This window comes from Inquilinus limosus, assembly GCF_051487185.1.
Classification (GTDB): Bacteria; Pseudomonadota; Alphaproteobacteria; order DSM-16000; family Inquilinaceae; genus Inquilinus; species Inquilinus limosus_F.
The window spans coordinates 279,717-336,216 of sequence record NZ_JAHVDK010000002.1 but is presented as its reverse complement, the minus strand read 5'-3'; the positions used below and the strand labels follow the sequence as shown (position 1 = coordinate 336,216).

The following is a 56,500-nucleotide window of genomic DNA, read 5'->3' as shown; positions in this document are numbered from 1 at the left end:
GCGGCACCACCCCCTGGGGCACCACGGTGCACGCCGAGGAGAACTTCAACGGCTATTTCGGCGGCGAGCTGAAGGATGACCATCCGGAGGCGCGCAACTACAAGCGCTATGGGCTGGGCGAGGCGGAGTACGCCTGGAGCCTGCACCATGACCGCTTCGACCTGGTCAAGGAGCCGAACGAGCCCAACCGCTTCGGCTGGGTGGTCGAGATCGACCCGACCGATCCGAACTCGGTGCCGAAGAAGCGCACCGCGATGGGCCGATTCAAGCACGAAGGCGCCGAGAGCATCGTCAACAAGGACGGCCGCGTCGTCTTCTACCAAGGCGACGACCAGCGCTTCGACTACCTGTACAAGTTCGTCACCGCCGGCAAGTTCGACCCGAACAACCGGGCGGCGAACATGGACCTGCTGGACGAAGGCACGCTGTACGTCGCCAAGTTCGATGCCGACGGCAAGGTGACCTGGATGCCGGTCGTGTTCGGCCAGGGCCCGCTGACCGAGGCCAACGGCTTCAAGAGCCAGGCCGACGTGCTGATCGAGACCCGCCGCGCCGCCGACCTGCTGGGCGCCACCAAGATGGACCGGCCGGAAGACGTGCAGCCGAACCCGGTGAACGGCAAGGTCTACGTCATGCTGACCAACAACGACCGGCGCAAGGCCGACCAGGTCGACGCCGCCAACCCGCGGCCGGAGAACAAGTTCGGCCACATCGTCGAGATCACCCCGGCGGACGGCGACCATGCCGCCACCGCGGGCACCTGGGACCTGCTGGTGAAGTGCGGCGACCCGAGCGTCGCCGCGGTCGGGGCCACCTTCAACCCCGCCACCAGCAAGAACGGCTGGTTCGGGTCGCCCGACAATTGCGAGATCGATGCCGACGGCCGGCTGTGGATCTCGACCGACGGCAACAACTACAAATACAGCGGCCGCGCCGACGGCATCTGGGGGCTGGAGACCGAGGGCGAGGCCCGCGGCACCGGCAAGCTGTTCTTCCGCGTTCCGGTCGGGGCCGAGATGTGCGGCCCGCTGATGACGCCGGACGTGACCACCTTCTTCGTCGCGGTGCAGCACCCGGGCGAAGGCGGCAAGGAATGGCCGGAATTCGGCCGCCCCAGCACCTTCGCCGACCCGTCGACCCGCTGGCCCGACTTCCAGGACGGCATGCCGCCGCGGCCCTCGGTCGTGGTGATCACCAAGCAGGGCGGCGGCAAGATCGGCGCCTGAGGTTTAAGAAGTGCGCGTAACTGACTGATAAATTTGTATATTGTCATCGCGAGCGCAGCGAAGCAATCCAGGGCGGTTTGGCGTGGCTCCTGGATTGCTTCGTCGGCTTCGCCTCCTCGCAATGACGGTAAGGGGCCTTAGGGCGCGCATGCCATCGAACCTCCCCGCCCGGCGGGGAGGTTTTTTTGTCGCCGTCCTGCGCTTCGTCTTGCGGCCGGGCGGGGCCATATCGATAGTGAGCCGCAGTTCGCGAGACGATCGGACCACGGATCATGAGACGCCTGAACGCGGCCGCCGCGGCCGCCATCATCGCCCTGCTCGGGCTGGTCAGCGCTTCCCGGGCGCAGAGCGACGACCTGTATGTGCTTGGCATCGCTCTGTTTGTCGCCTGCATCGGCGTCGTGATGCTGCTGATCAAGCAGCATTTCGACGCCCGGGACGAACGGCCGAGCCGCGCCTTCCTGCCGACCGAGCCGGACTCCTGCTTCGCCGTGACCTTCCTGCTCGGCCTCCTGGCCGTGGTCGGGCTGGTCGCGGCGACGGCGCCCGAGTTGTACCGGGTCGGGCTTGGCCTGTTCGTGGTCAGCGTCATCGGCGCCGGCGCCGCCCTGAAACGGGGCTACGACCTGATCGACCGCAGCCGCACCCGGGACCATGCCGACGCGCATTAGCCGGGTATGCGACGGACGGTCGCGGCACCACTTCTGGCATATGCTTGCTTGACAATTTCGAGTCCGCCACCAAATCCATAGTGCGGCCGGCGATGGTTCGTCCCCCCAGCCATCGCCAAGATCCTTCCGATGGGATCGAATTAAGCCGTCAGCCGGGCCGAACGCTCCCTCCCCTCCGAGCGGATCGGACCCAGGCGAAGAAAGGCCCCGGCGCTTCCCCCCGCGTCGGGGCCACTTCTTTTTCTGGTTCAGGGTCAAGCCACAAACTATTGAATCTTAATCGCTTTTGGCGAAAGCCCATAGGCGATGCGGAGACTCACCCGCTTTCGTTTCTGTCGTTCGCGGACCGGATTTCTTCGCCAAAGCGATTGACAAGCCCTTTGCAGCGCAACATGGATGCCCAACGCAGTTGCAGCATCGCGGCTGCCGCACGGGGAGGCACCATGCCGGATACGCGCCAAGCCACGCCTCGGCCGGAGGATCGGACGATGCCCCTCGCCCGTGAGCTGACGCAACTTCTCAAGCGCTACGAGAAGTCCCAGCGCGAGGATCCCTTCGCCAACCCGATCCAGCACCTGGCGCTGGAGCTGTCGCGGCGGCTGGCCGACGGCAAGCTGGACTATGGCGACGTCGAGGAGCTGATCGGCCATCTGACGGTCGAAGGCTTCGGCCACCGCGCCGCCCGGCTGGGCCGCTATCTCGGCGAGACCGCGCCCGAGGCCAATGACGCACGGCTGCGCGCCCTGTTCCAGGGCCTGACCCGGGATGCCGAGGGCCGCACCCTGCCCTTCGCCGACTTCCGCCGCCGGGTCGAGAGCGAGGCCTTCGGCGCCGTCTTCACCGCCCACCCGACCTTCAACCTGTCCGGCGCCCTGATGGCCGATCTGGCGGCGCTGGCGGTTGGCCGCAGCGCCGACGGCGCGCTGCTGGACGACCCGGCCAGGGCCGCCTTGCTAGCCCGTGCCGCCGCGGTCGAGCATCGGCCGGACGAGGATCTGAGCCTGGCGCGCGAGCACGCCCTGTCGCTCGAGGCCATCGCCAATGCCCGCACCGCCCTGGCCCGCGCCTGGGGCATCCTGCTGGACGTCGCCCGCGACGCCTATCCCGAGGACTGGCGCAGCCTGACCCCGCGGCTGGTCACGCTGGCCTCCTGGGTCGGCTACGACCTCGACGGCCGCTCCGACATCCGCTGGACCGACACGCTTCATAAGCGCCTCTTGGTCCAGGCGGCGCAGCTGGACCATTACCTGTCGGAGGTGCGGGCGATCCGGTCCGAGGTGCCGCGCGGCGCGCTCGACCTCTTGGAGACGCTGGACCTGCTGGAGAGCCGGATCGCGCTCGCCATCGCCCAGATCCGGGACGAGGTCGCAGCCTTCGCCGTGGCCGATCCGGCCTCCGCCGCGGGGCGCGAGCAGATCCGCGTCATCAGCCAGCGCATTCATGCCGGCCAGGCGCTGCGCCTGGTCGAATCCGCGAGCCTGATCGCGATCGTCGACCGGGCGCTGGAGCGCACCGACGACCCGGGGCTGTCACGCCGCTTCTGCCTCTTGCGGGCCGAGTTGGCGACGCACGGCCTGGGCGCCGCCCACACCCATGTGCGGATCAACGCCACCCAGGTGCACAACGCGATCCGCAAGGCGGTCGGCATGGTGTCCGACCCGAACGATCCGCGCTACCGGCAATCCTATCTCGACCGGGTGAACGCTCTGCTCGACACGGTCGAGCCGGTGACGGTCAATTTCGGCTCGCTGCTGGCGGAGCGCACCTCGGTCAAGCGCCTGTTCATGCTGCTGGCGCAGATGCTGAAGTACAACGACCGCTCGGCGCCGATTCGCTTCCTGATCGCCGAAAGCGAGAGCGCCTTCACCTGCCTGACCGCCCTCTACTACGCCCGGCTGTTCGGGGTCGACGGGATGGTCGACATCTCGCCCCTGTTCGAGACCGAGAAGGCGCTGGAAAACGGCAGCCGGATCATCGAGCAGCTGCTGGAGAACCCGCACTATCGTGACTATGTGCGGCGCCGCGGCCGGGTCTGCGTCCAGACCGGCTATTCCGATGCCGGGCGCTATCTCGGCCAGACCCCGGCCAGCGCCTCGATCGAGCGGCTGCGGCTCAGGCTGATCCGGGTGATGGCCAAGGCCGGGCTGCCGGATGTGCAGCTGCTGATCTTCGACACCCATGGCGAGTCGATCGGCCGTGGCTGTCATCCCGGCGGCATCGCCGACAGGCTGTCCTATGTCGACCCGCCGGCGACCAGGGCCTTTATGGCCAGCCAGGGCGTCGCCTTCAAGCAGGAGGTCAGCTTCCAGGGCGGTGACGGATACCTGTACTTCGCCCATCCCGACATGGCGTATGCCGTCGTCACCCGCATCCTCGAGCACATCCTGCCCGAGATCGACGACACCAGGGACGACCCGTTCTACGACGAGGCCGCCTATATCCGCGAGTTCTTCACCACGGTGAAGGAGTTCCAGGTCCGGCTGATGCAAAGCCGCGACTACGGCGTGCTGCTGCAGGCGCTGGGCCCGAACCTGCTGTTCCCCTCCGGCAGCCGCGCGGTCAAGCGGCAGCACGAGGACCCGAGCGAGCTGGACCACGCCATGCCGTCGCAGCTGCGCGCCATCCCGCACAACGCGGTGCTGATGCAGCTCGGCCTGCTGGCCAACAGCGTCGGCGGCGCCGGCGCCGCCATCGCCAAGGACCCGGAGCGGTTCCGCCAGCTCTACGCCGCCTCGCCGCGATTCCGGCAGCTGCTCGGCATCGTCACCTACGGCGCCTCGGCCAGCAGCCCGGCGGCGATGAAGGCCTATATCGACGCGCTCGACCCCGGCGCCTGGATCACCCGCGCCGCCGCCACCGCCGACCGCGAGCTGGCGGACCGGATGGTGGCCCTGTCCGGCCATCTCGAGCCGATGCCGGTGTGGGAGCGGCAGAGCCGCGTCTTCCGCGCCCTGCACAAGGATTTCATCCTGCTGCGCGACGGCCTCGAGGGCATCGACAACCAGGCGCCGCTCGTCGACCCCGCCAGCCGCGACGCGTTGGCGGTGCTGCACGCCGTGCGGCTGGCGCTGATCCAGGAGATCTTCCTGCTGGCGATGCGGATCCCGGAATTCTCCAGCCGGCACAACCTGACGCTGAAGCAGGTGATCGCCCGCATCCTGCATCTCGATGTGCTGTCGGCGGTGCAGTCGCTGGAGGAGATCTTTCCGCTGACCGAGGACACCATCGCCGTGGCCGATTTCGGCGAGGCCGCGACCTACCGCTCGGACGAGAGCCAGAACTACCAGTTCGAGAACGAGCGGATCTTCCGGCCGATGCGGCAGCTCTACGGCTTGCTGCGCCGGGTCTCGGCCGCGGTGGTGCACCGGACCGGGTTCTTCGGGTGAGACCGGGGCGAGGGGTGGCCCCTCGCCCGGCCTTTTCTTTCTCAGAGCACGAAATCTTCGGCCACCAGTGTCGTGGCGCTGACGACGCCGATGGCCATGTCGGCCACCATGTCGCCGTTCAGGTCAGCGAGCACCACCTGCACCCCGCCGCTGACCGCCAGCCGCAGCTCATGCCCGGCACCGGTGAAGGCGCCGGTGCCGAGGAAGGTGAAGGCGGTGTCGCCGTTGCCGGCATTGCCGTCGGCGTCGATGGCGCCGAGGTCGATGCGGTCGCCCTCGGCGTGCGAGAAGTCGTTGAGGCTGTCCCGGGCCGAGACGGTGCTGTCGGAGGCGGCCTTGTAGACGAACATGTCGGCACCCGCTCCGCCCTTCAGCGCATCGGCCCCGCCGCCGCCCGTGAGCACATCGTTGCCCGCCATGCCCCAGACGCCATTGGCGACGGCATCTCCGGTGATCGTGTCGGCAAAGGCCGATCCGAGCACGCTCTCGATGCTGAGCAGCGTGTCGCCCGCTGCGGTGCCGCCGGTGCCGGCACCGGGTCCGGAGCTGCCGCCCGCGGCCAGGTTCACCACGACCGCGGCGAAGGACTCGGCGTAGTTCGCCGCATCGATGCCCACGCCGCCGTCCAGCGTGTCGGCGTCCCAGCCTCCGATCAGGGTATCGTTGCCATCCCCGCCCTGGAGGGAATCCACGCCGTTCTCGCCGTAGAGCGCATCATTGCCAGCCCCTCCGCTCAGCGCATCGGCACCGTCCCGACCCCAGAGCGTGTTCGACCCGGCATCGCCGGTCAGCGTATCCGCATAAGCGGAGCCGCCGAGATTCTCGATCCCGCTCAGGACGTCGCCCTGCGCACTGCCGCCCGAAGCCGTACCTGCCCCGAGATCGATCGTGACGCCGGTCGTCCCGGTGTTCAGCTCGAGATAGTCGACCATGTCCGTCCCGGCACCGCCGATCAGATCGTCGGCGCCCCGGCCACCGAACAGGGTATCGTTGCCGTCCCCGCCGGAAAGATCATCGTCGCCGTCACGGCCGGTCAGGACGTTGGCACCGGCATCGCCCGTCAAGGTATCGTTGAAGGCGCCTCCGATCAGATTTTCGATATCGATCAGAATGTCGCCATCGCTGCAGGACTGATTGGCGAGGTCGGCGAAGACGGATCCGGTCTGGCCGATCCATCCCAGATCGGCCGTATCGGTCCCTTCGCCGCCATCCATCACATCCGACCCCTGTCCACCCTGTAGGACATCGTTGCCGGCGCCCCCGACCAGGGTGTCGGAGGCACTCCGGCCGTTGAGAATGTCGTTTCCGGCACCGCCGTCCAAATAGTCCGTCCCCGCGCTCGACCCGGAGATCCGATCATCGCCGGCCATCCCGTAGACGACATGCGGGCCTTGCGGCGGTCCACCAATGTCGATGTCGTCGAATTCGACCGCGTTGTCGCCCCCAACGATACGGCTTACGCCCGCGATACCTCCGAAATACAATCCATTTATAACGAAATAATAGGTCTGAAATTGTTGATCATAGTCGATGAACAGATAACTGTAGATATCGTCGTCGAGGTACAAGATTCCATTGGAAACGGTCGGCATCTTCTCCTCCCCAGATAGTATTCTCCTATATGGCACTTCAACCATCAAATCGACTGCGGCCGATCATCGACGATCCACGACGATTCGCACCCGCCGACGTTTTGCCGGGACTGCGAGACCGGCTAAAGCATGAAGTCGCCGGCGACCAGGGTGGTGGCGCTGATGACGGTGATGGCCATGTCGGCCACCGTGTCGCCATTCACATCCGCCAGCACCACCTGCACCCCGCCGCTGACCACCACCCGCACCTCATGCCCTGCACCGGTGAAAGCGCCGCCGCCGAGGAAGGTGAAGGCGGTGTCGCCGTTGCCGGCATTGCCGTCGGCGTCGATCGTCGAGAGGTCGAACCGATCGCCTTCGGCATGAGAGAAGTCGTTGATGCTGTCGCGGGCCGCAGCGGTGCTGTCAGAGACCGCGTCATAACGGAAGATATCGGCCCCGGTGCCACCCTTCAGCGCATCGGCGCCGCCGCGTCCGACCAGGAAATCGATCCCGTCCATGCCCCAGAGCCCGTTCGCCCCGCCATCGCCATGGATGGTGTCGGCGAAGCCCGAGCCGAACACGTTCTCGATGCTGACCAGGGTATCGCCGTCAGCCGCAACTCCAGTGGCGAGATTCAATACTACAGACGTCGAGTATCCGGCATAATTCACCGTGTCGATGCCGGTGCCGCCATCCACGGCGTCGCCGCCGGCGCCGCCGACGAGGATATCATTGCCGTCGCCGCCGCGCAGGGTGTCCGTCCCGGCCTCGCCATAGAGCGTGTCATTGCCGAAATCGCCGTCGAGCAGGTCGCTGCCGGCCCGGCCCCAGAAGGTGTTGGCCCCGGTGTCGCCGGTCAGGGTGTCGTTATAGGCCGTGCCCCCGACGGTCTCGATCCCGGTCAGCACGTCACCCTGGGCGTTGCCGCCGGACCCCGCTCCGGCCCCGAGATCGACCGTCACCCCGACGGTGTTGTGGGCGGGATCGGCGTCGTAATCGACCATGTCGGTCCCGGTCCCGCCGTCCAGGCGGTCGGCTCCCGCGCCGCCGAAGAGGACGTCGTTGCCGTCGCCGCCGAGGAGGATGTCCTCGCCCGCCGCCCCGTCCAGCACATTGGTCCCGGCATCGCCGACCAGGGTGTCGGCCGAGACCGTCCCGCGGAGATTCTCAATGCCGGCCAGGGTATCGCCCGCAGCGTCGCCGGCCGATCCCTGGCCGGTCGCGAGATTGACCGTCACCCCTGCGGCCGAAGCGCTGAAATCGGCCCAGTCGATGCCGGCGCCGCCATTGATCGCGTCGCCCCCCGCGCCCCCGATCAAGGTATCGGTGCCGTCGCCGCCGGACAGCCTGTCGGCGCCGGCCCCGCCGGTGAGGGTGTTGGCGCCCGCATCGCCGGTCAGCGTGTCGGCGAAGGCGCTGCCCAGCACCGACTCGATCCCGCTCATCCCGTCGCCCTGGGCATCGCCGCCGGTTCCGGTGCCAGTCGCCAGATTGACGGCGACGCCTGCCGCGGACGACCGGTAATCCGCGGTGTCGATGCCATCGCCGCCGGTCAGGTAGTCCGCGCCGGCGCCGCCGGCCAGAAGATCGTCGCCGGCGGCGCCGTTCAGCGCATTGGCCGCCGCGTTGCCGGTCAGCGCGTCCGCAAAGGCGGTGCCGCGGATGTTCTCGATTCCCGAATAGGTGTCACCGGCCGCATCGCCGCCGGTCCCGACACCTGTCGCCAGATTGATCGCCACGGCCGCTGCGGATGCGGTGTAGATCACGAGGTCCACGCCGCTGCTGCCGGACAAGGAATCCGCCCCCTTGCCCCCGATCAGCTGATCATTGCCGTCGCCGCCCGACAGGCTGTCGTCGCCGTCTCCGCCATCCAGCTGATCGACGCCGCCGCCGCCGGAGAGGGTGTCGTTCCCCCCCGAGCCGGTGAGGAGGTTCGCGCCGTCATCGCCGGTGAGACGGTCGTCGAAGGCGGATCCGAGCACCTGCTCGATGCTGTTGAACAGGTCGCCCTGGGCGTCCCCGGCCGTCCCGGTGCCGGCCTTGAGGTCCAGGGTCACGGCAGCCGCGGCGGCCGAATAGTCTGCCATGTCGATGCCGTTGCCGCCGGACAGCGTATCCGCCCCCTTGCCACCGCCCAGCAGGTCGTTGCCGTCGCCGCCCGACAGGCTGTCGGCGTCGTCTCCGCCAAACAGCTGGTCGGCGCCGCTGCCTCCGTCGAGCGTGTCGGCCGAGTCTCCGCCGATCAGCCTGTCGTCACCGTCTCCGCCATAGAGGAGATTGGCGCCGGAGGCTCCACCGACGAGCCTGTCGTCACCGCCTCTGCCATCGAGGACATTGCCGCCGGACGAACCGGTCACCACATCGGCTGAATCGGTGCCGATCACGTTCTCGATATCGCTCAGGCGGTCACCGTCGGTGGTGAAGCCGCGCAGATCGACCGTGATGCCGCCGGCCAGGTCGCTGAAATCGGCCGTGTCGATGCCGTTGCCGCCGACCAGCACGTCGCGACCCGCGCCGCCGCGCAGCACGTCGTCGCCATTGCCGCCGATCAGCGTATCGTCCCCGGCTAGGCCGATGATCAGATCGCCGCCGTCGCCGCCTTCGAGAAAATCATTGCTGCTCGTGCCCGTCACGGTCGTCATTGCCGCTCCCCGTCAATAATCGTTTCAAGGAATGCCCGCATGTCCGGGCGGTGCCGCCCGGGACCGAAACCGGTCAGAGCACGAAATCCGCCGATGTCAGAGCGGTGGCGGTGACGGCGAGGATCTGCATGTCCGCCACCTTGTCGCCGTTCAGGTCGGCCAGCACGATCTGGGCGCCGCCGCTGACGACAACCCGCAGCTCATGCCCGGCCCCGGTGAAGGCGCCGGCGCCGAGGAAGGTGAAGGCGGTTTCGCCGTTGCCGGCATTGCCGTCGGCGTCGATCGCGGACAGGCTGATCCGATCGCCCTCGGCATGCGAGAAGTCGTTGATGGCGTCCCGCGCCGAGGCGGTGCTGTCCGCCACGGCCTTGTAGGCGAAGGTATCTGCCCCCGCCCCGCCCTTCAGCGCGTCGGCCCCGCCGGCCCCGACCAGCACGTCGTTTCCGGCCAGCCCCCAGAACGCATTGGCCCCGGAATCGCCGGTGAGCGTGTCGGCATAGGCGGAGCCCTGCACATTCTCCACCCCGCTGAAGGTGTCCCCCGCCGCCTCGCCGCCGGTGCCGCCGGTGGCGAGGTTCAGCGCCACGGCCGCGGCCGCCGCGGAGTAGTTCACGACGTCGATGCCGGCCCCGCCGGTCAAGGCGTCGGCGCCAAGCCCCCCGATCAGCGCATCATTGCCGTCGCCGCCGGAGAGGGCGTCGGTCCCGGCGCCGCCATAAAGGCTGTCGTCTCCCGCCGCGCCGGCGAGCGTGTCATTGCCGGCCTCGGCCCACAGCGTGTTGGCAGCGCCATCCCCGGTCAGCCGGTCATTGAAGGCCGACCCGCGCACAGCTTCCATCTCAATCAGGATGTCGCCCTGGGCATCGCCACCGGTGTTGGCGGCGGAGGCCAGGTCGACGGTCACGGCCGCCGTGGAGTCGCGGTAATCCGCCAGGTCGAAGCCGTCGCCCCCGATGATCGTGTCGGCGCCGCCGCGCCCCTGCAGCACATCATTGCCCGCGCCACCTTCGAGGTGGTTCACCCCGGCGTCTCCGGTGATGCCGTCCGCGTAATTGGATCCGACGACGGCCTCGAAGCCGCTGTAGCTGTCGCCCGCGGCATCACCGGCGGTGCCATGGCCGGTCGTGAGGCTGAGGGTCACGCCGGCACCGGCCCTGGCGAAGGTCACCGTGTCGGTTCCGGTGCCGCCGGCCAGCGTATCGGCCCCGGCGCCGCCGTCGAGAACATCGTTGCCTGCGCTGCCGGTCAGCACGTCGGCGAAGGCGCTGCCGCGCAAACCTTCGATCCCGGTCAACACGTCGCCATGGGCATGTCCGCCGGAGGCCGCGCCGGTCGCCAGATTGACCGACACCGCGGTGCCCGAGCCGCTGTAGTCGGCCGTGTCGACGCCGTCTCCGCCGGTCAGGACATCGGCCCCGCCACCGCCCGCGAGCACGTCGTCCCCGCCCCAGCCAGTCAGCGCATTCGCGGCGCCGTTGCCGATCAGGACATCCGCTGCGTTCGTGCCGGACACATTCTCGATGCTGCTGAGCCAGTCGCTGCTGCGCCCCGTCCCGGCCGCGAGGTCGACGGTCACGCCGGAATAATAGCTGTAGTCGGCAGTGTCGATGCCATCGCCACCGATCAGGGTGTTGGCCGCGCCGGTGCCGCGCATCACATCATCGCCGTTGCCGCCGATCATGGTGCCGCCCGAGTGCAGCGCGTCGTTACCGTCACCCCCGTCGACGAAGGAGCCTGACAGGATGTCGTCGCCGCCCAAGCCGTACACGGTACTGCCCGAGGCGTTGTCATTTCCGTTCGTCAGAATAAAATTGTAGATTCCAGTATCGGATTCATGATAGCTGAAATCATAGGAACTATACCAACCAGTTAAATATCCTATAGTCGTATCCGTTCCATTGAACAATAAATGCTGACTCCGACTAACCACTACCGGCCATATCGGATCGCCATACTCCCAGTAAATTGTCGCGCCGGCCCCGTCCGGGCCGATGACATAGTCGCTGAGGTCGAGAATTGTCGGGATCGGATCGGCCATTGTTGATTCTCCCAATCATCTATTTTTATACGAAAACAGATATTTCTTTATCTATCCGACCCCGACAAAATCACCGGGATGAGATCAGCAACGCCCGACCGAACCGGGCCGTCGCCGCAATCACGGGGCCGACTCGCAGGCGACAGTAATCCTGTCCCGGCATAAATTCCAGCCTCAAACATAGCCACCTATTCCAGCCGGCGATCGCCCCCGCGACACAGCGTCGGGAGAGGAACGACCCCATCCTTCCGCCCACGGCCGGAACCCTCTAGAACGGACTCAACCGCCTCAGCGACCGATCGAGACCATGACCGATTCCACCAGCGCCCCGCGCACCATCCGCCTCGCCGACTACCGCCTGCCCGGCTTCCTGATCGACACGGTCGACCTCACCTTTGACCTGCGCGAGGACGGGGCCACGGTGCGGTCACGCCTGACCATGCGGCGCAACCCGGCGGCCTCCGACCCGGCGGCGCCGCTGGTGCTGGACGGCCAGGGGCTAAAACTGACCGGAGCCGCCCTGGACGGCGAGGCACTGGGCGCCAACCGCTACACGGTGGATGCCGAGCATCTGACCTTGCCCGGCCTGCCGAACGCCTTCACCCTCGAGATCACCACCGAGATCGAGCCGCAGAACAACACCTCGTTGCAGGGGCTCTACACCTCCGGCGGCAATTTCTGCACCCAGTGCGAGGCCGAGGGCTTCCGCCACATCACCTATTATCTCGACCGGCCGGACGTGCTGGCCCGCTACACCACCACCATCGTCGCCGACAAGGCGAAGTATCCGGTGCTGCTGTCCAACGGCAATCCGGTCGGGGCCGGCGATGCCGAGGGCGGCCGGCACTGGGCGAAATGGGAGGACCCCTTCCCTAAGCCGTCCTACCTGTTCGCCCTGGTGGCGGGCGACCTGGTCGCGGTCGAGGACAGCTTCACCACCCGCTCCGGCCGCCAGGTCGCGCTCAAGATCTTCACCCGCCGGGGCGACGAGGCCAAGGTCGGCCACGCCATGCGGTCGCTGAAGGCATCGATGGCCTGGGACGAGAAGGTCTACGGCCTGGAATACGATCTCGACCTGTTCATGATCGTCGCCGTCTCCGACTTCAACATGGGGGCGATGGAGAACAAGGGCCTCAACATCTTCAACACGGCCCTGGTCCTGGCCAGCCGCGAGACCGCGACCGACGGCGACTACCAGCGCGTCGAATCCGTGGTGGCGCACGAGTACTTCCACAACTGGACCGGCAACCGCATCACCTGCCGCGACTGGTTCCAGCTGTCGCTGAAGGAAGGGCTGACCGTCTTCCGCGACCAGGAATTCTCGGCCGACATGAACAGCCGGCCGGTGCAGCGCATCGCCGATGTCCGCCGCCTGCGCGCCATCCAGTTCCCGGAGGATGCCGGCCCGATCGCCCATCCGATCCGGCCGGAGAGCTATATCGAGATCAACAACTTCTATACGCCGACGGTCTATGAGAAGGGGGCGGAGGTCATCCGCATGATCCACACCCTGATCGGGCCGGAACGGTACCGGAGGGGCATCGACCTCTACGTCCAGCGCCATGACGGCCAAGCCGCGACCTGCGAGAACTTCGTCGCGGCGATGGAGGATGCGAGCGGCGTCGACCTGAAGCTGTTCCGCCGCTGGTATTCCCAGGCCGGCACGCCCGAGATCACGGTCGAGGAGGAATGGGATGCCGCCGCCGGCCGCTACAGCCTGACCCTCGGCCAGTCCACCCCGCCGACCCCGGGCCAGCCGGACAAGCAGCCGCTACACATCCCGGTCGCGCTCGGCCTGCTCGACGCGAAGGGACAAGACCTGCCGGTGCGCCTCTCGCGCGAGGCCGAGGCCGCGCCGGGCACCCGGGTGCTGTCATTGACCGAGGCCCGCCAGCGCTTCGACTTCGAGGGGCTGGCCGAGCGGCCGGTGCCGTCGCTGTTCCGCGGCTTCTCCGCGCCGATCAAGCTGGCGCCGCAGCCGCGCGAGCGGCTGGCTTTTCTGTTCACCTATGACAGCGATCCGTTCAACCGCTGGGAGGCCGGCCAGCAGCTGGCGACCCAGCTGCTGCTGGACGGCGTCGCCGCCCGCAAGGCCGGACGGGAATGGAGGCTGGATCCGGACTTCGCCGCCGCCGTCGGCCGGCTGCTGGACGACCCGGCGCTCGACGCCGCCTTCGTCGCCGAGGCGATGGTGCTGCCGAGCGAATCCTTCCTCGCCGACCAGATGGCGGTGATCGATGTCGAGGGCATCCATGCGGTGCGCGAGGCCGCGCGTCTGGCGATCGCCGCAGCGCTGCGCGATCGGCTGCTGGCGGTCTACCGGGCCAATGACGACCGCGGGCCGTTCGACGTCTCCGCCGCCGCCATGGGCCGGCGGGCGCTGAAGAACGCCTGCCTGGCCTATCTCGGCCTCTCGGAGGCCGATGCCGAGACCACCGGCCTGGTCCTGGCCCAGGCCCGGACCGACGGCACCATGACCGACGTGCTGGCGGCGCTGACCGTGCTGCGCGACCGCGACATGCCGGAGCGCAAGCAGGCGCTGGACGCGTTCTACGAGAAATGGCGGGACGAGCCGCTGGTGGTCGACAAGTGGTTCGCGCTGCAGGCGACCTCCGCCCTCCCCGGCACGCTGGACGCGGTCAAGGCGCTGACCCGCCACCCGGCCTTCACCCTGCGCAACCCGAACCGGGCGCGGTCGCTGATCTCCAGCCTGGCGATGAGCAACCCGCTGCATTTCCACGCCGCGGACGGCTCCGGCTACGCCTTCCTGGCCGACCAGGTGCTGGCGCTGAACGGCCCCAACCCGCAGCTGGCGGCGCGCATCCTGGTGCCGCTCGGCCGCTGGCAGCGGCACGATGCCGGCCGGCAGGCGGCGATGAAGGCCCAGCTCGACCGCATCCTGGCGGCGCCCGACCTGTCGCGCGACGTCTACGAGATCGCGGCGAAGAGCCGGGCGTGAGGCGACGCCGGCGATAGCGCCCGGCCGGGAAACTCGGCCGAAGGAACAGGGGGAGGAAGGTCGGGATGACGCTATCGTCTGCGGATCGATCCTTCGCGCCGGCGCGAAAGAGCTGCTTCACTTCGTGCCGTTGACCGGACCGGATCGCCGCCCTACCTCGCCTTGGCAGCTTCTGGAGCACAAATCCCTTGGCCCCGACCCCGCCCCGCCCGTCCTCGTCCGGTCAGATCGACGACCGCGCCGCCGGCCGCTGGCTGAAGCGGCAGGCCGGGCTGGCGCGTGGGCCGATCGGCCTGACCGCGTCGGCCGGGATCGCCCAGGGCCTGTGCGGCGTGGCCCAGGCCGGGCTGATCGCCTGGATCCTGCAGCGCGCGGTGATGGAGGGGGCGACGCTCTCCGCCCTCTGGCCGCTGTTCGCGGCGCTGCTGACGGCGATGCTGCTGCGCGCCGGCGCCGCCTGGGCCTGGGAAGCGCTCGGCGCCGTGGCGGCGACGCAGGTGAAGACCCGGCTGCGGCGGCAGATCCTCGACCGCGTCCACGCCTTGGGGCCCGCCTGGCGGGCGGAACGGCAGACCGGCGACCTCGCGGTCACGCTGATCGAGCGGATCGAGGCGCTGGACGGCTATTACGCCCGCTTCCTGCCGCAGAGCCGGGTGGCGGCGATCCTTCCAATCCTGATCCTGGCCGCGGTGTATCCGGTCGACTGGGTGTCGGGCGTGATCCTGACCATCGCCGGGCCTTTCGTGCCGCTGCTGATGGCGCTGATCGGCATGAAGGCGGCGGATGAGAGCCGACGCCAGTTCCGCACCCTGGCGCGGATGAGCGCCTACTTCCTCGACCGGCTGCAGGGCCTGGCGACGCTGCGGTTGTTCGGCCGGGCCGAGGCCGAGGTCGAGGGCATCGCGCTCGCCGCCGACGCGTTCCGCGACCGCACCATGCGGGTGCTGCGCATCGCCTTCCTGTCCTCGGCCAGCCTGGAGTTCTTCGCCTCGGTCGCGGTCGCCATCGTCGCCACTTATGTGGGGCTGGGCCTGCTCGGTCATATCGGCTGGGGCACGGCACCCCATCTGACTTTGTTCAGCGGCCTGTTCGTGCTGCTGATGGCACCCGACTTTTTCCAGCCGCTGCGCATGCTGGCGGCCTATTACCACGACCGGGTGGCCGCGATCGGCGCCGCCGAGGGGCTGGCCGAGGTGCTGGATGCACCGGACGCGGCCCCCGGCGGCGCCCGGCCGATGCCGGAAGGCGATCTCGAGATCGTCTTCGACAATGTCTCGGTCGCTTTCGAGGGCGGCGCCCGCAGCGCCATCCGCGGCGCCAGCCTGCGGATCGGCCCCGGCGATCATGTGGCGCTGGTCGGCATGAGCGGGGCCGGCAAGTCGACCCTGCTGTCGCTGCTGCTGGGCTTCCGCCGGCCGGACGCCGGCCGGGTCCTGGTCAACGGTGTCGACCTGGCCGAGATCGACCCGGAGGATCTCCGCCGCCGCATCGCCTGGATCGGCCAGGCGCCGGTGCTGTTCCACGGCACGCTGCGCGACAACATCCGGCTGGGCCGGCCGGACGCCGACGACGCGGCAGTCGAGCGCGCCGCGGCCGAGGCGCGGGTGACGGAGTTCGCGGCGACGCTGCCGCAGGGCCTGGACACGCCGGTCGGCGAGCGCGGCGTCGGCCTGTCCGGCGGTCAGGCCCAGCGCGTCGCCCTGGCCCGTGCCTTCCTGAAGGACGCGCCGCTGGTGCTGCTGGACGAGCCGACCGCCTCGCTCGACCGCGACACCGAGGCGGAGATCCTGGAACAGGTCCGCCGCCTGGCCCGGGGCCGCACCGTGATCGTCGCCACCCACAGCCCGGCCGCGATGGCAATCGCCGACCGCCGGATCCTGCTGGACCAGGGCCGGGTGCAGGCGGAGGCGGCATAATGCACCGGCCCGACCGTCCCCTCCTCGCCATCCTGCGCCTGGCGCGGCCGCAGCGGCGGAAGATGGCGCTGGGCCTGCTGCTTGCCATCGTCACCGCCCTCGCCGGCCTCGGCCTGCTGGTGCTGTCCGGCTGGTTCATCGCCGCCTCGGCCGTGGCCGGCGCGGCGGCGGCAACCGCCGTGGCCTTCAATTTCGCCAGCCCTTCGGCCGGCATCCGCGGCCTCGCCGTGCTGCGCACCGGGTCACGCTACGCCGAGCGGCTGGTGACGCATGACGCCACCTTCCGCTTCCTGGCGGGCTTGCGCGTCTGGCTGTTCCGCGCCGCCATTCCGCTGGCCCCGGCGCGGCTGGAGGAGCAGCGCGGCGGCGATCTGCTGAACCGCATGACCGCCGACGTCGATTCGCTCGACGCCGTCTATCTACGGGTGATCGTCCCCGCGGTCGTCGCCGTGGTCGCGGTGCTGCTGGTCGGCGGCGTGCTGCTGTGGCTGGACCCGGCCGCGGCGGCGATCGTGGTGGCGCTGGCTCTCCTGGTCGGCATCGCCTTGCCCTGGGCGATGGGCCGGATCGGCGCCCCCGCCGGCCGGGCGATCGCGCTGGCGACGGCGCGGCTGCGCACCCGCATCGTCGAGGGCGTGCAGGGCCTGGCCGAGCTGAAGGTCTACCAGGCCGACGGCCGCCACGCCGAGGCGGTGCTGGCCGAGAACGAGGATCTCATGGCGGCGCAGCGGCGCATGGCCCGCCTCTCCGGTGTCTCGACCGCGCTGTCCGGCCTGGCCGGGCAGCTGGCGGCGCTGGCGATCCTGGCGCTGGGCGTGGCCGGCGTCGCCGCCGGCACCCTGCCCGGCCCGGCGGTGGCGCTGATGATGCTGGGCGCGCTGGCGCTGTTCGACGCGCTGGTGCCCCTGCCCCTCGCCTTCCAGAATCTCGGCCGCACCCGCGCCGCCGCCCGCCGGCTGCTCGACTTCGCCGAGCTGGCGCCGCTGGTGCGCGATCCGGAAGCGCCGGCCGCGGCACCGGTGGGGAACGCCATCACCCTGTCCGGCGTGTCCTATCGCTACCGGGCCGGCGACCGACCGGCGGTGCACGACATCGACCTGGAGCTTCCCGAGGGTGGGCGGCTGGCCCTGGTCGGCCCCAGCGGCAGCGGCAAGAGCACGCTGGCCGCCCTGATCCTGCGCTTCCGCGACCCGGATGAGGGCGCGATCACGCTCGGCGGCGTCGAGCTGCGTCGCCTGCCGCAGGCCGAGATCTGGCGCCGCGTCGCCCATCTGTCGCAGCGCAGCCAGATCTTCGCCGGAACCATCCGCGACAACCTGCTGATCGGCGACCCGGATGCCGGCGATGACCGGCTGGCCGCGGCGGTCGAGGCCGCCGGCCTCTCCGCCTGGGTCGCCGCGCTGCCGCGCGGCCTCGACACCTGGGTCGGCGAGGCCGGGGTCCAGGTCTCCGGCGGCCAGGCGCGGCGCATCGCGCTGGCGCGCTGCATCCTGAAGGACGCGCCGATCCTGGTGCTGGACGAGCCGACCGAGGGGCTGGACGCCGACACCGAGGCCCAGATCATCGAGGCGCTGGAACGGCTGACCGCCGGCCGCACCACGCTGGTGATCACCCACCGTCCGGCGCTGCTGCGCCTGGCCGACAGCGCCGTGCTGATGGCCGAGGGCCGGATCGCGGTGCAGGGCGTGCCGGCCGAGATCCTGGACGCTGCCCTGCCGGGACGGACGAAGCGCCATGCCGCGGTTTGACCTGAACAGGATCGGCGTACTGGGGCCGACCACGCTGCGCCTGGTCCTGCAGCTGTTCGGCACGCTCTGCGTCGTCGCCGGCATCATCGGCCTGTTCGTGCCGCTGTGGCCGACCACGATCTTCATGATCCTGGCGTTGTGGGCCTTCGCCCGCTCCTCGCCGCGACTGCACAACTGGCTGCTGACCCATCGGCGCTTCGGGCCGCCGCTGCAGGCGTGGGAGCGGCATGGCGCGATCCCGCCCTGGGCCAAGCTGCTGGCGGTGGTCAGCCTCGGCGCCAGCCTGGCGCTCGTGGTGATCGCGGTGCACTCGCGCGTCGTGGTCGGGATCGTGGCGGCGCTGTTCGCGATCCTTATCCTCTACATCCTGACCCGCCCGAACGCCGCCCCGGGCGACAAAATCTAACCGCAGCATGGGCCGGCCATGACACGCTTGTCATTTCCGAACGCCCCCCGCTCCGCGTAAAGTTACGATCATGCGAATCCTTGTGATCGAAGACGATGCCCAGGCCGCGCAGTACCTGACCAAGGGGCTGCGGGAGAGCGGATTCGTCGTGGACCATGCCCCGGACGGGCCGCAGGGCCTGTTCCTGGCGACCAGCGAGACCTACGACGCGATGATCGTCGACCGGATGTTGCCGGGCATGGACGGCCTCCTGATCGTCGAGACGATCCGGCGCAATGGCAACCAGACGCCGGTGCTGTTCCTCAGCGCCATGGGCCAGGTCGACGACCGCGTCCGCGGCCTGCGCGCCGGCGGCGACGACTATCTGACCAAGCCCTACGCCTTCACCGAGCTGCTGGCCCGGCTGGAGGCGCTGCTGCGCCGCGGCGCCGCGCCCGCGGCGGCGCAGACCGAGCTGCAGATCGGCGACCTGAAGATGGACCTGCTGTCGCGCACGGTCACCCGGTCCGGCCGCAAGGTCGACCTGCAGCAGCGCGAGTTCCAGATCCTGGAGTACCTGATGCGCCATTCCGGCCAGGTGGTCACCCGGACCATGCTGCTGGAGAATGTCTGGAACTATCACTTCGATCCGCAGACCAACGTGATCGACGTCCACATCAGCCGGCTGCGACAGAAGATCGACCGGGACTTCGACACGCCGCTGCTGCAGACCGTGCGTGGCGCTGGATACTGCCTCCGTGCACCTGATTAGGGTCCTTCGCAGCTCCACCTTCCGCTACGCGATCATCTACATGCTGGTGTTCGGGGTGTCCGTCGCCGGCGTGCTGGGATTCGTGTACTGGCAGACGGTGCGGGTGATCGGCTCGCAGACGGACGACACCATCCAGGCCGAGATCGTCGGCCTGGACGAGCAGTACCGGCAGTTCGGCCTCATTGGCCTGGTGCGCATCATCCGCGAGCGCAGCTCGGCCGCCCCGGGCCGGCGCGGCATCTATCTCCTGGCCGACCGCAACTACAACCGGATCGAAGGCAACCTGACGTCCTGGCCTCCGATCGCACGCGGCAACCAGGACAATGTCGTCGATTTCCTGATCGCGACCGATGCCGGCGGGGACGCCAAGCCCCAGGTGGCGCGGGCACGCACCTTCACCCTGGCCGGCGGTTTCCACCTTCTGGTCGGGCGCGACATGACCGAGCGCACCGACTTCACCAAGCTGATGACCGACGCGCTGATCGGCGGCCTGATCCTGACCGCGGCGCTGGGCATCGCCGGCGGCATCCTGATGAGCCGCAGCCTGTTGGCCCGGATCGAGGGCATCAACCGCGGCACCGAGGACATCCTGCAGGGCGACCTGACCCGGCGCATGCCGGTGCGCGGCAACCGCGACGAGTTCGATCGCCTGGCCACCAGCCTGAACGCGATGCTGGACCAGATCGATGGGCTGATGACCGGCATGCGAGGCGTCGCCGACAACATTGCGCACGACCTGCGCAGCCCGATCTCGCGGCTGCGCAGCCGGCTTGAATTCACGTTGATGAGCGAGACCGACGCCGACGGCTATCGTCGGGCGATGGAGGACGCGATCCGCGAGGCCGACGGCATCCTCGGCACGTTCAACGCCCTCCTGGAGATTGCGCTGGCCGAGGCCGGGGCGGTGCGCGACCGCTTCAGCCCGATCGACCTGTCGGCCCTGGCCGCCGATGCCGGCGAGCTGTACGGCCCGGTGGCGGAGGAGAAAGGCCAGACCCTGGCGACCGAGATCGAGCCGGGCGTCACCGTGCCCGGCAACAGCCATCTGCTGGCCCAGGCCACGGCCAACCTGCTGGACAACGCGACCAAGTACACGCCGGAGGGCGGACGGATCACGCTCACCATCCGGCGCGACGGCGACGGCGCGATCCTCAGCATCCGCGACACCGGCCCCGGAATTCCGGCGGAGGCGCGCGGCCGGGTGCTGGACCGCTTCGTCCGGCTCGACGCCAGCCGCAGCGCCCCGGGCGCCGGGCTCGGCCTGTCCCTGGTCTCGGCCGTGGCCCGGATGCACCGGGCGACGCTGACGCTGACCGACAACGCGCCGGGCCTGCACATCGCGATGCGCTTCCCGCAAACGGTTCCGGCCGGCCATCGGGACGCGCATCAGGACGCCGCCCCGATATCCGGTCCGGCAGGCAGGACGGCGTCGTCCTGAGTAGCTGCTGAAGGCCCGGGCCGAACGGCTAGAGGCGGAGATCCTGCCGGATTGCCTCGACCAGCCCGTCGAAGGCGGCCTCGGTGCCACCGACGCGCTGGCGGCGGGCGACGTCGCCGCCGGCGAGGAACGCCACCTGCTCCGTGAACTTCATCCGCGTCCGCGCGCCGGCCGGAAACAGCTCGACCGTCGCCAGCGAGGCCGAGACCCGCTGGCCGCGGAAGCTCATCTCATAGGCGTAGATGATCCGCTGCCCAGGCACGATGTCGAGGTAATGGGCCCGGAACGTCTGCTCGTGCCCCTCGGGCGTGCGCCAGCGCTTGGCCTCGACTCCGCCGACCCGGAAATCGAACAGGTCCTCCAGCACCGCCCAGTCGGGGTGGCAGTCGGTCCAACGCCGCTTGAATTCCGGCTCCGCCCAGAAGCGGAAGGCATGCGCCGGGCTGCCGGGCAGGTCGCGCTCGACGACGAAGGTCGAATGGTCGATGGTCGGTGTCATAGCCCGGTCTCCTCTTCGGGGATTTCGCGCATCGCCGTCTCCAGGCGGTCGAAGGCTGCGTTCAGGGCGGCCTCGCGGTCCCGCACCCAGTCGGCAATCACCGTCAGGGCCGCAGGCTGCAGGCTGTAGGTGCGTACGCGGCCCGCCTTGCGCGAGACGACGATGCCGCTGTCCTCGAGGATCCGCAGGTGCTTCACCGCCGAGGGCAGCCGCATTCCCACCGGCTCGGCCAGCTGCTTGACCGTTGCCGGACCGCGGCTGAGGCGCTCGGCCATGCCCCGCCGGTTGGGATCGGACAGAGCGACGAAGATGCGGTCGAGGGCTTGCATGCCTCACCCAACAGTTTCCTCATACGGAAACTATCCGAAGCCGACGATGATGACAACAACAGTTTCCTCTCCCGGAAACCGTCAGCCCTTCACCGCCCCCGCCGACAGCCCCTCCACCAGGAAGCGCTGGAGATAGACGAAGCCGAGCGCGATCGGCACCACGGCGAGCACCGAGGCCGCCATCAGCCCGCCCCAGTCGGTCAGATGCGCGCCCTTGAACAGCATGATGCCGGGGGTCAGGGTCCGCCGCGCATCGCTGTTGATCAGCACATAGCCGAACATGAACTCGTTCCACGCCGTCACGAAGGCGAAGACCGCGGTGGCGAAGATGCCGGGCGCCGAGACCGGCAGCAGCACCCGCAGGATGAAGCCGGTGCGGGAGCAGCCGTCGATCTCCGACGCGTCCTCCAGCTCGCGCGGCACGGCATCGAAGAAGCCCTTCAGCATGAAGGTGCAGAGCGGGATGGTGAAGGTGCAGTAGACGATGATCAGCGCCGCATAGGTCGACAGCAGGCCGAGGCGCTGCATCAGGATGTAGAGCGGCACCAGCAGCAGCACGCCGGGAATCATCTGCGACAGCAGCAGCGCGCCCCCGATCAAGCGCGACAGCGGCAGATAGGCCCAGCGGCTCAGCGCGTAGCTGCAGAACACCGAGATGCTGATGGTCAGGATGGTCGAGCCGGCGGCAACGATCAGGCTGTTGCGGAAATAGGTCAGGAACTCGCTGTCCAGCAGCACCCGCGCGAAGTTCGACAGGGTCGGGTTGTCGATCCAGAAGCCGGGATCGGCGCTGCGCACCTCCTCCACTGGCTTCAGCGCCGTGTCGACCATCCACAGGAAGGGGAACAGGCTGTAGACGGCGAACAGGACCAGCGTGCCGTAGGTCAGGAGGCCGCGGAGCGACCGCTGGGAGGCGCCGACGACCATGGCTCAGCCCTCCCGCCGGCGCCGGGCGACGCCGTAGTGGTAGACGAAGAACAGGGTCGCCAGGAACGCCATCGACATCGAGGCCACGGCGCAGGCGGCGCCGACGTCGAAATCCTGCATTGCGTATTGGTAGATCATGATCGGCAGCGTCTCCGACGCGTTCAGCGGGCCGCCTTCGGTCATCACCCAGATGAAGTCGAAATTGATCGCGGTCCAGACGATGTGGATGAAGATCAGCGTCAGCGACACGGCGCGCAAATGCGGCAGGGTGATCACCCAGAAGCGGCGCCAGGGCCCCGCCCCGTCCACGGCCGCGGCCTCGTGCAGCTCGCGCGGGATCGCCTGCAGCGCCGCCAGCAGGCTGAGCGTGTAGAAGGGATAGCTGCGCCAGATGTTGACGAAGGTCACGGTCAAGAGCGCCGTGTCCATCTGCCCGAGCCAGGGATAGGGCGCGTCGAGCAGGCCGAGCTTGACCATCCAGATGTTCAGGATCCCGTAATCCGGCGTCAGCATCCAGGTCCAGTTCAGCCCGGCGACGGCGATCGGGATCACCCAGGGGATGATGATCAGGCCGCGGAAGATCGCCCGGAACCGTACCGGCTGGGCCAGCGCGATGGCGGAGGCGAGGCCGAGCGCATATTCGCCGGCGACCGACAGCCCGGTCCAGACCGCGGTGTTCCACAGGGCCGGCAGGAAGTCGCCGTCCTCCCAGACGGTCAGGTAGTTGTCCCAGCCGGCGAAGCCGGCAGCCGACGGGTTGACCAGGTTTGCGTAGTGCAGGCTGTCCCACAGCACCCGCAGCAGCGGATAGGCGACCAGCACCAGGAACAGGATTCCGGCCGGGGCCAGGAAGACCAGCGCGGTCCGCCGGATCCGGGCGGCGCGGGTCGGCACCCGGCCCGCGGCCCGGACGGGGAGGATCGGCGCCCGCGCTGCGGCTTCGGCGGCGGCCTTCATGCTTCCGATCCCCTCCGTCGTCACCCTACGACGAGCTCAGCTCGCCGGACTGGCGCAGGGCGCGGTTGACCTGCTTGCCGAGCCAGGCGGCGACCTCCGCCGGGTCCTCCTTCTTCAGCAGCACCCGGCCGATCGATTCCTCCATCGCCCGGGTGATCTGGCCCAGCGCCACCGGCGGGAAGACGACGCCGGTCGGGGCCAGCGAAGTGAAGCCCTCGCCCCATACGCCGGGGCTGACCACGTCCTTGCGCACCGAGGTCGTCGACCGCCCCGCGGCCTGATAGTCGCGACCGGCGATGAAGGCGGCGAAGGTCCAGACCTCCTTCGGATGCTGGGTCGACTTGAACAGGTAGATCGGGTTGATCTCGAAGAAGGTCGCGGGCTTCAGCTTGAAGGGCGGCGGCGCCACCTTCACATCGGCCATGGTCTGCGGGTTCTGCTGGGCGCGCGACTGCATCCAGGCGCCGTCGATCACCATGGCGTATTTGCCGAGGGCGAAGTTGCTGTCCTCCTCCTCCCAGCCCCAGCCGGCGGCTTCGGGCTGCATCGCACCCTCGTCCAGGAGGCGGCGATAGAAGGCGAAGACCTCCGTGGCCCGCGCCAGTTCGGCCGGGTCGTCGGCCCAGCTATTCTTGTAGCCGCCGTCGGGCTGGCGCCGGACGATGGCCACGTCGTTCTGGGCCAGGTACATGATCAGCTCCTGCGGCGCCCGCACGCCGGTGCCGGCGATGCCGAAGCCGTACTGCCCGGTCGCGGCCTTGACCTTGGCCGCGGCGGCGATCAGCTCGTCCCAGGTCTTGGGCGGTTCCGCGACCCCGGCCTTCTTCAAAGTCTCCTCGTGGTAGAGCAGCGCCCGGATGCCGAGATAGTGCGGCATCGCCATCTGCTTGCCGTCGATGGTCAGCGCCTCCAGCACGTTGGGATAGATCTGCTCCCGGTCCGGCCAGTCGGCGGCATAGGGCGTGACGTCGAGCAGCGCGCCCATCCGGTACAGCTCGCCGAACCACTCCGGCAGGCCCCAGGAGATGTCCGGCGCATCGCCGCCGGCCACGGCGGTGATCAGCTTGTCGTGCAGGGCGCCATAGGCGATGTTCTGGGTCTCGATCTTGATGTCCGGATGCGCCTGCTCGAAGGCAGCGATCTGGGCCTGCATCGCCTTGGCGTCGGGCTGGGCCGGGTCCCAGGCCACCCAGAAGCGCAGGATCACCGGCTCGGCCGCCGCCGGCAGCGCCGACAGCAGCAGCCCCGCCAGCATGAGCGCGATCTTCATCAACCTCATTGGTCGCCTCCCTCCCCTCGATGTCGTCCGGTCCCGCGTTGGCCGCCCCGACCCGGCTATTCCGCGGCGTCTGCCTTGGCCCGTGCCCGCGCCTCGCGCAGCTCGTCGACGCTCCGGACCGAGAGGCGCGCGGCGCCACCCCAGTCGCGCGTCGCGACGCCGCCGCGGGCCAGGCGCTGCCGCGCGCCGTCGACGGCATCGGCGTATTGCGGCAGCCATTCGGCCTGGGCCACCAGCAGCTCGTCGACCATCTGCCAGACCTCGTCCGGGTTGCAGACGGCGCCGACCAGCGGGTCGTGCAGCACGGCCAGGCGCAGCAGGTCGAGGTCGCCGGTGACCGCCGCCTTCACCGCCATGCGCTGGACGTTGACCGAGGCGCTGCAGGTGGCGGCGCAGCCCAGCGGCAGCTCCAGCCCCGCCGTCATGTTCAGGCCGAAGCGGTCGACGAAACCCGGCGTCTCGACGATGCAATCCTGCGGCAGATTGGTGATCAGCCCCTCGTTGCGCCGGTTGAAATGGCCGCGATAGACCCGGCCGGTCTCCAGCGCCTCGATGATGTAGCTGCCATGCTCCTCGGAGCGGCGGTACTCGGACAGCGGCGATCCGGCCTCGGACAGCCAGCGCGGGAAGTCGGTCTCGAACCAGTTCCGCTGCTCGGTGCAGTGGCGCAGGTAACCGCCGGTCTCGCCGTTGATCCAGTTCGACAGGTCGATCCAGCGGTTGATCTCGTCCGGCCGCTTCCGGTACCAGGGCAGGTATTCGCTGAGATGGCCGTTGCTCTCGGTTGAATAGCAGCCGAAGCGGCGCAGCACGTCGATCCGGACCTTCTCCTCCTGGCTGTAGCGCGGGTGGCGCTCGAAGGCCTCCAGCAGCTCCGCCGCCTCGATCTTCCGGCCGCGGAAGCGGATGTCGATGTACCAGGTCTGGTGGTTGATGCCGGCGCAGATGTAGTCGACCTCGCGCGGATCCTCGGCGCCCAGCACCTCGGCGATCTGGTGCCAGCCGTGCTGCACGCCGTGGCACAGGCCGATGGTGTTGGCGACGCCGCCGTGTTCGATCGCGGCCCAGGTATTCATCGCCATCGGGTTGGCGTAGTTCAGGAACCACGCCCCCTCCTCCGCCTCCGCCCGGATGTCGCGGCAGAAGTCGAGGATCTGCGGGATGTTGCGCTGGCCATAGAGGATGCCGCCGGCGCAGATGGTGTCGCCGACGCATTGGTCGACGCCGTATTTCAGCGGGATCTCGATGTCGCCGGCGAAGGCCCGCAGGCCGCCGATGCGGACGCAGCTGATCACGTAGCGCGCGCCCGCCAGCGCCCGGCGCCGTTCCAGCGAGGTGGTGACCTTCGCCGGCAGGCGGTTGGCCTCGATGTCGCGGCGCAGGATCTGCGCCACCATGTCGAGATTGTCGGGGTTGATGTCGTGCAGCGCGAATTCGGTGTCCTGCAGCTCCGGCACCTTCAGCATGTCGCGCACCAGCTTCCGGGTGAAGCCGACGCTGCCCGCGCCGATCACGGCAACCTTCATCGCGTCCTCCCGGGGCCCGTCCCGCCCGGCCCCTCGGCAAGCAGTTTCGTGCTATGGTCTATGGAGCCGGGAAAACCGGCGAAAGAGGAATTTCGTGCGATCATGGGGTATTCCATGCTGTCGGCGCTGCGCGACCGGCCCCCGGGCGGAGTCTCGGTCGTCTTCCCGAAGGACCGTTATCGGCTGCACGCCATGGTCACCAGCGCCGGCTACGACCGCTGCACCGACCCAGGCTATGACTGGCACGGGCTGAGGCGCGGCGACGCGCCCTTCGTGCTGCTGCAGCACACGATCGGCGGCCGCGGCCATCTGCGGGTCGAGCGTAAGCGCTATGAGCTGCGGCCGGGCCAGACCATGCTGCTGCGCTTCCCGCAGGACAACCGCTACTGGCTGGGCCGCAACCCGGAATGGGAGTTCTTCTGGCTCTGCCTGAACGGCCGCGAGGTGATGCGGGTGTGGCGAGAGGTGACGGCGGCGCACGGCCCGGTGGTGATGCTGCCCGAGACCGCGGTCGAGCGGCTGGCCGGACTGTGCCTTTCGGCGCTGCGCGGCGAGGCCGGCAGCCCGGCCCGCGCGTCCGCCCTCGCCTATGCCGCGGCGATGGCGGTGGCGGACGAGTTGCTGCCCTGGGGCGAGGCGCCCCCCGCCGCTGCCCGCCCCGCCGCGATCGAGCGCGCCGTCTCGCTGTGCACCGGCCAGCCGGCCGAGCGGATCGACGTCGCGCGCATGGCCAAAGCCGCGGGCTACAGCCGCTATCACTTCAGCCGGGTCTTCGCTGCGCATGAGGGCACGACGCCGGCCCGCTACCTGCTGCGCCTGCGCATGGAGGAGGCGGCGCGGCTGCTGCATGTCGAGGAGGCGCCGGTCAAGGTGATCGCGCAGCGCTGCGGCTTCGACGACGCCAACTACTTCGCTAAGGTGTTCCGCCGCTTCTATGGCATCGGGCCGCGGGACTTCCGGCGCAGCGGCATGTATGCCGGGGCGGTGCGGGCCGGCCGGGGCGAAGAGGCCGGCCCGCAGCGTCCGGTCTAGCCGGCGTTGCCGCCGCCAGCAATGGCGGAGGGCTTGCCGCCGACCGGGATGTCGAGCCCCTGCTTCAGGCTGTTCAGGTAGAACTCGCGGATGCGGCCGTTCTCCGGATCGCTGACGAACGCGCTGTTGCCGATGATCGCGACGGTGGGTTGCGGCGTTGCCGCGTCCCAGGCGCAGTCGAAGGCCGGGACGGCGTCGAAGGTCGCCACGACCTTCCATTCCGGCGCGATGTCGTAGACGCGCAGCTTGCCGTCCTGGGTCAGGTTGACGACGCGCTTGCCGTCGCCGGTGACCTCGTACTGGCAGACCGCCTGGCCGTCGGGGATCTGGAACACATCCTCGGCGACGAGCGCCCGGGCCTTCGGATCGATCCGGAGCAGGGCATCGTAAGGGCGGCCGTGCCCTTCGCCGTAATTGGCGACCAGATAGCGACCTGACGGGCCTGCCTTGATCGTGGTGGCGCGGCGGCCGTCGGGATAGGCGAGCTTGCGCGCATCCCAGGCCCCGTCATCCCCCTTGGCCACGACCAGGATGCCGCCGTCGGCAGCCGCCTCGCTCTCCCCCTTCGCGTCGCAGCCGAAGACATGGACGTCCTGCAGCGCGGCGTGGCCGTGGAATCCCTTGCAGGACCGGTCCGGGTCCGCGGCGTCGTTGAGGGATGCGAGAACCTTCCAGCCATCCGCCTTGTCGAGGATCTGGAAGCCGTTCGGCAGCGACGAGGCGGCCTTGTCATCGCCCTTGGCATAGGCCTCGTTCGCCACCGAGATCAGGAATTGATCGCCGCCGAGCGGCACGGCGATGCCGTGCTGGGGTGCGGGCGCCGGCCAGACGGCCGGCTCGACCTTGCCGCGGTCCAGGTCATCGAGCCGGATCACCACCGCCCTCGGGTCGCTCTTGCCCAGCCAAGGCCGCTGCCCGTCGTAGAAGACGGTCAGCCAGCCGTGCTCCGAAACGACATGGGACGGCCTGTCGCCCGTGAGGACGATATCGAGCAGCTTCACCTCGCCCTTCACGATGTCGAAGTGGTCCTCGTGCGATTCATAGAACAGGCCGCTGTCCAGGATCCGGATGGTCCCGGCGTCATCGCCCGTCCGGACCACGACGAACCGCCCGCCTTCGGCTGCGATCAGCGTCGGGTCTGCCCTCGACACCTCGAAGCTGTGGGTCACCTTCGCCGTGTCCAGGTCGAGCACGCTGACGACGGGCTTCTCGTGATCGGCGAAGACGAGCCGCCCGCGCGACACGGCATGGTCATGGGCGGAAGCGTCGGCGGAAAGCGCGGCCAGCAGCGCCGCGGCAGCGGACAATCGGGTTCTGGTCATATCGGTCGGCCTTTTGTGAAATCCGCGATTTGAATTTATGTTATATCATAACATATTGAGGCAACAAGACACTGAACCGGCGTTCAATCACCGTCATCGCGAGCGCAGCGAAGCGATCCAGCGGCACCGCCCTGGATCGCCACGTCGGCTTCGCCTCCTCGCGATGACGAACTGTCGACCTCACACCTCGACCCGGATCGTCGTCGACAGCAGCGCCTCGCGGTCGGCCTTGGTGCCGACCAGGATCTCGATCTCGCCCGTCTCCAGTACCGGCTTGAGGTCGAGGCCCGGGAACTTCAGGGCCTCGGCCGCCAGCGGCAGGCGCAGCATCTGCTTCTGGCCGGGCGCCAGCGCCGCCTTGGCCATGCCCTTCAGCTCCAGCAGCGGCCGGGCCACGCTGGCCACTGGGTCGCGGATGAACAGGAACACCGTCTCCTCGCCCGCCACCTCCCCGGTGTTGGTCACCGCCACCTCGACGGTCAGCGTCTCGCCCGGGCGCAGCACCGGGGCGGAGACGCGCAGGTCGCCGAGGTCGAAGCGGCTGTAGGACAGGCCATGGCCGAAGGGGAATTGCGGCGTGGTCGGGATGTCGATGTATTTGCTGGTGTAGTGCTGGTTCGGGTCGGTCGGCCGGCCGGTGTTGCGCTCGCCGAAGAAGATCGGCACCTGGCCGACATCGCGCGGCCAAGTCACCGGCAGGCGGCCGGAGGGATTGACCGCGCCGGTCAGCATATCGGCCACGGCATGGCCGGCCTCGTGCCCGAGGAACCAGGTGGCGGCGACGGCCGCCGCCCGCTCGAACAGCCAGGGCAGCGTCAGCGGCCGGCCGGAGGTCAGGAGCGCCACCACCGGCACGCCGAGATCGAGCATCGCCTCGGCCAGGTTGCGCTGGCGGCCCGGCAGCTCGGGCCGGGCCCGGCTGGCCGCCTCGCCGCTCATGATCGCCGCCTCGCCAAGACACAACAGAACCACTTCGGCACCCCTTGCGGCCTCGACCGCCGCGGCGATGCCGGCGTCGCCGCCGGTCTCGATCTCGGTGCCGGGGACATAGGTGATCTCGGCCTGCGGCAGGGCTGCCTTGAGGCCCTCGAGGATGGTCACCGCCTCCTCCCACCGGCCGGCGCCGGCCCAGGAGCCGAGCATCTCCGACCGGGCGTCGGCGAGCGGGCCGATGACGGCGACGCGCCTGACGGACGGCGCCAGCGGCAGCACGCCCTTGTTGGTCAGCAGCACGATCGACTTCGCCGCCACCTCGCGCGCCAGGCGCCGCCGCTCCGCCGCGTGGAAGGCGTCCGGCACGGCGACGACGCGGCGATACGGGTCGTCGAACAGGCCGAGCCGCTGCTTCAGCCGCAGCACCCGGCGGACCGCGTCGTCGATCTCGTCCTGGGTGACGAGGCCGCGCTGCAGCGCCGTCGGCAGGCCGGCGGCATAGGCGCCGCTCATCATGTCCATGTCGACGCCGGCCTTCAGCGCCAGCGCCGCGGCCTCGACCGCATCGGCGGCGACGCCATGGGCCAGCAGCTCCATGATCGCGTTGTAGTCGCTGATCACCGCGCCCGCGAAGCCGAGCTCGCCGAACAGTGTGCCGCGCACCAGGCGGGCGCTGGCCGTCATCGGCACGCCGGCGATGTCGTTGAATGCCGGCATCACCGTGGCCGCCCCGGCGGCGACGGCGGCGGCGAAGGGCGGCAGGTAGACCTCGCGGATCGCCCGGTCCGACACCTCGGCCGAGTTGTAGTCGCGCCCGGCAAGTGCCGCGCCATAGGCCAGGTAGTGCTTGGCGCAGGCCGCCACCGCGTCGGACGCCGAGAGGTCGGCGGTCTGGTAGCCGCGGACCTTCGCCTCGGCGATGCGGGAGGCAAGCCAGGGATCCTCGCCCGGCCCCTCGGAGATGCGGCCCCAGCGCGGGTCGCGGGCGATGTCGAGCATTGGCGAGAAGACCAGGTCGAGCCCGTCCTCCGCCGCCTCCATTGCCGCCTCGCGGGCCGTGTGCTCCCACAGCTCGGGCGAGAACAGCGCCGCCTCGGCCAGCGGGATCGGGAAGATCGTGCGGTGGCCGTGGATGACGTCGAAGGCGAAGAGCAGCGGGACCTTCAGCCGCGTCTCCTCCACCGCCAGGCGCTGGGTCTCGCGCACCCGCTCCGGCCCCCAAAGGTTGAACAGGCTGCCGATGCGGCCGGCGCGAATGCCTTCGGTGACGTCGCCCGGCAGCACCGGCCCGGTCACCGCCAGCGTCGAGGACATCATGGTCAGCTGACCGATCTTCTCGTCGAGCGTCATCGCCGCGAGCAGGGTTTCGATCCGATCCACAGCCGACTCCGCCTTGCCGCCTCCCCGGGGGGCCTGCCCGGGATGAAGGCAAAAAAAACGGGCGCCGGAAAGGGGAAACCGGCGCCCGAGTTGAGGGGGGAGGAATGAAGAAGGCTCGAGGGGTAGGATCAGGCCTTCGGCAGCTTCAGCGCGACGAAGCGCTGGTCACCTTGGCGGTTGATCAGCAGCATGACGGCGTTGCGGTCCGCTTCCTTGGCCGCCTTGACCTGCTTGGCGACCTCGGACGGGGTCTTCACCGCCTCGCTGCCGACCCGGACGATGACGTCGCCAGGGCCGACCCCCGTCTCGCGCGCCGGGCCGTCCTCGCGAGTGCCGGTGACCAGCACGCCGTCGACGTCGTCCGGCACGCCGTATTCGCGGCGGACCTTCGGCGTCAGGGCCGAGAGCGACAGGCCGAGCTGGTCGTCGACCGCCGGGCCGTTCTCCTCGGCGCTGGCGACCTGCTGTGAGGCCGGCAGCTTGGCGATCTCGACCGAGATGGTCTCGGTCTTGCCGTTGCGCAGCACCTCGACCGGCACGGTCTTGCCGGCGGCGGTGTCGGCGACCAGGCGCGGCAGATCCGACAGCTGGTTCACCGGCTTGCCGTCATAGGAGGTGATCACGTCGCCTTGGTGCAGGCCGGCCTTCAGGGCCGGGCTGTCCTCCTGGACGTCGGCGACGAGCGCGCCACGGGCCTTGTCGAGGCCGAGGGCGTCGGCCATCTCCGGCGTCACCTGCTGGATCTGCACGCCGAGCCAGCCGCGCTGGACGCTGCCATGCTCGCGGATCTGGGCGATCACGGTCTTGGCCAGGTTCGACGGGATGGCGAAGCCGATGCCGACCGAGCCGCCCGAGGGCGAGTAGATCGCGCTGTTGATACCGATCACCTTGCCGCTGGTGTCGAAGCTGGGGCCGCCCGAGTTGCCTCGGTTGATCGGCGCGTCGATCTGCAGGAAGTCGTCGAACGGGCCGGAATGCAGGTCGCGGCCGCGGGCCGAGACGATGCCGGCCGTGACGCTGCCGCCGAGGCCGAAGGGGTTGCCCACGGCGATCACCCAGTCGCCGACCTGGGCGGCGTCGCTGTCGCCCCATTCGACGGCTGTCAGCTTCTTGTCGGTGTCGACCTTGAGCAGGGCGAGGTCGGTCTTCTCGTCGGTGCCCACGACCTTGGCCGGGATCACCGTGCCGTCGTTGAGGGTGACGGTGATGTTGTCGGCGTCCTTCACCACATGGTTGTTGGTGACGATGTAGCCGGCCGGGTCGATGATGAAGCCTGAACCGGCGCCATGGATCACCGGATCGCTGTCGCCACCGCCGCCGCGCGGGCCGCGGCGGCCGGGCTGCTGCTCGTCGAAGAAGCGCTTGAAGAACTCGTCGAAGGGCGAGCCGGGCGGGAACTGGCGCATCCGGCCGCCCTCATCCTCGTCGGCCATCTGCGACGCCGACGGATGCTCGGTGGTCGAGACATTGACCACGGCCGGGGTGACCTGGCGCACCAGGCCGGCGAAGGAACCGGGGGCGGCCGGGACGATCGAGGTCGGCGCCTCGGCCTGGTTCTGGGCCACGGCCGGGCGGTCGAAGGTCAGGACAGCCCCGACCGGCACGCCGATCAGGGCCGTGCCGAGCAGCAGCGCCGCCGTCATCCGGCGGAGGCCGGTCCGCGGGCCGCGATCGTCGGAACCGAAGGGGGTCTTCATCTGCATCATCTCCACCACTGTCCAAAGCGCCGCCGCAATCGGTCGGCGTATGCTGACGAAGATGGAGTGTCGGCGTTTAAACCGCTGTTTCACCGCGGTTAATTCGATTTAATCTAGAGCCGCGGCCGAACCTGCCGGGATCCTGTCCCGGAACCTTAACGAAAAGTATGTTGCCGGCCTCGGCCCTGAAGAGCAGAACCAGAGCATGGTTTCGGCGAGAGCCCGCGGCTGCGCCCGCCGACTTCGCCAGAAACCGGCCATCAGGAGATGGCACTGCCCAGGTGCCGTTCCTGCCGGCGACTGGGACGCCAAAGCGGATCTTCTTCGCTCCGCCTGATCCCGGCCTGCCGAAGTGTGGACACGACAGTCGAGGACTGATCCCAGGCCCACCGATCCCGGTGGCGGGAGAGAGATGCGATGTTGACAGCGTTCCTGGTCGTCTGGGCCGTAATCGGCCCTTCCGTCGGCTTGGCCGTCGGCGCCTGGTGGTGCAGCCGGGAGCGGGAGGAGCCGTTGCGTCTCGCCGCCCGCCATGCACTGCCGCCCGCCGAGCCGTCGCTGGGCGTGCGCTGAGCCGGACCGTGATACCGCGATCGTTCAGAGGATGGTCAGGAGCGATTGCAGCTCCGCCGGATCGATCTCCGGCTGCGGATCGTTCCCCCAATAGACCGGCACCTCGTCCGACACCTGGTTCAGGACATGCACCTTGACGTCGGGGCAGCCATCGATCCGCTGCTGCACGGCGGCGTCGACCGGCCAGACCGTGGCCACCAGCATCAGCACGAAGGCGAGATCGTCCGTGGCGTCGGAGAGCGGCAGCAGCAGTGTCCGCTTGCGGACGCTGTCGAGACCGTCGGACAGCGCGAATTCGGCATAGAGCGGCCGTTCGGAGAGCTGGACCGACATCAGCGCCCGGCGCAGTGCCTCGTGCCGCTCGCCGCTGCACAGATCCTCCAGCGGCCGTCCGGGCAGGTTGCGGTCCGACGCCAGCCCGGCGCCCTGGGCGTCCAGGGCGAAGCGGAAGGTTCCCTCGCACGGCATCCATGCCCACAGCAGGATCGGCGGCGGAAGCCGGCTGAGACTGGCGAAGATCATGTCGTCACAGGCCGGAAGGCGCCCCTTCGCCGCAAGCTGGGCCCATATCCGGTAGACCGTCCGAAGCTGCCGGTCCGCGATCGCATCGTGGAACGCCACGCTAACCATCCCCCCACAGGAAGCTCGCCGCACACGCGAGAAAAATTTGCTCTCACATCCTAAACTATGCATCCCCCAATTGGAGGATGACATTGAAAGTTTTCGGACAGGCGATGACGATTCGCCGGAACCGTCACCGCGGCGCAACGGAGGCGTGACGACGCCAGGCTCCTTCGCTTGGCGTTTCCGGATTCTGGAGGCGCCGCTGCCACAAATCCCGGGTCTGCGGCGCTCGCAGACCCGGGTGACGGGGGGAAGATCGACTGTGGCTCAGAGGCTTGTCAGGCCCGCAACCGTTCGTTGTTCGGGTCGAAGGGTGATTCCTCGATCACCACGGCGCGGTGCGGCTTGCCCAGGATGGTGACGTCGAGCTCAGTGCCGATCTCGCCGAGATCCGGCCGGACCATCGCCAAGGCCAGGGACTTGCCCAGACGCCAGCCATAGCCGCCCGAGGTGCAGCGGCCGACCAGCTCGCCGCCCCTGGTGATCGGCTCGTTGCCGCGGGCGTCGGCATCGCCGACATCCAGCACCTCCAGGGTGACGAAGCGGTTCCTGAAGCCACGCTCGCGCCAGGCCACCAGCGCGCCGCGGCCGAGGAAGTCGCCCTTGTTCGGGTGGACGAAGCGGTCGAGCCCGGATTCCAGCGCCGCGTATTCGATCGACAGCTCGCGCGGGATCAGGCGGTAGGACTTCTCCAGCCGCAGCGCGTCCATCGCCCGGATGCCGAAGGGCTTGAGGTCGAAGTCGCGGCCGACATCCATCAGCAGGTCGAAGATGGTGTTCTGCATCTCGATCGGGTGATGCAGCTCCCACCCCAGCTCGCCGACGAAGTTGACGCGCAGCGCCCGGGCCTGGGCGATGCCGACATTGATCGCCTGCCCCGACAGCCAAGGGAAAGCCGCGTTGGACAAGTCGGCGTCGGTGACCTTCTGCAGCAACTCGCGCGACCGCGGCCCGGCGAGGACGAAGACGCCGTACTGTGTCGTGACCTTCTGCAGGTCGACCGAGCCGTCGCGCGGCCGCAGCTTCTGCAAGGTGTCCCAGTCGTGCCGCTCGAAGGCACCGGCGCCGACCAGGTAGTATTGGTTCGGCGCCTCGCAGTAGATGGTGAACTCCGACCGCACGCCGCCGTTCTTCGACAGCAGATGGGCCAGCGCCATGCGCCCCGGCTTCTTCGGCACCCGGTTGGCGACGAGGCCGTCCAGCCAGGCGGCGGCGCCTGGCCCGCTGACCTCGTATTTGGCGAAGGCGGACATGTCGAGCAGGCCGACCGCCTCGTGCACGTGCCGCGCCTCGCGGCCGACGAACTCGAAGTAGTTGGAGCGGCGGAAGCTCCACTTCTCGCGCGGCTTCTCGCCCGGCGCCACCGGCGGGTGGTTCTCGTGCAGGAGCGTGTCCGGCTTGGCGAGCTCCGCCTCGCTCAGCCCGTAGCCCTCGGGCGCGAACCAGTTCGGCCGCTCCCAGCCATAGACGGTGCCGAACACGGCGCCGAGCGCCTTCATCCGGTCGTAGCAGGGCGCCCGCTTCAGCGGCCGCGCCGCCGCCCGCTCCTCGTCCGGGTAGTGCACGGTGAAGACATTGGCGTAGGCCTCCTCGTTCTTCACCCGCAGATAGCCGCGCGAGGCGTAAGGGCCGAAGCGACGCGGGTCGACGCCCATCATGTCGATCGAGGGCTCGCCCTCGACGATCCATTCGGCGAGCTGCCAGCCGGCGCCGCCGGCGGCGGTGACGCCGAAGCTGTGGCCCTCGTTCAGCCAGAAGTTCCTCAGCCCCCAGGCCGGGCCGATGATCGGGCTGCCGTCCGGGGTGTAGGCGATGGCGCCGTTGTAGACCTTCTTCACGCCGACCTCGCCGAAGGCCGGCACCCGGGAGATTGCGGTCTCGATATGCGGCGCCAGCCGCTCCAGATCCTCCTGGAACAGCTCGTATTCCGACTGCTCGTCCGGCCCGTCGACATAGCAGCACGGCGCGCCCGGCTCGTAGGGGCCGAGGATGAAGCCGCCGGCTTCCTCGCGCAGGTACCAGGAGCTGTCGGCCTCGCGCAGCACGCCCATCTCCGGCAGGCCCTGGCGGTGCCGCTCCTGCACCAGGGGATGCGGCTCGGTGACGATGTACTGGTGCTCGACCGGGATCACCGGCACGTCGAGCCCGACCATGGCGCCGGTCCGGCGGGCGAAGTTGCCCGAGGCCGAGACCACGTGCTCGCAGGTGATGTCGCCCTTGTCCGTCTTCACCAGCCATTCGCCCGACGGCGTCTGCTCGATCCCGAGGACGGTGGTGAAGCGATGGATCTCCGCCCCCATCGCCCGCGCGCCCTTGGCCAGAGCCTGGGTCAGGTCGGCCGGCTGGATGTAGCCGTCATCCGGGTGCTGGATCGCGCCGATGATGCCGTCGGTCTCGCACAGCGGCCAGATCTCCTTGACCTGGGCCGGGGTCAGGACGTTGACCTTGACCCCGATCGTGTCGGCCACGCCCTTGTAGTACATGAACTCGTCCCAGCGGTCCCTGGTCCGGGCGAGGCGGATGTTGGAGACCTGGCGGAAGCCGACATGCTGTCCGGTCTCGGCCTCGAGCGACTGGTAGAGCTTGACCGAGTACTTATGGATCTGGCCGACCGAGTAGCTCATGTTGAACAGCGGCAGCAGGCCGGCGGCATGCCAGGTCGAGCCCGAGGTCAGCTCCCGGCGTTCGATCAGGACGACGTCCGACCAGCCCTTCTTGGCCAGGTGATAGAGCGTGCCCACGCCCACCACGCCGCCGCCGATCACCACCACGCGCGCTGTTGACTTCATCGCTCGAACCGCTCCCTGCGGGCCACACGGCCATCCTGGCGGAAGTGTCCGGGCGGGGCCGGCTCCCGGCTAACCCAGCCGCGACCTGAGATGTCGCAGGCCCGCCAAACATCTGCCATGTCGCAATCGGACTGGCCGGCCGCGTCCGGATCGGCATGCTGGCGACGGATTCCTGCGAGGCCGACCATGACGCTGCCGCCCACCCAGCTACCACCTACCCCCAAGATCGTCTTCCTCGACCGCGAGACCCTGGCGCCCTCGGTTCGCCTGCGCCCGCCCGCCTTCCCGCACCGCTGGGAGGAGCATCAGCGCACCGCGCCGGAGCAGGTGCTGGACCGGCTGCGCGGCGCCAGCGTCGCCGTGATCAACAAGGTGCCGCTGCGCGAGCCGGTGCTGGAGCAGTTGCCGGAGCTGCGGCTGATCGCGGTCGCCGCCACCGGCACGGATTGTGTCGACACCGCCTGGTGCGACCGGCACGGCGTCGCGGTCTGCAATATCCGCGGCTATGCCGTGCACACGGTGCCAGAGCATGTCTTCGCCCTGATCCTGGCACTGCGCCGTTCCCTGCTGCCCTATCGCCGCTCGGTCGAGGCCGGCCGCTGGCAGGAGGCCAAGCAGTTCTGCTTCTTCGACCACCCGATCCTCGACCTGCACGGCGCCCGGCTGGGCCTGATCGGCGGCGGCTCGCTGGGCAATGCGGTGGCCGCGATCGGCCGGGCCTTCGGCATGGATGTCGTCTTCGCCGGCCGCAAGGGTGATCCCGCCCCGGCCGGCGACCGGGTACCCTTCGACGAGGTGATCGCGACCAGCGACGTGATCTCGCTGCACTGCCCGCTGCGGCCGGAGACGCGCGGCCTGATCGGCGCCGCGGAGTTCGCCCGGATGAAACCGGAGGCGCTGCTGATCAACACCGCCCGCGGCGGTCTGGTCGACGAGGCGGCGCTGACCGAAGCGCTGCGGTCGGGCAGCATCGGCGGCGCCGGCTTCGACGTGGCGATGCCGGAGCCGCCGCCGGCCGACGCGCCGCTGATGCGGCTCCTGGACCTGCCGCACTTCATCCTGACCCCGCATGTCGCCTGGGCCGGCCGCGGCGCCATGCAGACACTGGCCGACCAGCTGATCGACCTGATCGACGCCTTCCAGCAGGGCCGGCCGTTCAACCTGGTGGCGGGGGCGAAGGCCGCCTGATCAAGGCGGCGCCCCCTCCCTTACCGCTCCCTCTCCCGCGCATCGAACGCCTCCCGCGCCGCATCCAGCGCCGGGAAGTTGCGCTCGGCCCAGCGGTCCAAGGCCGCGAGGGTCTCGCTCAGCGATTCGCCGAGCGGGCTGAGCCGGTATTCGACGCAGGGCCGGGCGGTGTGGAAGTCGCGGCGCAGCACCAGGCCGTTGCGCTCCAGGTCGCGCAGGGTCTGGGTCAGCATCTTCTGCGAGATGCCGCCGATCCGGCACAGCAGCTCGGCGTTGCGGACCGGCCCATCGGCAAGCGCCGAGAGGATCAGCACCGACCATTTCGACGCGATCAGCCCCAGCGCGTGCCGGGCCGAGCAGGTCTCGTCGAAGACATCCGGCACGGAGGCCGGGGCCGGTTCGGGCCGGTCCGGAGGCGCCATGGTTACCTCGAGGTGCGTAATTGCGGGCCGCAGCCCCATTCCCGATACATGGAATCGTATCGCGGATTGCAAGCCCATCGAGGAGACGAGATGCAGGCCCTCATTCTCAGCTCCAGCCCCCGGCGCGAGGGAAACTCCGCCGTCCTTGCCGAGGCGGTCGCGGCCGGCCTGGCCGAGGCCGGCCATGCCGCCGAGACGGTCCATCTGGCCGACGCGGTCGGCGGCTTCCTGCGCGACTGCCGGCAGTGCCGCCGGCCCGACGGCAGCTGCGCCATCGATGACGGATATCGGCCCCTGTTCCTCGACCGGTTCCTCGCCGCCGACGGCATCGTCCTGGCGACGCCGATCTACTGGTACGGCATGTCGGCCCAGCTCAAGGCCTTCTTCGACCGGATGTTCTGCTATGTCGCCGCCTCCTACCCCGAGTCCGAAACGGTGAAGGCGCGGATGACGGGCAAGCGGATCGGCCTCGTCCTCAGCTCCGAGGAGGCCTATCCCACCGTCTCGGCCGCCATCGTGCAGCAGATCCGGGAATACAGCCGCTACACCCGGTCGCGCTTCGTCGGGGTGGTGCATGGCTATGGCAATGCCCGGGGCGAGGTGCGGCGCGATCCGCTGGACCCGCTGGCCCAGGCCCGCCGGCTGGGCCGCGACTTCTTCGACCGCTACGCCACGGATTACGAGATCGACACCGATCGCCCGGCCCGCGTCTGGCCGCTGCCGGAAGCGGTCTGAGGCCGACGCCCGGGTTGTCCCCGGCGCCCGGATGGGACAGGATCGCGCCGCGCCGGGGCGCAGCGGTTCCATCGCGTGGAGGAAGGGTACAGATGACGTCTCGCCTGTTCGGATCCGGTCGGAATGTCGGGGCGGCGCTGCTCGGGCTCCTCCCGGTCCTGGCCGCGGGCCCGGCCCTGGCCGATTTCGGCTCCTGCGTCGCCGGCCTGGCCGAGTCCGCGGTGAAGGCCGGGGTCGGCCGCGACGTCGCCGCCCGCGCCTTCGACGGGCTGACCCAGCCGGACGAGAAGGTGCTGCGCTTCTCGCAGGCCCAGCCGGAATTCGTGACGCCGATCTGGGACTATCTCGCCTTCCTGGTTGACGACCAGCGCATCGCCGACGGCCGGGCGATGATGGCGAAGTACGACCGCGTGCTGCGGCAGGCGGAACAGCGCACCGGCGTCGACCGCACCGTCATCGCCGCGGTCTGGGGCGTCGAGAGCGACTACGGCAAGGAGCGCGGCAGCTACTTCCTGCCGCACGCCTTGGCCACGCTGGTCTGCGCCGGCGAGCGGCGCACCGATTTCTGGCGCGGCGAGCTGATGGCGGCGCTGAAGCTGGTCAGCGCCGGCGACCTGCGGCTGGACGAGCTCTACGGCTCCTGGGCCGGCGCCTTCGGCCAGACCCAGTTCATCCCCTCGACCTATCAGCGCCTTGCGGTCGATTTCGACGGCGACAGGCGGCGCGACCTGGTCAATTCCGTGGCCGATGCCCTCGGCTCCACCGCCAATTACCTGAAGCGCTCCGGCTGGCAGCAGGGCCAGCCCTGGATGATCGAGGTCAAGGTGCCGGCCGGCTACAGCGGACCGACCGGGCGCAAGGAGAAGGACCCGCTGTCGGCCTGGGCCCGGCGCGGCGTGACCCGGGCGGACGGCGCGCCGCTGTCGGGCGACGCCCGGGCCGGCCTGCTGCTGCCGGCCGGGCCGCAGGGGCCGGGCTTCCTGGTGTTCCGCAACTTCGACGCGATCTATTCTTACAACGCGGCCGAATCCTACGCGATCGCCATCTCCTATCTCGCCGATCGACTGGCCGGCCGGCCGGCGCTGCGCACGCCCTGGCCGACCGACGATCCCGGCCTCTCGCGGGCCCAGCGCTTCCGGTTGCAGCAATTGCTGCTGGCCCAGGGCTACGACATCGGCGGCCAGGCGGACGGCAAGATCGGCCCGGCCACCCGCGCCGCCATCTCGGCCGCGGAGCAGCGCCTCGGCCTGCCGCAGACCGGCCGGGCCGGGCTCAAGGTCTATCGCGCCCTGGGCGGGCAATAGTCCGGCGGAAGGTCAGGACCGGCGCCGAGCGCCGGTCCATGTCTCTCAGTGCGACCAGTACAGGTCGAACCGGTCGTCGTCCTGCTCCGACTGGCACAGCGTCGCATGGATCGGCCGGGAGACATGCGGGTCGCGGATCTGCACGGTGTAGGAGGCGGGACGGTCATCCCGCCGGCACGCCCAGGCGCCGCCGATCTCATGGTCGCCGGAATAGATCAGAAAGTCCGGCGCCCTCGGGCTGTCCGCAGCCCGCGGGTTCGGGACCAGCCGGATGCGATCCTGGAACAGCAGCGTCTTGACCGGGCCCTCGATGACGTCGCGGTTGCGGTACAGGGTGCCGATGCCGATCGTGGTCATGACAGGTCCTCAGTGGCAGAACTGCGCGTCCGACTGGTCCGGCAGCGGGCGCAAGACGCCACAAAGGAACTCCGCCTCCGCCCCAAGGTTCCAGTTGACAAAAGATGTCGGGTTTTTTAGTAAATTTTGCATCCGCGTGACACTTCCACAGACGACGAACATGCGGAATCGGGACCGCGATCAGTTGATCACTTCAGGACTGATTCCGGAGTCAAAGAAAGGGGGGAGCGCCCCCCTTTTTCGGCGGCGCATTCAATGGCATTCGAGCCAAACCCTGGCCTAGCGCGCGGTGGGCAGCCGGACTAGGATCTTTGCCGGTCCATCGTGGAAGATTTGGCATGACGGCTGGTGAACAGACTTCACGCGCGCTGGTGATCGAGGACCAGGACCTGATGCGCCTGGCCCTGATCAACGAGTTGAAGGCGGCCCTGCGGAACTGCATCGTCCAGGGCGCCGCGACCTGGGAGATCGCGGCCGGCCTGCTGCGGGAACAGACCTTCGATCTGGTGATCATCGACCCGGGCTTGCCCGGCTTCGACCCGACCTCGCCGCAGCATCGGCTCGCCGTGGTCAAGGCGGTCATCGACGCCTCGCCCAACGCCCTGCACATCGTCGTCACCGGGTCGGACAGCGTCGAGGAAGGCGAGGCCTGCCGGATGCTCGGGGCCAATGCCTATGTCGGCAAGACCGGCCTCGACCGGGACACCCTCGCCAGCATCATCGACAAGATCTCGGACACGCGGTTCTCCCTGTCGCTGTCCGCGGTCAAGGCGGTTACGCCGGAGTTCTACTATTCCGGCCTGACGCCGCGGGAGCAGGAGATCATCGATTTCATGCGGAGCCGGCCGAAAGGGGTCAAACGCAAGGAGATCTACGAGAAGATGGGCGACCGGTTCGGCATCGACCCGTATACGGTGGAAAAGTACTACAAGCAGGCGCGCGCCAAGCTGCTGAAGAACGGTCTGTTCCCGAAAGGCGCCTGAGCATGACCGTGCCGCCCGATCGCCTTCCTCCCCCTGCCCGGCCACCGGCGGTCCAGTCCGCCCGGCCGCTCTGGAATCGGCCACGCTGATGCTCCGCCTCCTCCGCATGGTGATGACCGCCGCCACCATGCTGGCCATCGCCTGCGGTGCAACCGCTGCCCCGGTCGGCTACGAGGATCCGCATATCCTCCGGATCGAGAGCTCGCCGGGCCAGGCGATCGCGACCTACACGCCGGAGCAGATCAAGGCCGACTTTCCGCAGCGGGTGATCGAGACCGGCACGCCGTGGAGCGAAGCCGGCGAGAGGATCCGCTACCGCGGCCCGGACCTCAAAGAGGTCCTGGCCCGAAGCGGTCTGGGCGACGCCGCCTCGATCGAGGTGTTCGCCTATGACGATTTCATCACCACTCTTCGGATGGACGAGATCACGGACTACCAGCCGATCCTCGCCATCGAACGGGCCTGCTCTCCGGCGGACCACAAGAGTGGCCGGTGCAAGGACGGCCAGGACTTCAGGCCGCTCGAACTGGCGGATTCCGGGCCCTATTCGATCATCTGGCCGCTCGACCAACTGCCCAAATCCTACGCGGCCGGACGCAACGCGATCTGGGTCTGGTTCGTGGTCGCGCTCAGGCCCGGCCAATGATGAAGCGCTGGCGACGCTGGCTGGACCTCGTGCCCTATCTCGGGCTGGTCGTCGCCATCCTGCTCGGCTCCTGGTCGTTCATGCGGTCCGAGCACTACCGCGAGGAGACCGACATCCTCCTCATGCAGTCCTATGAGGTGCAGTGGAGGGGCTCGCAGATCCGCGAGAGGCTGGCCAACATCGTCGGGCTGCTGCGGCTGTCGATGGCCACGGGCGAGCGCGAGCCGCAGCTGGCGCAGGAGGTCGGCCTGCTGCAGTTCAACATGGTCGCGCTGCGCAACCTGCAATACATCGACCATTTCCTCGACCCACAGGACTTCGCCCGGCTCGACCGCAGCATCCAGACGATCCGGACCCGGATCCTGCCGAATCTCGGCTCGACGACGAACGACCAGGAGACGCTGTCACTGCTGACCGATATCCAGCAGGACATGTTCCAGGTCTCGGGCACCACGGGCGCCCACAGCCGCACGCTGAACGAGACCGCGCATATCGCCGAGAACGCGCTGCGCAACATCGCGATCTTCGTGCTGGCGCTCGCGGCCGTCATCGTCGTCGGCGTGATCATCCATCAGCAGTCGATGATGGTCCGGCGGAAGGATCAGCAGATCCGCTCCTTCGCGTCGCTGTTCGCGCATATGACGCGGTCGCGGGTCGCGGCGCTGTCGCTGTTCATCAAGAGCCTGCGCGACGAGGAAGCCCCCGATCCGGAGATGGTCGCCGCGGCCACGCGGGCGGCGAAGGAACTCGACACCATCAATGACGGGCTGCTGAAGATCGCTTATTCCGCGAAGCCGACGCGGAACGTGGCGCTGCAGAGCATCCTGGACGCGCTGTCGCAGGACCATGAGGGGCGGATCCAGTTCGACGTCCCGGAGGAGGCGCGGGCGGCGCTGGTGGCGTCGCCGCAATTCCACCTGATCCTGGATGAGCTGATCCGCAATGCCGAGCAGGCGGTCGCCGCCGCCGGGAAGCCGGACCCGCAGGTCATCCTCCGCGCCCGCCTGACGCGGCGCTTCCCCTTCGGGCGCCGGCTGGTGCTCGAGGTGATCGACAATGGCGTCGGCATGGCGCCCGCCGTGCGCGCCAAGGCGGCGGAGCCGTTCTTCTCGATGCGGGCCGGCAGCCATGTCGGGCTCGGCCTGACCGGCTGCGCCGAGATGGTGAAGGCGCTGGGCGGCCGCTTCCGCATCGAATCCGCGGAAGGCCGCGGCACCTCGGTGCGGATCCTCTATCCGCTCCGCCGCAAGACGATGGGGAGCGGGGGACAGGCCCCGGCTTGACCGAGCGGCGTTAGCCGGACACTCGGCGCGCCCATTCCTCCTGCAGCATGGCGAAGATCAGCTCGTCGCCCCAGACGCCGTTGAAGCGATCGTTCTGGATCAGATGCGCCTCCTGCCGCATGCCGAGCCGCCGCAGCACGTTGATCGATCCGGTGTTCAGCGCGTCGCAGCGGGCGAAGATGCGGTGGAAGTCGAGCCGGCCGAAGCCGAGCGCGAGCATCGCCCGCGCCGCCTCGGTGGCGTAGCCGCGCCCGCCGGCCTCCGGCGCGAAGATGTAGCCGAGCTCGGCCTGCCGGGCCTCGCGGCTGACCCATTTCAGCAGCACCTCGCCGAGCAGGCCGCTGCCGCGGGCCTCGACCGCCAGCACCAGCTCGTCGCCCTCGCCTTCGAACTTCAGCGCGCCGATCCGCTCCAGCGCCGCTCGCGACTGCTCCGGGGTACGGGGATTCCGGTACAGGTAGCGGGCGACCTCCGGCAGGCGGTGATAGCCGTGAAAGGCCTCGAAGTCCTCCGGCACGAAGCGGCGGAGAATCAGCCTCTCGGTCTCGACCGGCACGATCGGATCCGGCATCGCAGCGTCCCTGGTGATTCGGGGAGAACGATCCGTCGTACTCCCGGGATACCGGGACACTCAATGATTTGGATCAGGCGGTCAGCGCCCGGCAGTCGGCGGCGGACCAGCCGACGGTCACCGCCTCGCCCAGCGCCAGGGCCGGGCGGCCGTCGGCGTTCGGCAGCTTGAGCACGAAATCGTCGCGGCCGAGCAGCGACAGCCGGGCACGCGTGTGGTCGCCATGGAAGATCAGCTCCTCGATCCGGGCCGGGAAGCGGTTCGGCCCGGCCTCGGCGCCGGGCGACAGGCGTACCCGCTCCGGCCGGATCGACAGGGTGGCCCGGGCGCCCTGCCCCGCGCGGCCGACCGGGGTCGCCAGGACCGTGCCGCCGCCGTCGACCGCGACCGTGCACTGCCCGTCCGCCAGCGCCTCGACCGTGCCGGCCAGGCGGTTGTTCTCGCCGATGAACTGGGCGACGAAGGCAGTCTCCGGCCGGTCGTAGAGGTCGTCCGGCGCGGCGAGCTGGTCAATCGCGCCGTCATGGAACACGGCGATGCGGTCCGACATGGTCAGCGCCTCGCCCTGGTCGTGGGTGACATAGACCACGGTGACGCCGAGCGAGCGGTGCAGATGCTTGATCTCGAGTTGCATGTGCTCGCGCAGCTGCTTGTCGAGCGCGCCGAGCGGCTCGTCCATCAGCACCAGGCGCGGTTCGAACACCAGCGCCCGGGCCAGCGCCACGCGCTGCTGCTGCCCGCCGGAGAGCTGCGCCGGCCGACGGCCGCCGAAGCCGGCCAGCTTGACCATATCGAGGGCGCGCTCGACCCGCCTCTCGGCCTCCGCCCCCCTGATCCCGCGCACGGTCAGCGGGAAGGCCACGTTCTCGCGCACGGTCATGTGCGGAAACAGGGCGTAGTTCTGGAACACCATGCCGATGTCGCGGCGCCAGGGCGGCAGCGCATCGATCGCCCGACCCTCCAGCAGGATGCGGCCACGGGTCGGCGTCTCGAAGCCGGCCAGCATCATCAGGGTCGTGGTCTTACCCGAGCCGGAGGGGCCGAGCAAGGTCAGGAACTCGCCTTTCCGGATCGCGAGGTCGAGCCCCCGCACCACCAGCGTCTCGCCGTCATAGGTCTTGGCCACGTCGACGAATTCGACGAAGGCCTCCGCGTCCCTGTCCGTCATGCCGTCCCTGTTCTTTTCGTTTCGCACCGGCTCGACGACACCTCTCAGCTGTCATTGCCGGGCTTGACCCAGCAATCCAGAAGGTCTCGACGATTTCTGGATGCCCGGGTCAAGCCCGGGCATGACAGAAGGAAGAAACGTTCGGGTCAAGCTTCGGCTTGCCGCAGCCCTATCCCGTCAACGCCTGCTCCAGATCCGCGATCAAGTCCTCGGCCGCCTCGATGCCGATCGACAGGCGCAGCAGGTCGTCGGGAACGGTGCCGTCCTCCTTCTCGATCGTGGCGCGGTGCTCGATCAGGCTCTCGACCCCGCCCAGCGAGGTGGCGCGGATGAAGATCCGGACACGGGAGACCGCGCGCAGGGCGGCGTCGCGGCCGCCGGCCAGGCGCAGCGACAGCATGCCGCCGAAGCCGCCCTCCATCTGCCGCGCCGCGACGGCATGGCCAGGAAAGCCGGGCAGGCCGGGGTAGCAGACCTGCGCCACCGCCGGATGACCGTCGAAATGCTCGGCGATGCGCTGGGCGTTGGCGCTGGCGGCGTGTACCCGCACGAACAGCGTGCGCATGCCGCGCAGCAGTAGCCAGGCCTCGAACGGCCCCAGCACCGGGCCGGCCAGGAAGCGGATCCGGCCGATCCGCTGCCACAGCGGCGTGTCCTGCGCCGTCACCACCGCGCCGGCGACCACGTCGGAATGGCCGTTCAGGTATTTGGTGGCGGAATGGACCACGAGGTCGGCGCCATGCGCGATCGGCCGGCACAGCGCCGGCGAGGCCGCGGTGTTGTCGACCGCCAGCAGCGCCCCGGCGGCATGGGCGATGGCGGCGGCCTTGGCGATGTCGGTGACCGACCAGATGGGGTTCGCCGGGGTCTCGACGAAAGCCAGCCTGGTCTGTCCCGGCCGGATCGCGGCGCGCAGGGCGTCGAGGTCGGTCGTGTCGACCATGTCGCAGGCGAGGCCCCAGGGCATCAGCACCTCGCGCAGCAGCTTGCCGGTGCCGAAATACATGTCGCGCGAGACCACGACATGGTCGCCCGGCGCCAGCGCCTGGAACAGGGCCGCGATCGCCGCCATGCCGGAGGCGAACAGCATCGCCCCTGCCCCGCCCTCCAGCCGCGCCAGCAGCGCCTCGGCCTGCAGATAGGTCGGGTTGTCGTCGCGGCTGTAGCCGCGGCCGCCGACCTGGGCATAGGCGGCGTCGCGGGCATAGGTGGACGACGGGTGGATCGGCGGCACTATCGCGCCGGTATCGCCGCAGAGATAGCCGTCGAGGCGGGCGGCGAGGGTTTCGGGACGGCAGGGCGGACGATCGTCCATGGGAACTCCGAGGTGCCTTCCGGGTGTAACCCCGCTGACGCGGCCCTGCAATCCGTGGCAACGTGCCGGGAGGTCGCGGGAGCACATCGATGATGATCGAGAATGGATTCGGGATTGATCTGGGATTGGCGCCCGGCATGTGGGTGCGGCACCCCGACCAGCCCGACTGGGGCCCGGGCCAGGTGCAATCGGTGATCGGCAACCGGATCACGGTGAATTTCGAGAACCGCGGCAAGGTGCTGATCGACGGCTCGGTGATCCAGCTGGAGCCGGCTGAGGACGAGTAACGAGCGGATCCCACCTTAACTGTCATGCCCGGGCTCGACCCGGGCATCCAGAGAACGTCGACACCCACCGGATTGCCGGGTCAGGCCCGACAATGACAGAATTCTTTCGTTCAACCTCATAGTCCTATGCCGAGAATCTCGGATTTTCCGCTGGCGCGCTTTCTACGCTCCGCTATGATGGAAGCTCTGTATTTACACTTCAAATGAGCAAAATCGATGCGCGTCGAGCTTCGCGGGATCGAGAAGCGGTTTCAGGAGTTCACCGCCCTGTCGGGGATCGGCCTCGACATCGAGGCGGGGCATCTCTGCGCCCTGCTCGGCCCCTCCGGCTCGGGCAAGACGACGCTGCTGCGCATCATCGCCGGGCTCGACCATGCCGATGCCGGCACCCTGAGGATCGGCGGCATCGACATGTCGGCGGTCGATGTCCGCGACCGCCAGGTTGGCTTCGTGTTTCAGCACTACGCCCTGTTCCGGCACATGGCGGTGCTGGACAATATCGGCTTCGGCCTGAAGGTGCGGCCGCGCCAGACAAGGCCGGACACCGAGGCGATCCGCGCCCGGGCGAAGGAGCTGCTGGCGCTGGTCCAGCTCGAGAAGTTCGGCGACCGCTATCCCGACCAGCTGTCCGGCGGTCAGCGCCAGCGCGTGGCCCTGGCCCGGGCGCTGGCGATCGAGCCGCGCATCCTGCTGCTGGACGAGCCCTTCGGCGCGCTCGACGCCCGGGTGCGCAAGGATCTGCGCCGCTGGCTGCGCGAGCTGCACCAGACGCTGAAGCTGACCACCGTCTTCGTCACCCACGACCAGGAGGAGGCGCTGGAGCTGGCCGACCAGGTGGTGGTGATGGATCACGGCCGGATCGAGCAGATCGGCAGCCCGGCCGAGGTCTATGAGCGGCCGGCCACACCCTTCGTCTACGAGTTCCTGGGCCAGGCCGTGCGCCTGCCCTGCCGGATCGGCCCCGACCGGGTCGATGTCGAGGGCGCGGTGCTGCCGCGCCCGGCCTCCTATGCCGGGCCAGAGGGCGAGGGCGAGATCTTCGTCCGGCCGCACGACCTGCTGCCGCATGACACTGCCGCGGATGCCTTCCCCGTCGCGGTCCGCGCCGTCAACGTCATCGGACCGCTGGTGCGGGTCGAGGCGGTGACGCAGCACGGCGCCATCCCGATCGACCTGGAATGGCACCGGCGCCAGCTTGCCGCCCGCCTGCCTGCCCCGGGCGAGACACTGCGCGTCGCCGCCGCCCAGTTCGGCCTGTTTCCGGCACGCGCGGCCTGACGGTTCTCCGTGGAGTTTCCGATGAAGCGTTCCCTCCTGGCGCTGGCGGTCGCGGCCGGCCTGTTCGGCGGCGGTGCCGCGGCGCAGGCCCAGACCACCATCCTCAACGCCTCCTTCGATGTCGGGCGCGAGCTCTATGCCGACATCAACCCGGCCTTCCAGAGCTACTGGAAGGACAAGGCCGGCCAGGAGGTGACGGTCGAGCAGTCGCATGCCGGCACCTCGAAGCAGGCGCGCTCGATCCTGGAGGGGCTGCAGGCCGATGTCGTGACCTTCAACCAGGCGACCGACATCACGGCGCTGGAGAAGGGCGGCGCGGTCAAGCCGGGCTGGCAGTCGGCCTTCCCGAACGGCGCCTCGCCCTACTATTCCTTCCCCGCCTTCCTGGTGCGGGCCGGCAATCCGAGGGGGATCAAGGACTGGGGCGACCTGGCGCGCGACGACGTGCAGGTCGTGTTCCCCAATCCGAAGACCTCCGGCAACGCCCGCTACACCTATCTCGCCGCCTATGCCTGGGCGCTGAAGGCCTATGGCGGCGACCAGGAGAAGGCCAAGGACTTCGTCAAGACCGTGCTGTCGCACGTCCCGGTGTTCGACACCGGCGGCCGCGGCGCCACCACCACCTTCGTCGAGCGCGAGACCGGCGACGTGCTGATCACCTTCGAGGCCGAGACCCGCGGCATCCAGAAGGAATACGGCGACGAGGGCTTCGAGGTGGTGGTGCCGCCGAGCAGCCTGAAGGCCGATTTCCCGGTGGCGGTGGTCGACCGGGTCGCCGATGCCCGCGGCACGGCGGAGCTGGCCAAGGGCTATCTCGATTTCCTGTACCAGCCGGCGGCGCAGGAGATCCTGGCCGAGCATTTCTACCGCCCGACCCTGGCCGAGATCGCGGCCAAGTATGCCGACCAGTTCCCGGCGGTGACGCTGGCCACGGTCGACGAGGTGTTCGGCGGCTGGGACAAGGTCAATGCCGAGCATTTCGCGTCCGGCGGCATCCTCGACACCGTGTTCGTGAACCGGTGAGCATGACCGCCGCCGCCTTCGCCGCCCCCCGCCCGGCCCGGCGCCGGGTGCTGCCCGGATTCCGGCTGACGCTGGGCTGCACGCTGGTCTACCTGGTGCTGATCGTGCTGCTGCCGCTCGCTGCCCTGGCGCTGAAGGCGGCCAGCCTGTCGCCGGCGGAGTTCCTGGCCATCGTCACCTCACCGCGCGCTCTCGCCAGCTACGAGGTGACGCTCGGCATGGCGCTGGCGGCGACGCTCTTCAACGGCGTCATCGGGCTGCTCTTGGCCTGGGTGCTGGTGCGCTACCGCTTTCCCGGCCGGCGGCTGCTCGACGCCATCGTCGACCTGCCCTTCGCCCTGCCGACCGCGGTGGCGGGCATCGCCCTGACCGCCCTCTTCGCCAGGAACGGCTGGTTCGGCGGCCCCCTGGCGGCGATCGGTATCCCGGTCGCCTACACCCCGCTCGGCATCGCCGTGGCCATGGCCTTCACCAGCCTGCCCTTCGTGGTGCGCAGCGTGCAGCCGGTGCTGGAGGACCTGGACCACGGCGTCGAGGAAGCGGCCCGTACACTGGGCGCCGGCGACTGGTCGACCCTGCGCCATGTCGTCTGGCCGGCGATCCTGCCCGCCTTCCTGGCCGGCTGCAGCCTGGCCTTCGCCCGGTCCCTGGGCGAGTTCGGCGCCGTGATCTTCATCGCCGGCAACCGGCCGATGCAGACCGAGATCGCCGCCCTGCTGGTCTTCATCCGGCTCGAGGAATACGACTACGCCGCCGCGGCGGCGCTGGCGGTGACCATCCTGGCCGCCGCCTTCGTCCTGCTGCTCACCACCAACCTGCTGCAAGCCCGGTTCCTGCGCCATGTCGATCGCCGTTGACAGCGCACTGCCGGCCGCGCAGGCCGCCCCGGCCGGAGCCCGCCCGCTGCGGTCGCCCCGCATCGGCGAGGGGCGCTGGACCCGCCGCATCCTGATCGGCCTCGCCCTGCTCGCCGCCGCGCTGGTGCTGGTGGCGCCGATCGCGGTGATCTTCGCCCAGGCCTTCTCCGCCGGCATCGGCGTCTTCGCCCGCAATATTGGCGAGCGCGAGACGCTGCACGCCATCGGCCTGACCGTGACCACGGCGCTGATCGTGGTGCCGGTCAACACCGTGTTCGGCATCATGGCCGCCTGGGCGATCGCCAAGTTCCAGTTCCGCGGCCGGCGTCTCCTGACCACGCTAGTCGAGATCCCGTTCTCGATCTCGCCGATCGTGGCCGGCGTCGTGTACCTGTTCCTCTACGGCGCCAACGGCCTGTTCGGCCCCTGGCTGCAGGCGCACGACATCCGGATCATGTTCACCCCCGTGGCGATCGTGCTGGTCAGCCTGTTCGTCACCTCGCCCTATGTGGCGCGCGAGCTGATCCCGCTGATGCAGGCGCAGGGGCGCGAGGAGGAGGAAGCGGCGGCGACGCTGGGCGCCAACGGGTTCCAGACCTTCTTCCGCGTCACCCTGCCGAACATCAAATGGGCGCTGCTGTACGGTGTGGTGCTGTGCAACGCCCGGGTGATGGGCGAGTTCGGCGCCGTCTCGGTCGTCTCCGGCCATATCCGCGGCCAGACCAATACGCTGCCGCTGCAGATCGAGCTGCTGTACAACGACTACAATGCCGTCGGCGCCTTCGCCGCGGCCTCGACTTTGGCCCTGCTGGCGCTGGTGACCCTCGCGGCCAAGGCGCTGGTGGAGCGCCACAGCCGCAGGACGGGCCGGCCGGGGCATTGAGGCCGGCCGGTCGGCCTCAGGCCGGCGTCAGCACATGGATGGCGCGGCCGGCGACCAGATCCCTGGTGCGCTCGCCATAGGCGACCATATGCGGGGCGACCGAATGCGCCTTCAGCGCCGCCGGGCTCTCCCACTTCTCAACCACGACGAAGGTGTCGTCGCCGAAACGGTCGGGGCTGCCATCGGCATCCACCGCCGGGCCGTATTCGATGCAGCCCGGCTCGGCATGGACCTCGGGGATGATCTTGCGGAACTCCTCCAGCAGAGCGGCGCGCTTGCCGGGCTTGGCGGTGATCAGGGCGATGACATGGATCACGTCGGGACTCCGTCGTTTTGTCCGATCTTATCGCCCTGAAACGCCCGACCGCCAGCCCCGGCTACGGCCGGACCGCCGTGACCTCGATCTCGACCAGGTAACCGGGATTGGCCAGCGCCGCCACCTGCATGGCCGAGCGGGCCGGCAGGTTCGGCTGCTCCGCCGTGCCATAGAACTGGCGGTAGCCCTCCATGAATCCGGCGAAATCCATCTTGCCCTCCTTGGCCGGGTCGCCGACCAGGAAGACCTGCATCTTCACCACATCGCCGAGGCCGAGACCCAGATCCTTCAGCGTCTTCTCGATCGATTGGAGCACCGCGACGGTCTGGGTCCTGGTGTCGCCATAGGCCGCGACCGTGTTCTTCGCCGCACTGGGATCGGCGACCGGCGGCACCGCGCCGCTGACATAGACGGTGGTCTTGCCGGCTGGGATCTCCACCGCCCGGGCGATGGGAAAATCGGAATTCGGGATCTTGTGGCGGATCACGTCCTGCGCCGCGGCCGGGCCGGCCGCCAGCAGTGCCGCTAGGCCGATGGCCATCATCGTATTGTTCACTGACTTCTCCCCCTCGAGCGTGCGGGTCAGTTGCGGGCGTCGGCCACGTCCTGGGCCGTCACCGGATCCGTGTAGGCGTTGCCGAAATGGGTGCGCAGATAGTTCACCACCGCGGCCACCTGGTCGTCGCTCATCATCTTGCCGATCGGGGGCATCCCCTTCAGGCCGTGAAGCACGACATAGACCGGATAGGCCCCGGCCTCGAGATTCGCGTTCCTGACCAGGGCCGGATAGTGGCCGGCGCCGGCCGCCCCCTGCCCTGCCGTCATGTGACACGCCTGGCAGACATTGGCGAACAGCGCGGCGCCGTCGGTTTCGGCGAAGGTCGCGGCCGGGCTGAGCATCGGCAACGGGGCGTCCTGGGCGCCAGCCACAGCGGGCAGCAGGGCGAACAGGATCGCGGCCGCGGGACGGAGGGTCATGGCGGGGTTCCTCATCGACAGGCGGAAGGCGGTCATGCGGCGATCACCCGGCGGTGCAGCCGCTCGATCGCGTCCAGCGCCGAGAGGATCGCCCCCTCCTGCCAGGCCGGGATGTAGGAGGCGTGCTCGCCGGCCAGCACGATGCGGCCGTCGATCTGGCACAGGTTGTCGTAGTGCTGCGCCCGCGCCTCGTCGGTCCAGTCCCCGGCGCAGCCCAGGGTGAAGGGCACCCGGTGCCAGGCCACGGAGATCCCGGTCTCGAACTCCGTCTCGTATTGCGGATGGATCTGCTTGCCGTATTCGACCGCGCGGCGCACCCTCTCGGCCGGGTCCATGGCGGTGAACTCGTAGGAGTTCGGGCCGTTCCAGCTGTAGGCGCCGAGCAGCACACCCTTGCCGCCGAGATTGTAGCCGGTGCTGGGGTAGGAGATCTGGCGGATCGGCAGGTCGGTGTAGCTGATGCCGCCGTAGATCGCCTCGTCCTCCTCCCAGAAGCGGCGCTTGAACTGCAATCCTACCTTGACCGAGGAGGCGTAAGGCACGGCCTCGATCGCCGCCTGCATCTTCGGCCCGACATTGATCGGGATCTGGCTCAGGACCGTCAGCGGGATGGTGCAGACGCACCAGTCGGCCTTGGCCTGCAGCGCGCTGCCGGGGCTCTTGGTGTCCTCATAGGTCACGGTGACTCCGCCCTCGCCCTGCTGGATGCGGGTCACCTTCGAGTTGCAGCGAATGAGATCGCCAAGCTGCTTGGCGAAAGCTTTGCCGATCATGTCCATGCCGCCGACCGGCTGGAACATGGTGGTCTGGAACTCGTAGAGGGCGAAGCTCTGAAGGCTGCGCCACAGCCGCGAGGAGAGGATGTCGGAGAGGCCGATCGGCTCCCCCGGCACCGGCGCGGCTCCTAGCCCGCCGCCGGCATCCTTGGCGTAGCCGCGGAACTCGGCCGAGATCTCGCCGGCCTTGTAGGCGTAGTCCTTGTCGAGGGCGCCCCAGGACTTCAGCGCCTGCAGCAGGATCTCGCGATCCTCCTTCGACACTGCCTCGTCCAGCTTGCCCTGCTGCGTCGCCTTGGCCAGCAGCTCGGAGACATGGCCCTGGAAGTCGGTCTTGATCTCGCGGATGCGCTGCGGCTTGCCGCCGAAAGCCTTGCTGTTGTGCAGAAAGGCGTTGTGGTTGAGCTGCTGGAACGGCTCCAGCGCCACGCCCAGGCGCCGGCAATAGGCCAGCACGCCGTGGTGATGGTACGGGATGCGCCAAGGACCGGGATTGAGGTACAGCCCCTCGTCGAACTGGCAGGTCTGGGTGGCGCCGCCCAGCTCCGCGTATCGGTCGCCGCCGCGCAGGGTCCAGTTCCGCCCGCCCGGCCGGTCGTTGAACTCCAGCAGCTGGACCTTGTAGCCGGCCTGGCGCAGCTCCAGCGCCGCGGTCAGCCCGGCGAGGCCGGCGCCGAGCACCAGCACCGAGGCGCCCCTGGGGTCTCCGCTGAGATCGACCGGTCCCTTGTAGCCGGACTCCACCGCCAGGCCGAGGCTGGTCATCGCCTGGTACATGGTGGCGCTCCCCGCCGCCATCCCGATCAGCGACAGCAGGCCGCGGCGGCTGACGCCCTCTCCCTGTTCCTCTTCCATCGGTTCTGCCCCTTCGACAGTCGCGGCGGAGCGATCCGGCCGCGGATGACGACAGCAGCAAGAACGATGCCAGAACGGGAAGACCGCGTCTCCGGCGCCGCGGGGGCCGATTGGGTTCCTATCCGGTGCCGAAGCAAGGGGCACCGGATCAGACAAATATTAGGCAGTCTTCAATTCAGGAATTCGCCTTGAATTTTCGGCAAATCAACTAAGGATTCAAGCATTCGTCAGCTCGACCGAGAACTCGGCCGGCTGGCGCAGCGTCTGGTAGACGACGCAGTAGCGCTCGGTCAGCTTCAGCAGGGTGGCGCGCTGCTCTTCTATCAGGTCGCCTTCGACCGCGAAGCGCAGGCGGATGGCGCGGAAGCCGACCGGAGCCTCCTTGGCCACGCCGAGCGTGCCGCGGAAGTCGAGGTCGCCTTCGGCCGAGACCGTGCCGCCGGTGATCGGCAGGTTCAGCGCCGTCGCCACCGCCTTCAGCGTCACCCCGGCGCAGGCCACCAGCGCCTCCAGCAGCATGTCGCCCGAGCACAGCGACAGGCCGTCGCCGCCGGTCGCCGGGTGCAGCCCGGCCTCGGCCAAGGCGCGGCCGGTCTCGACTTTGCAGGTCACCCCCTCCTCGCCCAGCCGGCCCTTGGCGCGCAGGGTGATCAGGGCAGCGTCCGGCGCCTCGCGATACTTGTCCTTCAGCGGCGCCTGCAGGGCGCGCAGCGTCTCGGCATCCATTGTCGTCTCTCAGATCGTGACCGGGACGGCCGAAGCCCGGGCCCCTGCGGCGCCCGCATCGCGGCCGGCCGCCGCGTCGCGCGGCGGCGCCAGCGAGGATAGCACGGCTTCGCGCAGCCGCAGCAGCTCCGGCGCCCCGTCCCGCTCCGCCCGCGGCACCGGCACTGCAACGCGCTGATTGGGAATCTGCTATCTCAAACGGCTGAATTTACGAATATGATCTGTTCATAATAGGCCACTCGACAGCGGGCAGCCGCTTCGGCATAATGAACAAATTGGGAACAAATTTACCGAAATACCATGGACGACCATATCGTCGCCGCCCTGTGGCGCGCCTTCGATGCGCGCGACTGGGCCAGCGCCCTGGGTCTGCTGTCCGATGACTTCGTGGCGGATTGGCCGCAGACCTGCGAGCGCATCCGTGGCGCTGACGCCTTCATCGCCCTGAACGCCAACTACCCCGGCCGCTGGCGCTGCCATCTGCAGGAGCTGATCCCGGCGGGCGAGCGGGCGGTCTCCCGCGTGCTGATCACCAACGGCAACGATATCGTGCATGCGGTCTCGCTGTACCGCCTGCGCGACGGCCAGATCGCGGAGGCGGTGGAGGTGTTCGCGGATGCGGGCGAGCCGCCCTACGACCGCAGCCGCTGGACCGAGCGCTACGACCTGAGGCTGCCGACTGGCTGAGACCACGCTGTGCTCAGCAAGCCACCGTCAGCTCGACATACTCCGCCCGCATCGGGTTATCGCGCGGGGTGACCGAGGTCACCTTGCAGGCCGACACCTGCTCGATCGCCTTGCGTTCGGCGGCGCGGACTTTCGCCCGGGATGGGGCGATCAGGCTCGGGCCTACCAGCCAGGCCCCCCAGCTCGACTCCGTCAGCCGGGTCACGCCGATATCGAGGCCGTTCACCATCACCGTCCGCGACAATACGGCGGGCGGCTCGCTCGGCGGCGGCGGCTTCTGTGCACAGCCGAGAAGCGCCAGCGCAGCAAGCGCCGGGAGACCGTATCTCACCTGAACCCCCACAAGGCCTTTATTCCTTTGTAGGTAGACGATATCAGGTTGTCGCTGAAGGATTCCAGCCGGCACGCGCAAGAATTCGCTCGGCCAGCAGGTGATAGAGGCCGTGCCGCAGCACCAGGCGCGACCCGGCCCAGGCCAGGCCGACCGCCGGGATCAGGATGGCAAGGCCGCGGGCTTCGCCGGTCATCTCGGTCAGCAGCACCAGGGCGGTGACCGGCGAATGGGTGACGCCGGTCAGATAGGCGGCCATGCCGACCAGCATCAGCGATGGCACGAGGTCGGGGCCGACCAGGGGTGCGAAGATCGCGCCGAATCCGGCGCCGACCGACAGCGAGGGCGCGAACAGCCCGCCCGGGATGCCGGCCGAGGAGGCCAGGGCGGTGGCGGCGAACTTGGCCGGGAAGAACCACCAGGCCAGGGTATCGCCGCCCTCGAGGGCGAGGCGCGTCGGCTCGTAGCCGGTGCCGAAGGTGGTGCCGCCGGCGGCGAGACCGATCAGCCCGGCGAGGAGGCCGCAGCTGGCGGCGGCGAGCAGCACCGACCAGCGGCCGAAACGGCCGAACAGAAGCGGCAGCAGCCGGGTCAGCCCCAGGACGCAGCGGCCGAACAGGCCGCCGAGGATCCCGGCCAGCAGCGCGACCAGGAGGAAGATCGGGACCGCCTGCGCCGTGGCGTCCAACGGATGACGACCGAAATAGGTGTAATCGCCGAGCACGGCGATGGCGACGGCGGAGGACAGAAAGATCGCCGCCAGCACCGCCATGCGGTTGCGGATGTCGAAGCCGCCGACCAGCTCCTCCAGCGCGAAGACGATGCCGGCGAGCGGCGTGTTGAAGGCGCCGGCCAGGCCCGCCGCCCCGCCGGCGGTGATCACCCGCCTGAGCCGCGCCGGATTGGCTC

At 69.2% G+C, this 56,500-nt stretch carries 50 protein-coding genes (2 of these 50 only partly in view); 23 read left to right on the top strand and 27 right to left on the bottom strand.

Going from position 1 to position 56,500, the window contains the following annotated elements; all coding sequences use genetic code 11:
- From KXR53_RS03455 to KXR53_RS03445, 3 genes are all read left to right on the top strand, one after another.
- Positions 1-1,226, top strand: the 3' portion of a protein-coding gene (locus tag KXR53_RS03455; protein WP_437373412.1) for a PhoX family protein. 769 nt of this gene lie to the left of the window's left edge; only the last 1,226 of its 1,995 coding nucleotides appear in the window; the start codon falls outside the window, past its left edge; it ends in the stop codon at positions 1,224-1,226.
- Between the two features lie 272 nt (positions 1,227-1,498).
- Complete coding sequence (locus tag KXR53_RS03450; RefSeq protein ID WP_437373410.1) at positions 1,499-1,897, top strand: hypothetical protein; 399 nt, start codon at positions 1,499-1,501, stop codon at positions 1,895-1,897.
- A 488-nt stretch (positions 1,898-2,385) separates the two neighbouring features.
- On the top strand, positions 2,386-5,283 hold the full coding sequence (locus KXR53_RS03445; protein ID WP_437373408.1) for a phosphoenolpyruvate carboxylase: 2,898 nt from the start codon (positions 2,386-2,388) through the stop codon (positions 5,281-5,283).
- 41 nt (positions 5,284-5,324) lie between these two features.
- Here the strand turns inward: KXR53_RS03445 and KXR53_RS03440 are convergent, their stop codons facing one another.
- The 3 genes from KXR53_RS03440 to KXR53_RS03430 form a co-directional block, all read right to left on the bottom strand.
- On the bottom strand, positions 5,325-6,875 hold the full coding sequence (locus tag KXR53_RS03440; RefSeq protein ID WP_437373406.1) for a calcium-binding protein: 1,551 nt from the start codon (positions 6,873-6,875) through the stop codon (positions 5,325-5,327).
- Positions 6,876-6,997: 122 nt separating this feature from the next.
- Positions 6,998-9,499, bottom strand: coding sequence for a beta strand repeat-containing protein (locus KXR53_RS03435; RefSeq protein ID WP_437373404.1), 2,502 nt, complete (start codon positions 9,497-9,499; stop codon positions 6,998-7,000).
- A gap of 73 nt (positions 9,500-9,572) precedes the next feature.
- The gene (locus KXR53_RS03430; RefSeq protein ID WP_437373402.1) at positions 9,573-11,537 is read right to left on the bottom strand and encodes a calcium-binding protein; all 1,965 of its coding nucleotides are present in this window, start codon (positions 11,535-11,537) and stop codon (positions 9,573-9,575) included.
- Between the two features lie 307 nt (positions 11,538-11,844).
- On the opposite strand from KXR53_RS03430, the gene pepN reads away from it, so the two are divergent.
- The 6 genes from pepN to KXR53_RS03400 all read left to right on the top strand — a co-directional run bounded on the left by pepN (position 11,845) and on the right by KXR53_RS03400 (position 20,755).
- Positions 11,845-14,496 carry an aminopeptidase N gene (gene pepN / locus KXR53_RS03425; protein ID WP_437373400.1) on the top strand — a complete coding sequence of 884 codons (2,652 nt, stop codon included), beginning with the start codon at positions 11,845-11,847 and terminating at the stop codon, positions 14,494-14,496.
- Between the two features lie 188 nt (positions 14,497-14,684).
- Positions 14,685-16,412 carry a thiol reductant ABC exporter subunit CydD gene (gene cydD / locus KXR53_RS03420; RefSeq protein ID WP_437373398.1) on the top strand — a complete coding sequence of 576 codons (1,728 nt, stop codon included), beginning with the start codon at positions 14,685-14,687 and terminating at the stop codon, positions 16,410-16,412.
- The gene (cydC, locus tag KXR53_RS03415; protein ID WP_437373396.1) at positions 16,412-18,160 is read left to right on the top strand and encodes a thiol reductant ABC exporter subunit CydC; all 1,749 of its coding nucleotides are present in this window, start codon (positions 16,412-16,414) and stop codon (positions 18,158-18,160) included. Before cydD ends, cydC begins: the two co-directional genes overlap by 1 nt.
- Positions 18,147-18,566 carry a YbaN family protein gene (locus KXR53_RS03410; RefSeq protein WP_437373394.1) on the top strand — a complete coding sequence of 140 codons (420 nt, stop codon included), beginning with the start codon at positions 18,147-18,149 and terminating at the stop codon, positions 18,564-18,566. The genes cydC and KXR53_RS03410 overlap by 14 nt, the downstream gene beginning before the upstream one ends.
- 70 nt (positions 18,567-18,636) lie before the next feature.
- Positions 18,637-19,317, top strand: coding sequence for a winged helix-turn-helix domain-containing protein (locus KXR53_RS03405; RefSeq protein ID WP_437373392.1), 681 nt, complete (start codon positions 18,637-18,639; stop codon positions 19,315-19,317).
- Positions 19,304-20,755, top strand: coding sequence for a sensor histidine kinase (locus KXR53_RS03400; RefSeq protein ID WP_437373390.1), 1,452 nt, complete (start codon positions 19,304-19,306; stop codon positions 20,753-20,755). Before KXR53_RS03405 ends, KXR53_RS03400 begins: the two co-directional genes overlap by 14 nt.
- Before the next feature lie 28 nt (positions 20,756-20,783).
- Here the strand turns inward: KXR53_RS03400 and KXR53_RS03395 are convergent, their stop codons facing one another.
- From KXR53_RS03395 to KXR53_RS03370, 6 genes are all read right to left on the bottom strand, one after another.
- Complete coding sequence (locus KXR53_RS03395; protein WP_437373388.1) at positions 20,784-21,254, bottom strand: SRPBCC family protein; 471 nt, start codon at positions 21,252-21,254, stop codon at positions 20,784-20,786.
- Positions 21,251-21,583, bottom strand: a complete 333-nt coding sequence (locus KXR53_RS03390; RefSeq protein ID WP_437373386.1) for an ArsR/SmtB family transcription factor — start codon at positions 21,581-21,583, stop codon at positions 21,251-21,253. The genes KXR53_RS03395 and KXR53_RS03390 overlap by 4 nt, the downstream gene beginning before the upstream one ends.
- Before the next feature lie 81 nt (positions 21,584-21,664).
- Entirely contained in the window at positions 21,665-22,510 is an 846-nt protein-coding gene (locus KXR53_RS03385; RefSeq protein ID WP_437373384.1) for a carbohydrate ABC transporter permease, read from the bottom strand.
- Positions 22,511-22,513: 3 nt separating this feature from the next.
- Positions 22,514-23,467, bottom strand: a complete 954-nt coding sequence (locus tag KXR53_RS03380; RefSeq protein ID WP_437373382.1) for a carbohydrate ABC transporter permease — start codon at positions 23,465-23,467, stop codon at positions 22,514-22,516.
- 25 nt (positions 23,468-23,492) lie between these two features.
- A complete protein-coding gene (locus KXR53_RS03375) occupies positions 23,493-24,737 on the bottom strand; it encodes an ABC transporter substrate-binding protein (protein WP_437373380.1) in 1,245 nt (414 codons plus the stop codon).
- Between the two features lie 65 nt (positions 24,738-24,802).
- Positions 24,803-26,272, bottom strand: a complete 1,470-nt coding sequence (locus KXR53_RS03370) for an alpha-glucosidase/alpha-galactosidase (RefSeq protein ID WP_437373378.1) — start codon at positions 26,270-26,272, stop codon at positions 24,803-24,805.
- Between the two features lie 102 nt (positions 26,273-26,374).
- Between KXR53_RS03370 and KXR53_RS03365 the strand changes: the two genes are divergently transcribed.
- Complete coding sequence (locus tag KXR53_RS03365; protein WP_437373376.1) at positions 26,375-27,304, top strand: AraC family transcriptional regulator; 930 nt, start codon at positions 26,375-26,377, stop codon at positions 27,302-27,304.
- Here the strand turns inward: KXR53_RS03365 and KXR53_RS03360 are convergent.
- The 3 genes from KXR53_RS03360 to KXR53_RS03350 form a co-directional block, all read right to left on the bottom strand.
- On the bottom strand, positions 27,301-28,626 hold the full coding sequence (locus tag KXR53_RS03360; RefSeq protein WP_437373374.1) for a hypothetical protein: 1,326 nt from the start codon (positions 28,624-28,626) through the stop codon (positions 27,301-27,303). The genes KXR53_RS03365 and KXR53_RS03360 overlap by 4 nt on opposite strands.
- Positions 28,627-28,806: 180 nt before the next feature.
- Entirely contained in the window at positions 28,807-30,939 is a 2,133-nt protein-coding gene (locus KXR53_RS03355; RefSeq protein ID WP_437373372.1) for a glycoside hydrolase family 3 N-terminal domain-containing protein, read from the bottom strand.
- A gap of 128 nt (positions 30,940-31,067) precedes the next feature.
- On the bottom strand, positions 31,068-32,636 hold the full coding sequence (locus KXR53_RS03350; protein ID WP_437373370.1) for a DegQ family serine endoprotease: 1,569 nt from the start codon (positions 32,634-32,636) through the stop codon (positions 31,068-31,070).
- Positions 32,637-33,053: 417 nt separating this feature from the next.
- On the opposite strand from KXR53_RS03350, the gene KXR53_RS03345 reads away from it, so the two are divergent.
- Positions 33,054-33,209, top strand: coding sequence for a hypothetical protein (locus KXR53_RS03345; protein ID WP_437373368.1), 156 nt, complete (start codon positions 33,054-33,056; stop codon positions 33,207-33,209).
- A 24-nt stretch (positions 33,210-33,233) separates the two neighbouring features.
- Here KXR53_RS03345 and KXR53_RS03340 read toward each other — a convergent pair whose 3' ends face one another.
- Together KXR53_RS03340 and KXR53_RS03335 are read right to left on the bottom strand one after the other, a co-directional pair.
- Positions 33,234-33,830 (bottom strand): hypothetical protein, encoded by a 597-nt coding sequence (locus KXR53_RS03340; protein ID WP_437373366.1) that lies wholly within the window; start codon positions 33,828-33,830, stop codon positions 33,234-33,236.
- 281 nt (positions 33,831-34,111) lie between these two features.
- The gene (locus tag KXR53_RS03335) at positions 34,112-36,622 is read right to left on the bottom strand and encodes a GcvT family protein (RefSeq protein ID WP_437373364.1); all 2,511 of its coding nucleotides are present in this window, start codon (positions 36,620-36,622) and stop codon (positions 34,112-34,114) included.
- Positions 36,623-36,808: 186 nt separating this feature from the next.
- Between KXR53_RS03335 and KXR53_RS03330 the strand changes: the two genes are divergently transcribed.
- On the top strand, positions 36,809-37,810 hold the full coding sequence (locus KXR53_RS03330) for a D-2-hydroxyacid dehydrogenase (RefSeq protein ID WP_437373362.1): 1,002 nt from the start codon (positions 36,809-36,811) through the stop codon (positions 37,808-37,810).
- Positions 37,811-37,830: 20 nt separating this feature from the next.
- On the opposite strand, the gene KXR53_RS03325 is transcribed toward KXR53_RS03330, so the two are convergent.
- Positions 37,831-38,232 carry a winged helix-turn-helix transcriptional regulator gene (locus tag KXR53_RS03325; RefSeq protein ID WP_437373360.1) on the bottom strand — a complete coding sequence of 134 codons (402 nt, stop codon included), beginning with the start codon at positions 38,230-38,232 and terminating at the stop codon, positions 37,831-37,833.
- Positions 38,233-38,322: 90 nt separating this feature from the next.
- On the opposite strand from KXR53_RS03325, the gene KXR53_RS03320 reads away from it, so the two are divergent.
- Together KXR53_RS03320 and KXR53_RS03315 are read left to right on the top strand one after the other, a co-directional pair.
- A complete protein-coding gene (locus KXR53_RS03320; RefSeq protein ID WP_437373358.1) occupies positions 38,323-38,967 on the top strand; it encodes a flavodoxin family protein in 645 nt (214 codons plus the stop codon).
- Positions 38,968-39,059: 92 nt separating this feature from the next.
- The gene (locus KXR53_RS03315; RefSeq protein WP_437373356.1) at positions 39,060-40,271 is read left to right on the top strand and encodes a lytic murein transglycosylase; all 1,212 of its coding nucleotides are present in this window, start codon (positions 39,060-39,062) and stop codon (positions 40,269-40,271) included.
- Between the two features lie 45 nt (positions 40,272-40,316).
- On the opposite strand, the gene KXR53_RS03310 is transcribed toward KXR53_RS03315, so the two are convergent.
- The gene (locus KXR53_RS03310) at positions 40,317-40,628 is read right to left on the bottom strand and encodes a DUF736 domain-containing protein (RefSeq protein WP_437373355.1); all 312 of its coding nucleotides are present in this window, start codon (positions 40,626-40,628) and stop codon (positions 40,317-40,319) included.
- A gap of 338 nt (positions 40,629-40,966) precedes the next feature.
- On the opposite strand from KXR53_RS03310, the gene KXR53_RS03305 reads away from it, so the two are divergent.
- From KXR53_RS03305 to KXR53_RS03295, 3 genes are all read left to right on the top strand, one after another.
- On the top strand, positions 40,967-41,611 hold the full coding sequence (locus KXR53_RS03305) for a response regulator transcription factor (protein WP_026870513.1): 645 nt from the start codon (positions 40,967-40,969) through the stop codon (positions 41,609-41,611).
- Positions 41,612-41,699: 88 nt separating this feature from the next.
- Positions 41,700-42,257, top strand: coding sequence for a hypothetical protein (locus tag KXR53_RS03300; protein WP_437373353.1), 558 nt, complete (start codon positions 41,700-41,702; stop codon positions 42,255-42,257).
- The gene (locus KXR53_RS03295) at positions 42,254-43,540 is read left to right on the top strand and encodes a sensor histidine kinase (RefSeq protein WP_437373351.1); all 1,287 of its coding nucleotides are present in this window, start codon (positions 42,254-42,256) and stop codon (positions 43,538-43,540) included. Before KXR53_RS03300 ends, KXR53_RS03295 begins: the two co-directional genes overlap by 4 nt.
- Positions 43,541-43,550: 10 nt before the next feature.
- Here KXR53_RS03295 and KXR53_RS03290 read toward each other — a convergent pair whose 3' ends face one another.
- The 3 genes from KXR53_RS03290 to KXR53_RS03280 form a co-directional block, all read right to left on the bottom strand.
- On the bottom strand, positions 43,551-44,111 hold the full coding sequence (locus KXR53_RS03290) for a GNAT family N-acetyltransferase (RefSeq protein ID WP_437373349.1): 561 nt from the start codon (positions 44,109-44,111) through the stop codon (positions 43,551-43,553).
- Positions 44,112-44,184: 73 nt separating this feature from the next.
- Positions 44,185-45,279, bottom strand: coding sequence for an ABC transporter ATP-binding protein (locus tag KXR53_RS03285; RefSeq protein ID WP_437373347.1), 1,095 nt, complete (start codon positions 45,277-45,279; stop codon positions 44,185-44,187).
- A gap of 169 nt (positions 45,280-45,448) precedes the next feature.
- A complete protein-coding gene (locus tag KXR53_RS03280; RefSeq protein WP_437373345.1) occupies positions 45,449-46,594 on the bottom strand; it encodes a trans-sulfuration enzyme family protein in 1,146 nt (381 codons plus the stop codon).
- Positions 46,595-46,683: 89 nt separating this feature from the next.
- Here KXR53_RS03280 and KXR53_RS03275 point away from each other — a divergent pair, with 89 nt between their 5' ends.
- The 5 genes from KXR53_RS03275 (at position 46,684) to cysW (ending at position 50,922) form a co-directional block, all read left to right on the top strand.
- Positions 46,684-46,881: a DUF3553 domain-containing protein gene (locus tag KXR53_RS03275; protein WP_437373344.1), complete on the top strand. Its 198-nt coding sequence runs from the start codon at positions 46,684-46,686 to the stop codon at positions 46,879-46,881.
- A 216-nt stretch (positions 46,882-47,097) separates the two neighbouring features.
- The gene (locus KXR53_RS03270) at positions 47,098-48,159 is read left to right on the top strand and encodes a sulfate/molybdate ABC transporter ATP-binding protein (protein ID WP_437373343.1); all 1,062 of its coding nucleotides are present in this window, start codon (positions 47,098-47,100) and stop codon (positions 48,157-48,159) included.
- A 21-nt stretch (positions 48,160-48,180) separates the two neighbouring features.
- The gene (locus tag KXR53_RS03265; RefSeq protein WP_437373341.1) at positions 48,181-49,182 is read left to right on the top strand and encodes a sulfate ABC transporter substrate-binding protein; all 1,002 of its coding nucleotides are present in this window, start codon (positions 48,181-48,183) and stop codon (positions 49,180-49,182) included.
- 2 nt (positions 49,183-49,184) lie between these two features.
- A complete protein-coding gene (gene cysT, locus KXR53_RS03260) occupies positions 49,185-50,039 on the top strand; it encodes a sulfate ABC transporter permease subunit CysT (RefSeq protein WP_437373339.1) in 855 nt (284 codons plus the stop codon).
- Positions 50,023-50,922: a sulfate ABC transporter permease subunit CysW gene (gene cysW, locus KXR53_RS03255; RefSeq protein WP_437373337.1), complete on the top strand. Its 900-nt coding sequence runs from the start codon at positions 50,023-50,025 to the stop codon at positions 50,920-50,922. Before cysT ends, cysW begins: the two co-directional genes overlap by 17 nt.
- Positions 50,923-50,938: 16 nt before the next feature.
- Here the strand turns inward: cysW and KXR53_RS03250 are convergent, their stop codons facing one another.
- The 6 genes from KXR53_RS03250 to KXR53_RS03225 all read right to left on the bottom strand — a co-directional run bounded on the left by KXR53_RS03250 (position 50,939) and on the right by KXR53_RS03225 (position 54,738).
- On the bottom strand, positions 50,939-51,238 hold the full coding sequence (locus tag KXR53_RS03250; protein ID WP_437373335.1) for a putative quinol monooxygenase: 300 nt from the start codon (positions 51,236-51,238) through the stop codon (positions 50,939-50,941).
- Between the two features lie 61 nt (positions 51,239-51,299).
- Entirely contained in the window at positions 51,300-51,794 is a 495-nt protein-coding gene (locus KXR53_RS03245; RefSeq protein WP_437373333.1) for a RidA family protein, read from the bottom strand.
- Positions 51,795-51,820: 26 nt separating this feature from the next.
- Positions 51,821-52,216, bottom strand: a complete 396-nt coding sequence (locus tag KXR53_RS03240) for a c-type cytochrome (protein ID WP_437373331.1) — start codon at positions 52,214-52,216, stop codon at positions 51,821-51,823.
- A gap of 32 nt (positions 52,217-52,248) precedes the next feature.
- Positions 52,249-53,847, bottom strand: coding sequence for a flavin monoamine oxidase family protein (locus KXR53_RS03235; protein WP_437373329.1), 1,599 nt, complete (start codon positions 53,845-53,847; stop codon positions 52,249-52,251).
- A gap of 216 nt (positions 53,848-54,063) precedes the next feature.
- Positions 54,064-54,573, bottom strand: a complete 510-nt coding sequence (locus tag KXR53_RS03230; RefSeq protein ID WP_437373327.1) for an OsmC family protein — start codon at positions 54,571-54,573, stop codon at positions 54,064-54,066.
- A gap of 9 nt (positions 54,574-54,582) precedes the next feature.
- The gene (locus KXR53_RS03225) at positions 54,583-54,738 is read right to left on the bottom strand and encodes a hypothetical protein (protein ID WP_437373325.1); all 156 of its coding nucleotides are present in this window, start codon (positions 54,736-54,738) and stop codon (positions 54,583-54,585) included.
- A gap of 135 nt (positions 54,739-54,873) precedes the next feature.
- On the opposite strand from KXR53_RS03225, the gene KXR53_RS03220 reads away from it, so the two are divergent.
- Positions 54,874-55,260: a nuclear transport factor 2 family protein gene (locus KXR53_RS03220; RefSeq protein ID WP_437373323.1), complete on the top strand. Its 387-nt coding sequence runs from the start codon at positions 54,874-54,876 to the stop codon at positions 55,258-55,260.
- Positions 55,261-55,273: 13 nt separating this feature from the next.
- Here KXR53_RS03220 and KXR53_RS03215 read toward each other — a convergent pair whose 3' ends face one another.
- Positions 55,274-55,591 (bottom strand): hypothetical protein, encoded by a 318-nt coding sequence (locus KXR53_RS03215; protein ID WP_437373321.1) that lies wholly within the window; start codon positions 55,589-55,591, stop codon positions 55,274-55,276.
- A gap of 43 nt (positions 55,592-55,634) precedes the next feature.
- A protein-coding gene (locus tag KXR53_RS03210; RefSeq protein WP_437373319.1) for a chloride channel protein crosses the window boundary here: on the bottom strand, positions 55,635-56,500 show its 3' portion. 460 nt of this gene lie beyond the right edge of the window; only the last 866 of its 1,326 coding nucleotides appear in the window; its start codon lies off the right edge, out of view; its stop codon occupies positions 55,635-55,637.

What these genes read in the sequence shown, in the direction of transcription:
- KXR53_RS03435 (WP_437373404.1), bottom strand. Translation starts at nt 9,499, where the DNA reads ATGACGACCGTGACGGGCACGAGCAGCAATGATTTTCTCGAAGGCGGC.
- KXR53_RS03395 (WP_437373388.1), bottom strand. Translation starts at nt 21,254, where the DNA reads ATGACACCGACCATCGACCATTCGACCTTCGTCGTCGAGCGCGACCTG.
- KXR53_RS03380 (WP_437373382.1), bottom strand. Translation starts at nt 23,467, where the DNA reads ATGAAGGCCGCCGCCGAAGCCGCAGCGCGGGCGCCGATCCTCCCCGTC.
- KXR53_RS03365 (WP_437373376.1), top strand. Translation starts at nt 26,375, where the DNA reads ATGGGGTATTCCATGCTGTCGGCGCTGCGCGACCGGCCCCCGGGCGGA.
- KXR53_RS03290 (WP_437373349.1), bottom strand. Translation starts at nt 44,111, where the DNA reads ATGCCGGATCCGATCGTGCCGGTCGAGACCGAGAGGCTGATTCTCCGC.
- cysT (WP_437373339.1), top strand. Translation starts at nt 49,185, where the DNA reads ATGACCGCCGCCGCCTTCGCCGCCCCCCGCCCGGCCCGGCGCCGGGTG.
- KXR53_RS03315 (WP_437373356.1), top strand. Translation starts at nt 39,060, where the DNA reads ATGACGTCTCGCCTGTTCGGATCCGGTCGGAATGTCGGGGCGGCGCTG.
- KXR53_RS03390 (WP_437373386.1), bottom strand. Translation starts at nt 21,583, where the DNA reads ATGCAAGCCCTCGACCGCATCTTCGTCGCTCTGTCCGATCCCAACCGG.
- KXR53_RS03280 (WP_437373345.1), bottom strand. Translation starts at nt 46,594, where the DNA reads ATGGACGATCGTCCGCCCTGCCGTCCCGAAACCCTCGCCGCCCGCCTC.
- KXR53_RS03305 (WP_026870513.1), top strand. Translation starts at nt 40,967, where the DNA reads ATGACGGCTGGTGAACAGACTTCACGCGCGCTGGTGATCGAGGACCAG.
- KXR53_RS03235 (WP_437373329.1), bottom strand. Translation starts at nt 53,847, where the DNA reads ATGGAAGAGGAACAGGGAGAGGGCGTCAGCCGCCGCGGCCTGCTGTCG.
- KXR53_RS03300 (WP_437373353.1), top strand. Translation starts at nt 41,700, where the DNA reads ATGCTCCGCCTCCTCCGCATGGTGATGACCGCCGCCACCATGCTGGCC.
- KXR53_RS03220 (WP_437373323.1), top strand. Translation starts at nt 54,874, where the DNA reads ATGGACGACCATATCGTCGCCGCCCTGTGGCGCGCCTTCGATGCGCGC.
- KXR53_RS03430 (WP_437373402.1), bottom strand. Translation starts at nt 11,537, where the DNA reads ATGGCCGATCCGATCCCGACAATTCTCGACCTCAGCGACTATGTCATC.
- KXR53_RS03230 (WP_437373327.1), bottom strand. Translation starts at nt 54,573, where the DNA reads ATGGATGCCGAGACGCTGCGCGCCCTGCAGGCGCCGCTGAAGGACAAG.
- KXR53_RS03270 (WP_437373343.1), top strand. Translation starts at nt 47,098, where the DNA reads ATGCGCGTCGAGCTTCGCGGGATCGAGAAGCGGTTTCAGGAGTTCACC.
- KXR53_RS03325 (WP_437373360.1), bottom strand. Translation starts at nt 38,232, where the DNA reads ATGGCGCCTCCGGACCGGCCCGAACCGGCCCCGGCCTCCGTGCCGGAT.
- KXR53_RS03445 (WP_437373408.1), top strand. Translation starts at nt 2,386, where the DNA reads ATGCCCCTCGCCCGTGAGCTGACGCAACTTCTCAAGCGCTACGAGAAG.
- KXR53_RS03265 (WP_437373341.1), top strand. Translation starts at nt 48,181, where the DNA reads ATGAAGCGTTCCCTCCTGGCGCTGGCGGTCGCGGCCGGCCTGTTCGGC.
- KXR53_RS03350 (WP_437373370.1), bottom strand. Translation starts at nt 32,636, where the DNA reads ATGAAGACCCCCTTCGGTTCCGACGATCGCGGCCCGCGGACCGGCCTC.
- KXR53_RS03240 (WP_437373331.1), bottom strand. Translation starts at nt 52,216, where the DNA reads ATGACCCTCCGTCCCGCGGCCGCGATCCTGTTCGCCCTGCTGCCCGCT.
- KXR53_RS03405 (WP_437373392.1), top strand. Translation starts at nt 18,637, where the DNA reads ATGCGAATCCTTGTGATCGAAGACGATGCCCAGGCCGCGCAGTACCTG.
- KXR53_RS03370 (WP_437373378.1), bottom strand. Translation starts at nt 26,272, where the DNA reads ATGAAGGTTGCCGTGATCGGCGCGGGCAGCGTCGGCTTCACCCGGAAG.
- KXR53_RS03410 (WP_437373394.1), top strand. Translation starts at nt 18,147, where the DNA reads ATGCCGCGGTTTGACCTGAACAGGATCGGCGTACTGGGGCCGACCACG.
- KXR53_RS03440 (WP_437373406.1), bottom strand. Translation starts at nt 6,875, where the DNA reads ATGCCGACCGTTTCCAATGGAATCTTGTACCTCGACGACGATATCTAC.
- KXR53_RS03275 (WP_437373344.1), top strand. Translation starts at nt 46,684, where the DNA reads ATGATGATCGAGAATGGATTCGGGATTGATCTGGGATTGGCGCCCGGC.
- KXR53_RS03310 (WP_437373355.1), bottom strand. Translation starts at nt 40,628, where the DNA reads ATGACCACGATCGGCATCGGCACCCTGTACCGCAACCGCGACGTCATC.
- pepN (WP_437373400.1), top strand. Translation starts at nt 11,845, where the DNA reads ATGACCGATTCCACCAGCGCCCCGCGCACCATCCGCCTCGCCGACTAC.
- cydC (WP_437373396.1), top strand. Translation starts at nt 16,412, where the DNA reads ATGCACCGGCCCGACCGTCCCCTCCTCGCCATCCTGCGCCTGGCGCGG.
- KXR53_RS03385 (WP_437373384.1), bottom strand. Translation starts at nt 22,510, where the DNA reads ATGGTCGTCGGCGCCTCCCAGCGGTCGCTCCGCGGCCTCCTGACCTAC.
- cysW (WP_437373337.1), top strand. Translation starts at nt 50,023, where the DNA reads ATGTCGATCGCCGTTGACAGCGCACTGCCGGCCGCGCAGGCCGCCCCG.
- KXR53_RS03285 (WP_437373347.1), bottom strand. Translation starts at nt 45,279, where the DNA reads ATGACGGACAGGGACGCGGAGGCCTTCGTCGAATTCGTCGACGTGGCC.
- KXR53_RS03330 (WP_437373362.1), top strand. Translation starts at nt 36,809, where the DNA reads ATGACGCTGCCGCCCACCCAGCTACCACCTACCCCCAAGATCGTCTTC.
- KXR53_RS03360 (WP_437373374.1), bottom strand. Translation starts at nt 28,626, where the DNA reads ATGACCAGAACCCGATTGTCCGCTGCCGCGGCGCTGCTGGCCGCGCTT.
- KXR53_RS03450 (WP_437373410.1), top strand. Translation starts at nt 1,499, where the DNA reads ATGAGACGCCTGAACGCGGCCGCCGCGGCCGCCATCATCGCCCTGCTC.
- KXR53_RS03295 (WP_437373351.1), top strand. Translation starts at nt 42,254, where the DNA reads ATGATGAAGCGCTGGCGACGCTGGCTGGACCTCGTGCCCTATCTCGGG.
- KXR53_RS03345 (WP_437373368.1), top strand. Translation starts at nt 33,054, where the DNA reads ATGTTGACAGCGTTCCTGGTCGTCTGGGCCGTAATCGGCCCTTCCGTC.
- KXR53_RS03320 (WP_437373358.1), top strand. Translation starts at nt 38,323, where the DNA reads ATGCAGGCCCTCATTCTCAGCTCCAGCCCCCGGCGCGAGGGAAACTCC.
- KXR53_RS03335 (WP_437373364.1), bottom strand. Translation starts at nt 36,622, where the DNA reads ATGAAGTCAACAGCGCGCGTGGTGGTGATCGGCGGCGGCGTGGTGGGC.
- KXR53_RS03375 (WP_437373380.1), bottom strand. Translation starts at nt 24,737, where the DNA reads ATGAAGATCGCGCTCATGCTGGCGGGGCTGCTGCTGTCGGCGCTGCCG.